The sequence below is a fragment of the Azonexus fungiphilus genome, assembly GCF_003634965.1.
GTDB classification, from domain to species: domain Bacteria; phylum Pseudomonadota; class Gammaproteobacteria; order Burkholderiales; family Rhodocyclaceae; genus Azonexus; species Azonexus fungiphilus.
Genome location: NZ_RBXP01000013.1, coordinates 390,834 through 438,428, shown reverse-complemented (window position 1 = coordinate 438,428; position 47,595 = coordinate 390,834). Strand labels below are relative to the sequence as shown.

Here is a 47,595-nt window from a genome sequence, read left to right as displayed (position 1 = left end):
ACACCCAAAAACAACAACAATAGCCCCGCTTCTGCTGGTTTTTGTTTTTGGTGGTGGGGGGGGGGGGGGGGGGGGGGGGGGGGGGGGGGGTGGGGGGGGGGGGGGGGGGGGGGGGGGGGGGGGGGGGGGGCTGATTCGGTGCCAGGATTGCGTCACTCACCTCATTGCGGTCGAAGTGAAGAAGGGGGTATGGTCGTGCCGTGTTTGGCAAAAAACCTTTCTCAAAGCCATGCGGCTATGGCATAGTTCGCTCCGTCCGTCGAAGGGGTGGCAGCGTCGGTTGTCATGTTTTGCTCCGGATTCCCTGTTGAAACCGCTGGTCGCGCTTGCTGATCGTCAAATTCCGCCGCGAACCCTCTCTAAATTATCTTGAGCTTCGTGTTTCCATTGTCGAAATTGGTTGGGTTCCGAGAGGCGGGCCAGAGTGATTTCCTGCGTTTTTTGCGCCGGAGCGCTGGTCAATTTAAGTCTGGTAATGTGCCGTTTGAGGGAGGCTTTTGTCGTAGTGCACGCGGGTCTGGCCTGTCATGAGGCCGCGGGTTCTCGTCGTGTTTGGAACTCGCCCGGAGGCCATAAAAATGGCCCCGTTGGTTCAGGCCTTGCATGCTGATGCTCGCTTTGACGTAAGAGTCTGCGTCACAGGTCAGCATCGTCAAATGCTTGATCAGGTGCTCGAGTTGTTCGCCATTCGTCCGGATCACGATCTGGCAATTATGCAACCCGGCCAGGATCTCACCGATATTACATCGGGCATCCTTCAAGGTCTTCGCAGCATTCTTGCAGAGGTAAAGCCAGAGTTGGTGCTTGTGCATGGTGATACGACCACCACTTTGGCCGCCACCCTGGCGTCTTACTATCAACGTATCCCTGTTGGCCACATCGAAGCCGGGTTGCGTACAGGTGATCTCTATGCTCCCTGGCCGGAGGAGGCCAACCGCAAACTTACCGGAGCGCTGGCGGCCTTGCACTTCGCGCCAACCGATAACGCACAACAAAACCTGTTGCGCGAGGGCGTGGCGCCCCAAACCATATTTGTCACAGGCAACACCGTTATCGATGCGCTTCTCGAAGTGGTCGGTCGGCTTCGGCGAGATAGTGCCTTGCAGCAATCGCAGGCGGCGCGCTTTTCCTTCCTGCGATCTGCGGCTCCGCTAGTTCTAATTACCGGGCATCGACGCGAGAGCTTCGGGGCTGGCTTTGAACGAATCTGTCAAGCACTCGCCCAGACTGCGCAGGCATTTCCCTGGGTCGATCTTGTCTACCCTGTGCATTTGAATCCACAGGTGCGTGAACCGGTTAACCGACTGCTTGCGGGTATTTCCAATGTTCACCTCATTGAGCCACAGGACTACCTGCCTTTTGTTTATCTCATGGAGCGCGCTCACGTTATCTTGACGGACTCCGGAGGTATTCAGGAGGAGGCCCCCGCGCTTGGCAAGCCTGTTCTAGTGATGCGCGAAACCACCGAGCGGCCCGAGGCTGTTCTGGCGGGCACCGTGAAGTTGGTCGGTACTGAGGTCGAGGCAATTGTGGCGGGGCTTGCCGAGTTGCTTACAGATCCGGAGGCTTCGCGCCGCATGAGTGTCGCGCATAATCCCTATGGTGATGGTCGTGCTTGTGGTCGTGTCATCGATGCTTTGGCGAAGTTTTTTGTTGGCAGTGGTGCCAACAATTCAGAAAAACGACGGACGGATGCCTTATGAACTTCGACATTATTTCCATCATCGGCCTTGGTTATATTGGACTCCCAACAGCGGCAGTTTTTGCTAGTCGCCAAAAGTGTGTAATTGGCGTGGATGTCAATCAGAAGGTTGTGAATACCATCAACAGCGGTCATGTTCACATCGTCGAACCCGATCTTGATGCTATGGTTCGCGCTGCGGTTGGGGCGGGATATCTGCGTGCCACGATGAACCCCGAGCCGGCAGATGCGTTCCTTATTGCTGTGCCCACTCCGTTTAAGGATGGTCACCAGCCAGATCTGGACTACATTGAGTCGGCTTGCCGTTCAATTGCCCCGGTTCTACGCAAGGGTAATTTGGTTATTCTGGAGTCGACCTCGCCGGTTGGTGCTACCGAACAGATGGCTGATTGGCTGGCTGAATTCCGCCCTGACCTGACTTTTCCGCAAACTCACGGGGAGGCTGCTGATATTCGTGTTGCTCATTGTCCTGAGCGCGTTCTGCCTGGGCATGTGTTGCGGGAGTTGGTGCAAAATGATCGCGTGATCGGTGGGATGACGCCTCGGTGTTCTGAGGCGGCGTCAAGGCTTTACAAGGTTTTTGTTGAGGGTGATTGCGTTATTACAACCGCTCGTACGGCTGAAATGTGCAAACTTACAGAAAATAGTTTTCGTGACGTTAGCATCGCATTTGCCAACGAGTTGTCAATTATCTGCGATAAGCTCGGTATCAATGTCTGGGAATTGATCAAGCTGGCCAATAGGCACCCTCGTGTAAACATTCTTCAGCCAGGGCCTGGGGTTGGTGGGCATTGCATCGCCGTTGACCCTTGGTTTATCGTCAGTAAGACCCCCGAACATGCGCGTTTGATTAGTACTGCTCGTCATGTCAACGACAGTAAGCCTCATTGGGTTGTGGCCAAAATCAAAGATGCTGTCGATCGGTTTTTTGCATTGAATCCGAACAAGCAAGCGAGCGAGCTTAAGATAGCTTGCTTCGGTCTGGCGTTCAAACCGGACATTGATGACTTGCGTGAGAGCCCAGCCCTTGAAATTTGCCGTGCGCTGAATGCAACTATCGAGGGACAGTTGTTGATCGTAGAGCCTTTTGTCAATGCGCTGCCAGGTGGGTTTAACGAACAGGCTTTGCTGGTGGATGTTTCACGGGCATGTGCAGAGGCAGACATCTTTGTCTACTTGGTGCCGCACGCTGTTTTCAAGGGGTCTTGTTGTCCGACCGATCAGGATTGGACACTGGATTTTTGTAATTTGCTTACGAGTTAAATCACAGCATGTCCAAGGTAGCGCTTATCACGGGGGTCACGGGGCAGGATGGCGCCTATTTGGCGGAGTTCCTTCTTAGAAAGGGCTATACCGTTCATGGAATAAGACGACGGGTTTCCCTGTTCAATACACACCGGATTGACCATTTGTACGCGGATCCGCATGAGCATCCTGGCCGTTTGGTGTTGCATTACGGAGACATGACGGATTCCTCTAGCTTGTTGCGGGTTGTTGAGCAATCTCAGCCGGACGAAGTGTATAACCTTGCCGCGCAGAGTCATGTCGCCGTCTCATTCGAAGAGCCCGAGTACACAGCCAACTCTGACGCGGTTGGTGTCTTGAGAATGCTGGAAGCACTGCGTATTACCGGCTTGCAGAAAACGGCGCGTTTTTATCAGGCGTCAACATCAGAGTTATACGGTTTGGTACAAGAGACTCCTCAGAAAGAAACGACTCCCTTTTATCCGCGTTCCCCTTATGCTGTGGCAAAGCTCTATGGTTACTGGATTACAGTTAACTACCGAGAGTCGTATGGCATGTACGCATGCAATGGCATTCTTTTCAATCACGAATCTCCCGTCCGTGGAGAGACGTTCGTTACCCGTAAGATCACCCGTGCTTTAGCTCGCATCAAGTTGGGCACGCAGAGGGCCCTGTATCTGGGTAACTTGGATGCAAAGCGCGATTGGGGGCATGCGAAGGATTATGTGGAGATGCAGTGGCTGATGCTGCAGCAAGAGAAGCCTGAGGATTACGTTATCGCTACTGGCGCCCAATATTCAGTACGAGAATTTGTCACTCGGGCCGCCGATCGCCTTGGTATGCTGATCCGATGGGAGGGAGAAGGGGTGGATGAGAAAGGGTACTTGCCGGATGGCCGGTTCGTCGTCGGAGTCGATCCCGGATATTTCCGGCCAGCCGAGGTAGATACCTTACTTGGCGATGCCAGCAAGGCCAGAGCGAAGCTTGGCTGGTCGCCGAAAGTCAGTTTTCCTGAGCTGGTGAACGAAATGGTCGATGCCGATCTGGCAGAGGCAGAGGCCGAGTTGCGTGCAGCGACACAGCGTCGGCGCTCCTTGTTCTGAGGGTGGGTCAGATGAAGATAAAAAAATGTCGGCTCTGCCAATCGGAGCATATTGAAAAGGTCGTTGATCTTGGATTTCATCCGTTGGCGGATACTTTCTTGCCAGAAGAGCTCCTTCTCGGGCCTGAAGTTTCTGTGCCTCTTCAACTTGGACTTTGCCGGTCTTGTGGTCATGTCTTCACTCTTTATTCCGTCTCAGCCGTTGAGCGTTATCAGAAGCAGGACTACAGCTACGATTCATCGAATTCAAAGGTCTCGATAGCGCATTTCAAAGAGTTTTCAGATGCAGTCCTGGCGGTCAAGCAGCCCGAAAAGAATAGTCTGATTGTTGATATAGGAAGCAATATTGGAACCCTGCTTTCTCATTTCCAAGGGGTGGGGTATGACAATGTGCTTGGGGTTGAACCCTCTGGCAACATATCTGCGCTGGCTATCAAGGCTGGCGTGCCGACTATCAACGACTTTTTTTCGACAGCTATCGTGGAGCACCTCAAGGGCCTGGGTGCGGTGCAAGTGCTGCTGAGTGCTAATGTCTTGAATCATGCCGACGACCTCGGTGCGCTTCTTGAGACCGCAAAGCAGGTTCTCGCAGAGGATGGAGTATTTGTTTTTGAGGTGCCCTATCTTCTCGATTTGGTTCAAGGTACTGCTTTCGATACGATTTATCACGAACACGTTCATTATTATGGAATCCAGCCACTGTCTGCTGCATTGCAGCGCAGTGGATTTTCAATCTTTCAAGTGGACAGACTTGACTACATGTGTGGCTCTATCCGCGTCTACACTCGATTGGGCGGTACGCATGCCCAGGTGGTTGAGTCGATGATTGAAAACGAGCGAAGTTTTCGCTTGTATGAAGCGGAAACCTTTCGTGCTTTCATGGAAAGGGTTCGTAAGGTGAAAACTACGGTAGTTGCTCATCTTGCGAACATCAAGTTGGCGGGTGGAAAGATCATTGGCATCGGGGCTGCGACGAAAGGGAATACTTTCCTGAACTACTGCCGACTTGACGCTGACGTGATTGCGTATGTTGCAGATGCCTCGCCTTTGAAAATCGGGAAAATGACACCTGGCTCTCATATTCCAATCATCGCAGATCAAGACATTGATGAGGCTGCCACGCATGCTTTGATTTTGCCATGGAACATTGCCCCCATGCTTCAAGCCAAGCTGAGTCACTTGGGGTTGGAATTTTATGTGCCTCAGGTTGAGACCTTGAATAACGCGACCCATTAATTATCGGAGATATCCTGCCGTGGAACTCATCAAAATTCAGCCTGCGCATATCGATGCGCGCGGTTCCATCACCGACTTGATCGCTGATGACGACATAAATGCTGTAACCCTTATTACGTTCGCCAAAGGTGCTGTCAGGGCAAATCATTACCACGAGCGAACCGTGCAGTGGAACTATGTGATTAAAGGCGAGATTCTGCTTGCGACGCAGCTTCCGGGGGGCGATAAAGTTGAACGTGTGCTTACCGCCGGTGATTTCGCCGTGACAAGAGAGCAAGAGCGCCATGCACTAAAAGGATTAACGGACGCTGAGGTCTTGATTTTAACGAAAGGGCCCAGGGCCGGGAGCCAATACGAGAACGATACATTCCGGCTTTCAGAGCCGCTGATTGCGCCTTAATCGGAGTGCCCATGCAAGTTCCTGTTTCTCGTCCACAAGTCAGTCCGCAAGAGGTGGACTTTGTCAATCAGGCGTTGCGAGAGAACGCTGTTTCGGGGGTGTACGGTCAGTTTATTGAACGCTTCGAGGCGGAGTTTGCTGCATTTTGTGACGTGAAGCATGCGGTTTCCTGCTCAAACGGGACAACCGCTTTGCATCTTGCGCTTGCGGCTGCCGGCATTAAGGCGGGCGATGAAATCTTGGTGTCAACGTTGACGAATATGGCGTCTTTTTTTGCGGTGCTGTATTGCGGCGCAAAGCCCATACCCGTGGACATAGACCCCGATACGCTGACGATGGATCCTGAGGACTTGCGGCGCAAGCTAACGCCACAGTCGCGCGGGATCATGGTGGTCCATTTGTTTGGGCACCCTACGGATATGGATTCGGTCGATGAGATTGCCCGCGCGAATAACTTGATTGTATTTGAGGATTGCGCCGAGGCTCATGGCGCATTGTACAAAGGGCGGAAGGTTGGAGGGTTGTCGCATGCAAGTGGGTTCAGCTTCTTTGCGAACAAAGTGCTGACTACTGGGGAGGGGGGGATGTTGACTACCAATGACCCGGCAATTGCGGCTAAGGCGCGCAGTCTGAAGGCCTTGGCGTTCGGAACCCATAACAAGTTCATGCATGAGGATATTGGCTTCAACTACCGCATGACTAACCTGCAAGCAGCACTTGGCTGCGGTCAGATGTTGCGCGCGGAAGCTTTGGTTGAGCGACGTCGTGAGATTGCGCGGTTTTATACGGCTGCATTTTCCAATCTGTCAGACCATCTGATTCTTCCTGGCGAAAAAAGTTGGGCGAAGTCGGTCTATTGGATGTATCACGTTGTGCTAAAGGAGCATCTGGTGCTCCACCGTGCCGCTATCATGGCCGATCTAAAGGCAGTTGGTGTGGAAACCCGGGAAGGATTCATTCCGTATAACCTACAGAAGATATTCATTGACCGGGGTTGGACCAGAGAAGAGGATTGCCCGAACGCAAACAAGGTTGCGTACGCCAGTTTTTACCTTCCGACCGGGCCCGACATCTCCCAAGTGGAACTGGAGTATGTGGTCGAAAACTTCTTGTCCATCCTGAAACGCTACGTCCGGTGATCACTTTCACAACAGGGTGCATGTACAAAAAAAGGGGCGGGTATCTTGACTGTATTTAAAAGCCATTACGCGGGCCAATACGACCAGTTTTATTCCGAGAAGGACTACTCGGGTGAATGTGATCTTATCGAAGAGGCGGTCCAGCGCTACGCTGCACATGTTCCAACATCCGTCCTGGATATTGGTTGTGGCACTGGGGGACATGCCATCGAGTTAGCCGGGCGCGGTTATCGTGTGACCGGCGTTGATCTCTCACAGGCCATGCTGGATGTGGCTACGTTCAAATGTGCGGGTTTGTCTCTCGCTGGGGGGGGGCCCCAGTGGCTTTGTGGCGATGCCAGGGATTTTGAAAGCGGCCACGAGCACGATTTGGGCGTGATGATGTTTGCCGTGATTGGTTATCTCGCCGAAAACGCTGATGTTCTCAAATCATTGCGTAACATTCGCCGCCAACTCAAGCGTGGAGCTCTTTTTATCTGCGATTTCTGGTATGGACCAACGGTTCTTACCATGGGGCCATCCGACCGTATCCGTGTCTTCGAGGGGGGGGGGCGCAAAACGATACGAAGCGCCAGCACGAAGTTGGATGTGTTTCGGCATACTGCTGATGTCACGATCCGGCTATGGACTTTGGCGGGTGACCGTCTCGTTGGTGAAAGTACCGAGGTGCACCGACTAAGATATTTTTTTCCTCAGGAGTTTTCTATGCTCTTGTCGATGGCGGGGTTCCGTAGTATTGGCATCTCGGCATTTCCTTCGATCGATGCCCAGCCTGACACTCATACTTGGAATGCCCTGTCGATTGCCGTGGCAGATTGAGTTGCCCGAGCGTAGATGAGAGTTGTGGAAATATTTCTGTGCATCGTACTGCCGAGTCTTGCGGTATGTTTGGCTATTCTGAATATACGATGGAATCAAGAGCGGTTGATCATGCAACTCTTTGGGTTGCTTGTTGTTGCTCAATTGAATATTTTCCCTGCTTTTAATCTTTTTCGCTTGGGGGCTGACTCCTATCGTTTATTTGCGCACTATCAGTCTCTGTATATTCTTCTTTTTGAGGTGCCGTTCTTTGCGGTTATGCGTTTTTTTTCGAGGAATGAGGATTCGGTTAAGTGTAATGCGCCTCTTTTGAGAATTTCAATTCTGTCTCCTTTTTTGCCTGTAATTCTACTTGCACTATTGGCTGTTTTTTGGACGGTTGCGCTCGAGTACGGGCTGCTTTTTCGAAGGCTGGGACATGAAGAATTGCAGGCGGTGCAAGCAGGGGTGCCAACACTTCTGTTGTATTTCTATCGACTTGCGGTCGAGTCGGCAGTCTTTGTTGTCCTGTTTCTAGGAATTGTTTTGCGATATTCCCCAAAGGATGCCTCCCATATTTCACTGTATCGCGTAACTTTTTTGATATATATATCAAGCTTTATGGCTTTTTTTTTGCTCAATTCGCGTATGCAATTGATTGTCTTTGCATTGGCTGCGATCTGCGTTTTCGGAAAGGCGTGGGGGCGAAATAACCCGGCGAGATACATGTTTCTCGGTATGGTTTTGTTCTTCGCAGCAATGATGCACACAATATGGCGTGAAGTTGTTGTTGAGAGTAACGGCAGAGTTTTGGTAAATAGTATCTGGGATGCGCTTAGTGCCTCGCTCAAGTTGATGCTTGATCGAATTGATACAATGAATGTTATTTATAGGATAGGCGATAGAGGTTTGGACCCGTGGGAGCCTCATTTTTCTTCTATTCGCGATTTGTTTTCATTCTATTGGTCTTTTTTTTTCAACCAACAGGCATATTTGGCCATCAAGGGCTCGCTGCTGACATCGCCGAGTGTGCAAATTGCAAATCTTTATCTTCCCGATTTGCTTGTTGATTTTCCAAAGACTATGGCTATGGATGTGCTGCTGATATTCGGTGCATCAGGATTGCCAGTCTTCGGTGTTGTTCTGGGTGTGGTTTGTGTGTCGGTGCAGCGTGGAGTTGCTCGGTCTCAGATGGCGGACGGGGCTTTTATCACTGCTCTTTATATTCTTCCTTTGCTTTTTCAGTTCGAAAAGGAGTTTTCTGGATTTTTCTTTGCGACGATAAAATGGTTGCCAATTTTATTGGTTGTCTATTATTTTAGGCCCGGTAAAGAAATCCATTCTGTAGAGAGTGTTAAGTGTTGAATGGTTATGAGTATTCCATTTAGCGCACGTCTTGTGGATCTGGTGAACCTTGTGGTCGCCAAGGGAGGTAACTTTCTTCTCGCCATCCTGGTTTTTGGGGTGATGTCGCGGAGCATGAACGAAAGCTCTTTTTCGGAATTCGGATATTGGTGGAGTATTGCGCTGATGGTCGGAGGGGTGCTGTTTGGCGGAATATCGGCAACCTTGATCCGACTGGTGTCCATCCACGGCTCGTTGCTGAGTCACGTTCGCTCATTACTCACTTCCCTGGCTATTGGTTTGCTGCTTCTGGGCGGATTGGGCATTATTGTCATTCTATGGCTGGGATATGACTTTGAGGCTACGTGCCTCTTGTTGGCTGTAGGCGGGTTCGGTGTTGCCATGCAGTTCCAGGCAATGCTTTTGTCGTTGCTTCGCGCTGCCTGCGCCACTGCTGCAACCATACGGGCTTCTGTCGCCTGGGTTATTTCAGTACCGCTTTGCCTCTGGACCTTTTCTTTTCAGGAAACTGATCTCTCAAGAATATTCTTATGGATGGCTTTGGCCATGGCGATCGGCTTTGGCGTAGCTGCTTGGGTCTCCGGACCTAGCCTATGGCGCCTTTTTTCGACACAGCCTTCTTCCTCTGGATCACAGGAGAGTTTGGTTCGGAATACTGCATCGTTTGTGGCAGTCAATTTTTTCTCGTTTGCTTTCGTCAATATCGATTTCACTCTATTCAGAGAAATTGGTACAGCTTCCGAATATTCGGCTATGGCTGCAGTTAAAATATTTTTTGAACGTTTTGCGTTGCCGCTTATGTTGGTTTTCTCTGGTGCGGTGAGCATGCGAGTGCTGAGGCAACCTGATGGGGGGGCTGGGGGGCAACGCGGGATCAATATTTCGATTCGTCGCAATCTTTATTCTGTATTCACATTAATTGCTCTGATTATTGGACTTACTGTTGCATATCAGGTGTTAACGCCTTTATTTACTCAGAGAGAGGTAGCTCTCACGCCAGTACTGTCAGGTATCGTTGTTGCAGGTTATGTTCTCTATATGCTTAATGGGGTGTTCTGGGATGTTCTGGTGCTAAGAAAAAGTACCCGCGGTATTCTGTGGCGGACCAGTGGATTGCTCATTGGGTATGCTTTTTTACAGTACTTTTCTATTAGGAATTACGGCATTTCAGGTTGGGCGATTGGTTGGTTTCTAGCGAATCTTGTTGTCACTCTTGTACTCCTTCGCGGCGGCGTTATTGCGTACCGGATGCGGGAAGGGGCTATGCCATCGAAAATATCGTCATGAAAATTTTGTGGTTTGTATCAAGTCTTGAGCAAAAAGGTGGTGGGGAACGCTTTGTTCTGGAGACGGTTCAATCAATACGGGCTGATGGGCATGACGTGAAGATTGTTTGTGATCGTATGCACGCCGATGCTAGTTTCGACGGTCGCTACGACTTGTCAGATGTGCTGTGTACGCACCAGGAACTCTCGCCGAAAGCCGGCTATCTCAAGAAGGCGCTTAATAAGCTCTGGGGCATGACTTCCCTGTTCAGGATCATCCTGTCACAAAAACCAGAGCTGCTTATATGCCAAAGCGAGTTTGATGCGATTAAGCTCTATCTAATTTCTCGTTTTCTAAAGTTTCGCTATCGAGTTTTCGTATTCGGTCAGATGTATCAGTTCAAGACGGATATCACCCGGTACTCTTCGGTGTTTCGACAGCATCTTGAAAAAATCATTGCGTCGCGACCTGGATATAAAGAGACAGTTATGATGCCGCCGCCAAAGCTTGGCCCTTTGGTCCGGTGGACGAATGAACTTGTCTCGAGATTGAAATTTCGTGCGATCTGGAATGCGGACCGGGTTTTTACCGTTTCCCGGCAAGTCCAATGGGAGGTTTCACTAATCTACCAGCGTGCGGATGCTCGGGTTTGTCGTGCTGCTTTTGATGTCTCTTACATTGACCACGATGCGATTTCAAGTCCGCGTCAAGTAGGAAGTCCTTTGCAACTATTATCAGTTAACCGATTGGTTGGTAAAAAGCGCATCGATCTTATGATTTCGGCTTTCGAGATGTGCACCTTAGACGCCTATTTGACGATCATCGGGACGGGACCAGAGGAATGTCGCCTTAAAGCATTGGCTAGTCAGAGTAGCAAAAAAGATCGTATTACCTTTCTGGGGGCTGTGAGTGACGAACTGCTGTTGAATCAACTCAAAATGGCTGATTGTCTGATTTCTCTCGATATTGGAGATTACGACATTACGGTGGTTGAGGCGCTGGGGAAAGGTGTACGCGTGGTGGTGGCTTCTGATTTTGATACCAGCGAATTCGAAAACGGTTTCAGTGGGCTAGTGAGCGTGCCCCCTGAAATAAAGGCACTTGCTACTGCGATAGATAACATTCCATGCATGCCAGCTCCGTCTCAATCGAATATTGATGTATTGAACGGATTGACTTGGCAAACATTGGCCCGGAGTTGTGTTGCTGCCTGAAGGCTGATTACTATGAAACAAGTTCTCCAAGACATGGCGAGAGGCGGTACTTACCTCGCCGAGGCGCCTGCTCCAATCGCTGGTCCGAACACCGTGCTGATTCATAGCACGCTGAGCCTGATTTCGGCGGGTACCGAGCGTATGTTGGTTGACTTTGGTCGGGCTTCATATTTCGAAAAAGCGCGACAGCAGCCTGAAAAAGTTCGTATAGTGCTCGACAAGATTCGTGCCGATGGCCTGATGACGACACTTGAGGCGGTGCAGTCAAAGCTCGCCCAGCCTTTACCGCTAGGTTACTGCAATGTGGGTGTCGTAGCGCAGGTAGGCAGCGGAGTGTGCGACTTTAAGGTAGGAGATCGAGTGGTCTCCAATGGCCCACATGCCGATGTCGTTAGAGTTGGCAAGAACCTATGTGCGCGCATTCCCGAAGGGGTGGACGATGAGTCTGCTGCCTTTGTGGTAGTGGCCAGTATTGGCCTGCAGGGGATGCGGCTCGCCCAGCCGACTCTGGGCGAAGCTTTCGTGGTTACGGGGGTGGGCCTGATCGGATTGTTGACTGTCCAGTTGCTACGGGCCCAGGGGTGTCGGGTGCTGGCAGTTGATTTTGATGAACGTAAGTTGGAGTTGGCCCGCCAATTTGGCGCGGAAACTTGCAATCCCGGTCAGGGTGAAGATCCCATTGCTGTTGCTACGGCCTTTAGCCGAGGGCAAGGCGTGGATGGGGTAATCATCACCGCTTCCACCAAATCCAGTGATCCTGTGACCCAGGCTGCGCGCATGAGTCGTAAGCGCGGACGTATCGTGTTGGTTGGCGTCACCGGACTGGAATTAAATCGTGCGGATTTTTATGCCAAAGAGTTGAGTTTTCAAGTGTCATGTTCGTACGGGCCAGGACGCTACGATCCATCCTACGAGGAGTTGGGGCAGGATTACCCTTTGGGCTTTGTTCGTTGGACAGAACAGCGCAACTTTGAGGCTATTCTGGATATGTTGGAGAGGGGCGTTGTCAATGTTAAGCCATTGATCACGCAGCGTTTTCCATTCGAGGAGGCTCCTGCGGCTTACCAGAGACTTACCGAAGACAAGAGCGGTTTGGGTATCCTTCTTGAGTATTCTTCTGTAACGCCCGACCGTCAGGTGCGTAGTGTTCCCTTGCGTGCTGATGCGCACTACGATACCTCTCGTGCCGTTTTGGGTTTCATCGGCGCCGGTAACTATGCGTCTCGCGTTCTGATGCCTGCTTTCAAGGCTGCGGGTGCCCAGTTTCACACCATCGTGACTTCCAGTGGCATCAGTGGCGTTATTCATGGGGGGAAAATTGGTTTTTCCGAAGCCTCTACAGATATCGACTACATGCTTGCGGAGAAATCTATCGACACCGTGGTCATAGTCACTCGCCATGATTCGCACGCACAGTTGGTGGCTAGGGCTTTGCGAGCAGGAAAGCACGTCTTTGTCGAGAAACCGTTGGCTATCGAGGCAGGGGGGCTGGCGGAGGTTCGGTCCGCCTTTGATAGGGCGCATGCTGAAGGCTGTGGGCCGCAGTTGATGGTTGGGTTCAACCGTCGTTTTGCACCTCAGGTGCAGAAGATGAAGAAGTTGCTTGAGACTGTGAAGGAGCCCAAATCCTTCCTCATGACAATGAATGCCGGAGCAATTCCGGGAAGTCACTGGACGCAGGACGGTGCTGTGGGTGGAGGACGCATTATCGGTGAAGCCTGTCATCTTGTTGATTTGATGCGTTTCCTTGCTGGTAGTCCGATCGTTTCGATCCAGGCCCGTCGCATGGGCGATACTCCCGGCATGGACGTCGCAGAAGACAAGGCGTCCCTTACATTGGGCTTCGAGGACGGCTCGTTTGGCACCATCATGTACTTGGCGAATGGTGCTGCGAGCTTCCCGAAAGAGCGGATTGAAGTTTTTGCTGCCGGCCGTGTATTGCAACTTGATAATTTTCGCAGCCTACGAGGCTATGGCTGGTCTGGATTCAGCAAGTTTAATCTGTGGAAGCAGGATAAGGGGCAGGGCGCCTGTGCAGCGGCGTTTCTGCAAGGGCTCCAACAAGGTGTGCCCGCCATCCCCGTGGAAGAACTCTTTGAGGTTGCTCAAATTACACTCGAGGCTGCGCAGCAACTGCGCGAGCAATGAGCCGTCTGCCAACCCTGCTGCGTACTGCCTGTGCTCTCGGCTTGGTCAGTATCGTCCGTGTGGTCGCCTACAGAATTGCCTTGCGCCTGTGTGTGCACCCAGTGCAACGTCTGCGCGGTGTCGCCCCAGTAGGGCCGTTCTTCCGCACAGTGGCCGAAGGACTGCCGCCGATTGTGGCGCCGTCGGTAACGAACTGGAGGAGTTCAGCGAGCCTGTTTGGACGTTGGTCGATCATGGTCGGCGCTTTGCCGCCTGATTGGCGAACAGATCCTTTGAGTGGCGCCAGGGTTCACGATTCGGAGCGGCCATGGTGGAGTATCCCGGATTTCGACCCGCAGCTCGGGGATATCAAGCGGATTTGGGAACTGTCGCGGATGGATTGGCTTCTGGCCATGGCGCAGCGTGCTCGGCAGGGCGATTGCCAGGAGCTTTCTCGGCTCAATAGTTGGCTGGCTGACTGGTGTCGCAACTCCGTCCCTTACCTTGGACCTAACTGGAAGTGCGGGCAAGAGGCCTCGATCCGCGTCATGCACTTGGCGATGACCGCACTGATTCTGGATCAGGCAAAGCAGCCTGAACCAGGGCTGCTGGAGTTAGTCAGGCTACACATGCGGCGAATCGCTCCTACTCTTTCCTACGCAGTGGGGCAGAACAACAATCACGGTACATCTGAGGCTGCGGCGCTTTTCATTGGTGGTACTTGGCTGCAGGCTCAGGGTGTGCGGGGGGCCGAGTATTGGGCGGCAACCGGGCGACGCGTGCTGGAAGAGCGGGTGGCTACCCTTGTGGCGGGGGATGGGAGCTTCAGCCAATACTCTCTGAATTACCACCGCGTTCTGCTTGATACGTGCAGCATGGCAGAGATCTGGCGGCGGCATATGGATCTGCCGCTATTCAGCTCGAAACTGCAGACGCGTCTTCGGGCTGCTGTCCGCTGGTTACAGCAAGTGATCGATCCGGAAAGCGGTGATGGCCCAAATCTTGGAGCTAATGACGGTGCAAGGTTGTTGCCATTGACAGACACTGCGTATCGCGACTATCGCCCCTGCCTACAATTGGCGATGGTTTTATTTGCGGGTCAAAGGGCCTGTGCCCATTCGGGGGCCTGGGATTATCCGTTGCAGTGGCTGAATGTACCGCTGCCCGAGAAAGTGGCCCCGCCACCTGGTAGTGTTCTGGCCGATGAGGGGGGCTATGCCGTTATGCGGCATGGGGTTGGTATGGCACTTCTACGTTATCCGCGCTTTCGCTTCCGCCCCAGTCAGGCTGATGTGCTACATCTGGATTTCTGGTACGCCGGTATCAACTATCTGCGCGATGCCGGGAGCTATAGCTATAACACCGAGGCGCGATGGCTGCATTACTTTGGCGGAACTGGCGGGCATAACACCGTTCAGTTCGATGATCGTGACCAGATGCCGCGACTTGGGCGTTTCCTCTTCGGAGACTGGCTGCAGACTAGGCAATTCGAGCCGTTGGAAGAGCGTGACGGTGGCTTGCATGTGGCAGCAGGTTACCGTGATCGGTTGGGAGCTAGGCATCTCCGCCGCGTTAGCCTTCATGCAGACTGTCTTAGCGTGCATGACGAGGTAGGGGGCTTTACGCGCAAAGCCGTACTACGTTGGCGTCTTCCCCCCGGGGCTTGGCGGCTGGACGGCTGCGGAGCTACTGATGGAGTGAGCCAGGTGGTTGTTCACGCAGGCATGCATATTGTGAGATGCGCGTTGATCGAAGGCTGGGAGTCGCTCCACTACCTGGAAAAGACTTCCCTACCCGTGCTTGAGGTAGAGGTGCATGAATCTGGCACGCTAAGCACATACTTCCGGGTGGCAAAATGAGAGTTCTCTATTTTCACCAGCATTTCTCCACGCCTAGTGGTTCTGCTGGTATTCGTTCCTATGAAATGGCACGCCGCCTGCTTGATCGTGGCCATCGGGTGACCATGGTCTGTGGCAGCTACGGGGGGGCTCAAACAGGGTTGGCTCAGCCTTTTCATCGCGGCTATCGGCGGGGACTGGTTGATGGCATTGACGTTGTCGAGTTCGACCTAAAGTACTCTAATCACGATCGGTTCGGACAACGCGTGCTCACCTTTCTGAAGTTTGCTTTTCGCAGCGTAGCGCTCGTATTCACAGAGCGTTACGACGTCGTGTTTGCCACTTCCACCCCACTGACAGCGGGTATTCCCGGTATCTTTGCGCGTTGGTTGCGCGGCAAGCCGTTCGTCTTCGAGGTACGCGACCTTTGGCCGGAGCTACCCCGCGCGATGGGGGTAATCCGGAATCCCTTGGTTTTGATGGCGATGTCGTTGCTGGAGTGGGCTAGTTACCGCTCGGCACAGTTATTGATCGGCTTGTCGCCGGGTATCGTCGAAGGCATTACGCGTCGTGGCGTGCGGCGTGAGCGAGTCGCTTTGATACCCAACGGTTGCGATCTCGATATATTCGCAGTCGAAGTGAAGCCGTGGCGCCCCGCAGAGGTGGCGCCAGAGGATCTTTTGGCGGTATTCGCCGGTACCCATGGTGTTGCTAATGGATTGGAGGCTGTCCTAAATGCCTCGGCCGAGCTTGGACGGCGAGGGCGCAGTGACATCAAGCTGCTGTTGATCGGCCAGGGGGCGCTCAAACCCGCCTTGCAAGAGCGTGCTCGGCGTGAAAATCTGGAAAACTTGGTTTTCCACGATCCGATCGACAAGGCGCGATTGGCTGACCTGATGGCAGCAAGTGATCTTGGATTGCAGGTGTTGGCTAACGTGCCGGCCTTTTATTACGGCACATCGCCTAACAAGTTTTTCGATTACCTTGCTGCAGGCTTGCCGGTCCTCAATAATTACCCTGGATGGCTGGCGGGTTTGATTGCGGAGCATTGTTGCGGCTTTGTTGTGCCTCCTGACGATCCGGTAGCGTTTGCAGACGCTTTGGAGCGGGCGGCCGATAATCGGGGCGCTTTGCGGGCGATGGGGGAGCGCAGTCGAGTCCTCGCGCGTAAGCAGTTTGAGCGTAGACAGTTGGCTGACCATTGGGTGGATTGGATTGAGAGATGCCTTCCCCGGGCATGAAACGATAACCGGACAATTCAGCGCATGATCAAACGAACCATGGACGTGCTGTTGGCCAGCTTGGCCCTCCTGCTCCTTGGGGTGCCGATGCTGTTCCTTGCCGCAGCGATTCGACAGCGCCTTGGTAATCCTGTTCTCTTTCGTCAGATACGCCCAGGCTTGCACGGTCAGCTGTTCGAAATGGTGAAATTCCGAACGATGACGGATGCGCGAGGTCCCAGCGGGGAGTTGCTGCCCGACGCCGTGCGCCTGACGCCGTTTGGCCGTTGGTTGCGAGCCACCAGTCTGGATGAGCTACCCGAGCTCTTGAACGTGGTGAAGGGAGAAATGAGCCTGGTCGGGCCTCGTCCTCTGCTGACGGAATATCTGGCGCTATATAGTTCTGATCAGGCTCGTCGTCATGAGGTTCGCCCTGGCATCACAGGATGGGCCCAGGTGAACGGCCGCAATGCGATCAGTTGGGAAGACAAGTTCAAACTTGACGTATGGTACGTAGACAACCGCAGCCTGTGGTTGGACATCAAGATACTGTGGCTGACTGTAAAAAAGGTGCTTGTGCGCGAAGGAATCAGTGCCGAAGGGGAGGCTACGGCGCCTAAATTCTCCGGTGGCCAAACTAGAGATAAGTGATCATGAAACAGGTGGCTATTTTTGGTGCAAGCGGTTGTGGTCGTGGCGTCATGCCGCTCGCTCGCCAGCAATGGCTGGCCTGCAACGACGCTTACCAACTGGTTTTTGTTGACGACAAGCCCCAAGCCACTCAATTGAACGGCCACTTTGTACTAAGTTATGAGCAATGGTTGTCGCTACCTGCGAGCAGTAGGCATATCAACATTGCGATTGCTAACAGTACCGTGCGCGAGCAAGTGGTGAATCGGTGTCAGGGCGACAACGTTGGTTTCTTCGAGGTTCGTGCTCAGAATGTGGTCCAGTTGGACGATGTGCACCTGGGGGTGGGGGCCATTCTTTGCCCGTTTGTCACGTTAACCAGCAACATACGGATTGGCAGGCATTTCCATGCGAATCTCTACAGCTATGTCGAGCATGACTGCGTGATTGGCGATTTCGTGACTTTTGCTCCCGGCGTCAAATGCAACGGCAACGTAGTGATAGAAGACCACGCTTATATCGGTGCAGGTGCCATCATCAAGCAGGGGCGGCCTGGTCAACCCTTGATCATCGGACGTGGTGCCGTAGTGGGCATGGGAGCCGTGGTGACCAAGAGCGTGCCGCCCGGTGCGACAGTAGTTGGGAACCCGGCTAGAATACAAAGCAAAACATAAATTACCTCTCGGCTTTATGCCGTCTGGACGAATGCTGCCGGCTCAAGGATACTGGCCGGCTGGCGACCCCTGGTGTTTCGCGGCTCATGCAACTGGCTTTCTGCCTCTACAAATACTTCCCCTTCGGCGGCCTGCAGCGCGATTTCATGCGCATCGCCCTGGCCTGCCAGGCGCGCGGCCACGCCATCCGGGTCTACACGCTATCCTGGCAGGGCGAGGTGCCGGCCGGGTTCGAAGTGGTCACGGTGCCGGTGCGGGCGCTGACCAACGCCCGCCGCTACGCGAAGTTTTCTGCCTGGGTGGCGCGCGACCTGGCGCAGCGACCGGCGCAGCGCGTCGTCGGCTTCAACAAGATGCCCGGGCTCGACGTCTATTTCGCCGCCGATCCCTGCTACGAAGAGAAGGCGCAGACGCTGCGCAACCCGCTCTACCGCCTGTCCGGCCGCTACCGGCATTTCGCGGCGTATGAGCGGGCGGTGTTCGCGGCGGACAGCCGCACCGAAATCCTGATGATCTCGCAGGTGCAGCAACCCTTTTTCGAAAAGCACTACGCCACGCCGAAGTCGCGTTTCCACCTGCTGCCGCCGGGCATCGCCCGCGACCGCCGGGCGCCGCCCGAGGCGCCGGCGATCCGCGCCGCCTTCCGCGCCGAATTCGGTCTCGGCGACGACGACCTGTTGTTGCTGCAGATCGGCTCCGGCTTCAAGACCAAGGGCCTGGACCGCTCGCTGCAGGCGCTGGCGCACCTGCCGGCCGATTTGCGTGGACGCACCCGGCTGATCGCCATCGGCCAGGACGAGCCGAGCCAGTTTCAGCGCATGGCGGCTGGCCTCGGGCTGGCCGGGCAGGTCGACATCCTGGCCGGCCGCGACGACATCCCGCGCTTTTTGCTCGGCGCCGACCTGCTGGTCCATCCGGCCTACAACGAGAACACCGGCACGGTCTTGCTCGAAGCGCTGGTCGCCGGCTTGCCGGTGCTCTGCTCGGCGGTTTGCGGCTACGCCCATTACATCGACGAGGCGGCGGCTGGCCGGGTGATCCCGGAACCCTTCGCGCAGGCGACGATGGACGGTTTTTTGCAAAAAATCCTGGTCGACCGTGAACAACGCGCCGCCTGGCAGCGCAACGCGCTGGCCTGGGCCGAGCACGCCGACATCTACAGCAACGCCGAGCGCGCTGCCGGGATCATCCTCAAGGAGCGGCCGTGCGCGACGAACTGAGGCTGGCGCCGCCCTTCGATCGCCTGTGGGCCGGGCAGGATGCGTTTGCCGCGGTCGACCGCCTGGAAGGCGAGATTTTCCGGGAACTCGACGGGCGTCGCACCTTCCGCACGGAAGTCGAAGGACGCGGCTATTTCGTCAAGATCCATCGCGGCGTCGGCTGGGGCGAGATCGTCAAGAACCTCGTCTCGCTGCGTCTGCCGGTGCTCGGTGCCGGCAACGAATGGCGGGCGATCCGCCGCCTGGAGGAACTCGGCGTCGACACCATGTGCGCCGTTGTCTACGGCCGCCGCGGCGCCAACCCGGCGCGCGAGCACTCCTTCATCGTCACCGAGGAACTGGCGCCGACCGTCAGCCTGGAAGATTTCTGCCGTGACTGGCCGACGCAGCCGCCAGCCCCGGCGCTCAAGCGCGCGCTGATCCGCCGCGTCGCCGCGATGGTCGGCGCCATGCACCGCGGTGGGGTCAATCACCGCGATTGCTACCTCTGCCACTTCCTGCTCCACCTCGACCCGGCGCCGACCGCCGCCGCGCTCAAGCTCTCGGTGATCGACCTGCACCGCGCCCAGATCCGGGGGCAGACGCCGCGCCGCTGGCGCGACAAGGACCTCGCCGGGCTCTACTTCTCGGCGCTGGAAATCGGCCTGACGCAACGCGACCGGCTGCGCTTTTTGCGCGATTATTTCGGTCGACCGTTACGTGAGGTGCTGCGCGACGAGCAGGCGTTGATCGCTCACCTCAATGCCGAGGGTGAGCGCTTGCTTGCGAAATACCGCCGGAAATATCAGCCGGCCGGAGACGGTGCATGATCGACTGGCAGGTCAATCCCGACTACGCGACAGGCGAGGCCGGTCGCGCTTTTGCCTCGCTCGACGCGGTGTTCGCGCTGCAGGGCGAGCGGGTGACGGTCGATCCCGAATCCGAGGTGATCCGTCTGCGCCTCGACGGCATCCTCTACTACGTCAAGCGCTACACCATCGGCCGGCGCAAGCTGGCGCGGCGCTGGTTCGGCCTGCGCGACCTCTTCGGGCCGCAGCGGGCGGTCAAGGAATGGCGCAATCTGCAGCGTTTCCACGCCTGGGGTCTGCCGACGCCGACGCTGGTCGCCTGGGGGCAGGAGCGGCGTGCCGGACGTTTCGTCCGTGCGGCCCTGGTGACCGAGGAACTGCGCGATACGGTCGACCTTGCGCAACTGGCAAAAACCGCTGACGCCCGCCTGCGTGACCGCAGCTGGATCGCCGCCGTATCGGTGCAGGTCGCCGCCTGCGCGCGCGTCATGCACGCGCACGGCTTCGCGCATAACGATCTCAAGTGGCGCAACCTGCTGGTCACCGGTGGCGAGTCGCCGCAGGTCTATCTGATCGACTGTCCGAACGGCGCTTTCTGGATGCAGCCTTTTCTGGAGTACCGGATCGTCAAGGATCTTGCCTGTCTCGACAAAGTTGCAAAATATCAGCTCAGTCGTACCCAGCGGTTGCGCTTCTATCTCGATTACGCAGGCCGCACACGGCTGACTGCAGTAGACAAGCGAAAAATCCGCAAAATCCTCGCCTTTTTCGTGGGGCGCGAATGACGGCCGCCAGCGACGATCCGCTTGCCGCGCTGCGCGGCGCAGGCTGGAACGCTCCGGCGCCGCCATCGCTGACGCTGGTCGACGGCGGGCGGGTCGATTTCCGCGCGGTATTGCGCTGGTTGCCCGGCCGGCGCCTGTCCGGCGTCGCAGAATGGCAGGGGCGGCCGGTGTTCGCCAAACTGTTCTTCGGTGCTGGCGCAGCGCGCTATGCGCAGCGCGAGCAGGCCGGTCTGGCAGCGCTGAGCGCCGCCGGTCTGCCTACGCCTGGCGTACTCACGGTGGTTGAGCAGCACGGCGCCGTGCTGTTGCTGAGTGAATATCTGGATGGTGCGATAACGCTGGAGCAGGCGCTCGAGGCTACTCACGAAAACACCCGGCACCTTGTCGAGTCGCTTGCCCTGCTCGGCCGCCTGCACGGCGCCGGGCTGGTGCATGATGACCTGCACCTCGGCAACTTCCTTTTCCACGGCGAGACACCGTGGCTGATCGATGGGGACGGTGTGCATGCCGCGTCGCCTGGTCAGTGCGTCGATAACCTGGCGCTCTTCCTCTCGCAACTGCCCCTTGCCGATGACGCGCAGCGTGCGGCCCTGCTCGCCGCTTACGCCCGACCGGTCGATCCCGAGTTGCTCGATGCGGCGGTGACGGCCTCCCGGCAGCGCCGTTTGCGCCGTTTTCTGGGCAAGACGCTACGCAACTGCACGCAGTTTGCGGTCGACCGTACGGCGCGGCGTTTTTCCACCTACTTGCGTGCCGCCGATGATGTGCTGGCACCCTTGCTGACCAATCCCGATGCGGCGCTTGCCGCCGGTCGTCTGCTCAAGGACGGTGGCACCTGTACCGTCGCTGCGCTCGAGACGGGGCGCGCGCCGCTGGTGATCAAGCGCTACAACCTCAAGCACTGGCGCCATGCGCTGTCGCGCGCCTGGCGTCCGAGCCGTGCCTGGCATTCCTGGCTGGCCGCGCATCGGCTTGCTTTTTACGGTATCGCCACGCCACCGCCGCTGGCGATGCTGGAAGAGCGGTTTGGCCCCTTGCGCGGACGGGCTTTTCTGCTCACTGGCTGGTGCCCGGGCGACAACCTGCTGCATGTTCTCGATGCGGCCCAGGAACCACCGCCGCCGCTTGCGACGGCGATCGAATCCTTGTTTGCGGTGCTGCATCGCGTGCGCATCACGCACGGCGATCTCAAGGCGACCAACTTGCTGTGGCACGCCGGGCGGCTGTTCCTGATCGATCTTGACGCGACCGTCGAACATCGCAACGCGGCGGCCTTCCGCCGTGCCTGGCGGCGCGACCGGGCCCGCTTCCTGCGCAACTGGCCGGCCGATTCGACGCTCCACCGCTGGCTCGACGAACGTCTGCCCGGCGTCTGAATCCGGGTTTCTGCGTCAGGCGTTTTCGCCGAATTGCAGTGCGTGCAGACGGGCGTAATGGCCGTTCTGAAGCAGTAGTTCGGCGTGGTTGCCGCGTTCGACGATGCGCCCCTGCTCCATGACCAGGATCAGGTCGGCGCGTTCGATGGTGGATAGACGATGGGCGATCACCAGCGTCGTTCGGTTTTGCGTGGCGCTTTCCAGTGCCGTCTGAATGTGACGCTCGGATTCGGTATCGAGCGCCGAGGTGGCTTCGTCAAGGATCAGCAGCGGCGCATCTTTGAGAATGGCGCGTGCGATTGCCAGGCGCTGGCGCTGGCCACCGGAAAGCAGGACGCCGTTCTCGCCGACCAGCGTATCGTAGCCATCCGGCAGGGCACGGATGAATTCGTCGGCGCAAGCCGCCTGGGCCGCAGCGACGACCTGCTCGCGAGGGCAGCCGGCGAGGTCGCCGTAGGCAATGTTGTTGGCAACGCTGTCGTTGAACAGTGAGGTCTGTTGCGAGACCAGTGCGATGTGGCGACGCAGGTTGCGCAGTGTGTAATTCTCGACCGGTACGCCGTCGAGCAGGATTTCGCCGGTCCGGTGCCGGTAGAAGCGCGGGATCAGGTTGGCCAGCGTCGATTTGCCGCTCCCCGAGCGACCGACCAGCGCGATCATCTGCCCCGGCTCGGCGGTAAACTCGATGTCCTCGAGCACCGGCCGTTCGCTGCCCGGATAGCTGAAGCTCAGACCGCGCACATCGAGTCGGCCGCTGACCCGCTCGCGTTCGACAGTGCCGAGGTTTTCTTCGCCCGGTTCGTCAAGCTGGGCAAAAATACTCTCGGCGCCGGCCAGTCCCTTCTGGATCGTCGAGCTGACTTCGGACAACTGGCGGATCGGTTTGGGCAGCATACCGGCGGCGCTGATGTAGGCAACCAGGTCGCCGGCCGTGGCATCCCCGCGCATGAAGAGAACGAGGAACAACACGACCGCCATGGCTGAGAAAGTTACCAGTTGCAGCGCTGGGGTGAAAGTCGCGCCGGTCTTGACCATGCGTAGCTGCTTTGCCGTATTGTCCGCACTCGCTCTGCTGAAACGTTGTGCCTCGTAAGGCTCTCCGCCGAAGCTGCGTACCGCCCGGTAGCCTTGTATGGTTTCCGATGCGATATGCGTCAGTTCTCCCATCGAGCTTTGTATCTTCTTGCTCTGCTTGCGGAACTTGCGGCTGGCGTGACTGACCATGACGCCGATCAACGGCAGGATGGCGATCATCACGGCGGTCAGTTTCCAATTCATCCACACCAGGTAGCCGAACAGGAAGCTGACGGTCAATCCTTCGCGGACAACCACCTTGATTGCATCCGTGGCCGCACCGGTGACCATGGTCACGTTGTAGGTGATGCGCGAGATCAGGTGGCCGGAGTTGTTTTCGTCGAAATAGCGGTTGGGCAGTTGCAGCAGACTGTTGAACAGGCCGACGCGCAGGTCGTGGATCAGGCCTAGCGAAACGCGGGCGAGATAGTAATTGCCGAGGAAGGAGCCGATGCTGCGGAAGATGATGATCAGTACCATCAGCAACGGAACGCCGTACATCAGTTCGATGTTGCCAAGCAGCGGCAGGTTTTGCTGAGTCTCTGTGGTCGCAGACAGACCATCCACGAAGTACTTCAGAACGGCGGCGAGCATCGGCTGCGAGGCGCCGAAGATCACGAAACCGAGCAGGCTGATGGCGAATAAGCCGACAAAAGGTCTGACGTAGGAGAGAAGCCGGAAATAGATTCCGATCGAGGAGGTCGTGGTGGTGCCGTTCGGCATGTTCGGCGAGTGGCGCTGAGGCGAGATTTTTTGAGTTGGCAGTTTATCACGCCGTCACTGGCATCCCGACGACCTCACAACACGGTAAACTCGTCACCTTTCGTGATTTTGATTGATGGGCAAATTGAAGAAACTGACGCAAGCAGACTATCGTGTGATGTGTGATGGTGCTGCCGTCCTCGAGGATGATCCGCACGGCCCGAAGGTGCTGATGTTAACCGACGGAACCATCCTCAAATTGTTCCGGCGCAAGCGTCTATTAAGTTCGGCCTTGATTTATCCCTACGCTACGCGTTTCGAACGCAATGCGCGCAAATTGGCTGCGTTCGGGATTCCCGTTCCCGAGATACTCGATATCTGGCGCATTCCAGCAATTCAACGTGATGCGGTCCATTACCGGCCGTTGCCGGGGCATACCCTGCGCGAACTTGTGGCTAAGGGCTTGCCACCAGAGCGCGAACAGAGGTTGCGCGAATCTTTCAGTCGTCTGATTGTCCATTTGCACGATCATGGTGTTTATTTTCGCTCCCTGCACTTGGGCAACATCATCGTCGGTGAGGATGATCAACTTGGCCTGATCGACTTCTCCGATATTCGCTTCTATCCTTGGAGACTCAATCGCTACCTGCGCGAACGGAACATGCAGCGCATGCTTGATCTGCCTGCTGAAGCTGCCTGGGTGGATACCAGGATTGTCCTGAGGCGGTGGTCGTGACTACGCGCTTTGTTGCCGCATCTCTGGCGGCCCTTGTCTCAGGGCGTTTCTTTTATCGTAACGGTCATCTGCCACCATCTGGACACCTCGTGCCTGATGGATTCATCGGGCTCGGCGTCGCTGCTGCCAAGGATCCCGCGGTTGACGACTGGATCATCGAAAAATTGCGTGTAGCGGGCATCCGCGATGTGCGCATCGATTTGTCGCCAGGCGATGTCGGCCAACCGCCCGAGCGCTTGCTGTGTCGTCTGCTTGATGCCGATTTCCGTGTCGTCCTCCACTTGTTGCAGTCGACCGAACAGGCTAAGCAGATGCCGGCGGCAGCGGTTGCCGATTTGTGGCGTGCTTTCGTGGCTGATGTACTTGACCGTTTTGGTGGCCGGGTACGGATGGTCGAGGTGGGCTCGACGATCAACCGTCGTCGATGGGCTGGCTATTCCCTATCCGGCTTCGCTGCGGCCTGGGAGATTGCCTGGCGGGAGGTTCGTGCGCGCGACCTGGTGTTGGCAGGGCCTAGCATTACCGATTTCGAGCCACTCTGGACAGTTGGCGTACTTTCGTTTCTGCAGCGTCGTCGGCAGTTGCCCGATGTCCATACCGATAACCTTTTTGCCGAGCGGGCGACCGAGCCGGAGCGTTTCGATCCCAAGATACTGGGGCGTAGACTGGCCGGCTTGCATCGCTTCAATCTGATCAAGAAGGCACGTCTTCTACAGCGACTTGGTGCCGATCATGGTGTGCCCCGTCTGTTTTCACCTGCGGCTTTCTGGACTTTGCCGCGAATCGAGAGAATGTTGCCCGATAGCGAGCAGAAGCAGGCTGACTATCTGACTCGGTATCTGGTCCTTTGTGCCGCTTCTGGTGCTCTGGAAGGGGCTTGGTGGGGGCCGCTGATCTGCCATCGTGAAGGTTTGATCGACGATGGTTCTCGTCCGTATCCAAAACTCGAGCGCATCACGCATTACACTGACGTCGAGGGGGGGCTTGGAGAACTGCGGGTACGGCCTGCCTTCGCCGCCTTGGCAGCGGCGCAGCGGTTCCTGCCGGGAAGCCGTTATCAAGGGCGTGCGCATAGCGGGATTGGCCTGGAGATTCATGCCTTTTCCACCGCGAATGGCTTGTTGCATGTGGTTTGGACCGTAAACGGGCGAACTGCTGCACTGGTCGATCTGTATGCGCCAGATGATTTGTCCTGCGCAGCCTTTTTTGATCGCGACGGAGAGCGATTTGTGTCAGCGCCAACACTGGCGAGCGAATCACCGTGCTATATCTGTTGGCCCGAAGCGCGTTCCGTCAACGTGAAGCCGGAAGGCAGTCTGCTGGCAGATGTTGCCATTCATCAGCATGCCCCCGGGCAGCATCATTTCTTCCGTGCGGATGGCTGGCGCGGCATTGTTCGTGCAACAGATGCCGAGGAAGCGGCGTCGCTCTGGCAGGCAATTCATCCTGAACGCTTGATACCTCCGGCCAAGCAGACAAGCTTGCGGTTTGCCCGTAACGCGATCTGGACGATTGATGACCCCCGGATGCCGGGCCGCAAGCTGGTTGTCAAACAACCCGTACGAATTCCCCTGCACAAGCGCCTGCTAGATCGTTTCAAACCATCGAAAGCCTTGCGTAGCTGGAATGGAACCAGTGAACTGCTGCGTCGTGGAGTCAATGCAGCGGCGCCGATTGCTTGGTTTGAGCGCGAGAATGATATCGGGGGGCGGCAGAATTATTATGTCTGCGAGTATGTGCCCGCGGAATGGACGGCTCGTGAAATGATTGGTGCGTTTGCCTCAGGCAAGACACATTTCGCTGGTCTTGCGGCGACAGATGCTTACCAGCAGCTTTCAGCCTTTCTGTTGCGCATGCATGGCGCCGGTATATTGTTCAGGGATCTTTCTGCCGGCAATATCTTGATTCGTCAAGAAAGCGGCAGTACTTTGAAGTTCTCTCTAATCGACACCGGGCGTCTCCGAATTTGCTCTGGGCCGCTTGAGTTGGGGCAGCGCTTTGATGATCTTGTGCGCATTTGCAATAAGCTTCACGCTGATGGCCGAGCCGAGTTTCTGTCTATCTATCTTAACGCTCTGGGCAAGCGTATACGGCCTTGGTACTGGCTACCGTTTTGGCTTTATGACTTCAAAGTCGTGTTGAAGCGTCGTTTGGGTCGGAAAGCGATTAAACGGGTTTGCGCGCGCTGAGGGCTACTTAATCGTAAGCTGTCGTTAGGAAGGGGGCGCCAAATCTGCCTTCTCGGCTGCTGCCCGGGTCATTTGTTTCCAGTGTGCCGGAAAATGATCACCTCGTCTTTGCCAGGGGTGCCGAAGCGGGCAACAATTGTCATCTGGTATTCTTGCCTGAGCCGTTCCGTGATCGACTCATCTTTACGGGAGCGCTCAAGCACCATCAGGTCGAAATTGCCGCTTTTGGCGGCATCAGTGATGGCGCCAAGATCATTTCTCGGTCGCAGGAGGCTCGGGGTATTCTGCCAGTGTGCGTGATATACCGTTCGTTGGCTGTCTATGTACACCCGTGATGTAGAAGGGGCATTGTTGACTAGCCAGGTTGCAGCCTCCGCGAAGTAAGCTTTTCCTGGCCCCGTTGAAATGACATTTGCCAGAACCATGATAGTCGCGGCTGCGAGAGCGGGCTTTTGAAGTTTTGGCCACCGATTTCCACAGTCGTGAACGGCTATCGCGATGAACGGCGTTGAGAAGAGGAGGACGGGGCCAACATATCTACCCGCCAAAAACTGAAGATCGGTGACGAACACCGCCAGAACCAACAGGTAAACAGCTATTGCTGAGAGGAAGAGCAGCCCAAGGGCGCCCAAGTTATAGTGTTTTCGGAAAGTGAAGTAGAAACAAAGCGGGGCGAGGAAGATGCCGAATTTTTCTATCAGCTTAATCGGAATCAGTGCCAAAGACCCCCAAAATAGCACTTGCTTCGCATTGCCCCGGGCATATTCGATTAGTGCGGTGGCGACGATGTCTGCTTTTGCATCAAAGCGGTCCGTACTCAGCCGGCTGAATTCGCCGGAAAGCCGTCCGTCGCCAAGATGGCCTGACCAATACAACGTGACAAGAATTAGGCCTCCTGTAAGGGGAAGCAGGCTGATAACTATCAGTCGGCGCCAGCGCTGATCGACGGAGGCAAACAGTTGCCAACCGGTAAGCGCTGCGTAAAGGGTCAGAGCTTCCGGTCTGAACAAGGCTGCAATGAGCAGGGACGCTTGCGCTGCGATGGCCAGTAACCAGGTTGGGCGCTCGTGCCACTTGAGGGCGAGCCAGAACGAAAGCATGATGAAGCACCAGCAGCCAAATTCGCGTAGTAGCTCATTTCGGTATTCGTTCAGTCCAGGCAGCGCGAGCACAACAAGGCAAGTAATCCAGGCAAGCTCCGGTTTCTCTCGCTGCACGCAGGCGACCATCAGCGCACAGGTGCCGGCCATGAATAGCGCATTTAGCAGGTAGCCTGCGCTTTCCGGATCGATACCGCTGAGTTTTGATGTCCAAGCCATCAATACCGGCAGGAAGGGCCAGGAAAAAAGAGCCTTGGCTGCGGCAAATCCGCCATCGAGGTAAGCATGTGCTGCGGTGGCGTAAAGCATGCCATCGCGGTTGACCGTGCTACCGATCCAGGCAATCAGGGACAAGACAAGGCTTGCGACAATGGTTGTCGTAATCGGATTGAGCCAGTTTGGGCGTGTCATGGATGAGGCGGCGCGGCAAGTATAGGGAGCAACTGGTTCCGGATGCGTGTCGTCCAGGTGTGGCGGGTCTTGAATGCCTCCAAGCCGGCTTGTGCGATCCTGTTTCGTTGTTCAGGGTGAGAAAGATAGTAGTGGACTTTTTCTTCGAGTTCGCTCGATGACCTATAGGTCTCGATCTCCTCGCCGATCCTGAACAACTCTCCAAGTTCGTCGCAGTGATCGGTGAGCAGGAAGCTGCCGGCGGCTAGTGCCTCAAAAATGCGAAGGTTGATGCCAGTTTCCGCACCAAAGAAGTCGCTTCTCGTAATGTTGAGCACTATCTTCGCTTGCTTTAGCAGATTCTGGAGTTCTGTGCCCCACACCGGGCGGTCGTCAATGCGCCGGCGTAGCGCTGCCGAAATCAGCGGAAAATTACGCTGCCAGCGGTTGCCGCGAACGACGACGTGATCGCGGACTCTTTCGAGCATGAATATCCGGCGTAGATCGGCGCTGCCGACAAAGAGCGCGTCGATCGGTTGCTCTTTGCTCACGGTGTGAATGGGTTTTGCTGCGAACGGCAGGAACAGGGCATCCAATCCGCAGGTGTCTCTAAAAAACCTGGTGGTTACGGCTGAGCATGACAAGATTCGGTCGTATACCGGCAACTCTTTCTCGACAAAGAAGATGAATTCGCGCCGTCGATCATAGAGGTTGCAAGTGTCTGTGTCATAGAGGAACAGTTCGGCATGTGCTGCTTTGGCAAGGCGTCGCAGTAAAACTGGGTCGAAAAATTTGTAGATAAAACCGATGACAAGAATGTGGCTTGGCTGTTCTTGAGCGATCAGGCGTTCCAGCATTCTGCTTTTGAGTCGCGGCAGAAAGTAGAAACTGTCACGATCATCGCCTCGGTTGCGCAGCTTGGCGTAGGCAGAGTGCGTTCGGTAGAACGCGCGGCTTGGCGCATGCAGGCAGTCAAAATGGGTTGCGGAAACACCCAGTTCACCAAGTGTTTCGCAGATCTCCAGGCCAAGGGGAATGCCGGCGATGCCATCGAGCACGAGTATCTTGCGGATGCCGATCATGATAGAGCCTCTCTCGCCTTGAGGACGTCGTCCACGAAGACAAATGGTTTCCATATCTCGCCGTGGAGGCCGGGCAGGGTCAGGCGCGGACAGACTACCGTGGCCGGCGCCCAGTCAGGGCGCCAGTGGAAGTTTGGGTTTTTCTTGCGATAGATCGTGACGACAGGTAGGCCGAGAAAGGAGGCAAGGTGGCCGTTCCCGGAGTCGTTGGCGATGACTGCAGCAGATTCGTAGATATAGGCAGCTAATTCACCAATGTCGAGGAACATCGGCGTCTCGTAGCGGTTTCCCGGCATATTGCGCCAATGTTCGTGATTTGCCGGTGCGACGACGAGCTTTGGTTGTTGCCCCTGCTTTTCCAGTTTTTGGCAAAGCTTGAGAAAGGCGTTCGGGGGCCAGTCCTTTTTTTCTGGCCAGGCGGAGTCGGGGCTGATGATGATTCGTCGCGAGTGGCGGCGAAACACAAGATGAGGCGGTGGGGTCAGCGGGACATTGCGGATCAGGTCCTGCAAGCCCATCGCGTCGCGCAGGTACTCCAGGGTAATGTCAACGACACTTTCCGTGGTGTACTCCCGGCGTCGCATGGAGCCGCCGGCATCCAGCAATGGCTTCAGGCGGGTATAGATTTCCGGCGGTAGTGAAGTGCGCTTCAATTCGCCAAGATCGAAACGCCAGTTGTCGGGCGTCTTCTGGCAGATGAGTAGCCACTTGCGTCGCATGGCTTCGGTCATCGCTTCATCCATGCAGTCACGAAGGAACTGCGGAGGGCTCATGATCACCAAATGATAGTCGGCAAGCGCCGAGTCCATCTCTTCAATTGTAGGATAGGGACGGATTTCGAATTGCGGTAGCCAGTTGCGCAGTTGGTAGCCGATATTGCCGAAGTAGGTGACGGAAAAACCATTGCGACGGAGGTTTTCCGCCATCATCAAATAAATCAGGCCGTCACCGAGTGAACTGAATGCGACCAGTGCGATTCGAGGTTGGATGGCCGAGCTCATGCCTGCAATATGTTTTCGGTCATTTTCAGGGTGAAGAAACGCTGGCGGGCTGCTTGGTCGGAAAAACGGGCTCGCAGCCGGTCATGATCGGCCGTGTCGGTCGGTAAGGTCAGGCTGGCAATCATCCGTCCTGCCAGCATCTCCACGTCCCCGAGGGGAAAGAGCCTGTTCGCTTCACCCACTACTTCCGGGGCGCCGCCACAATTGGTGGCCAGGATCGGGACTTCTGCGATCATCGCTTCGAGGAGGACCATGCCGAATGGCTCGTGGTCGGAGCTCAGGACGAACAGGTCGAACGCCCTGAACAGGCGGGCTACACCCGGAATCTGGCCGAGCAGGCGGACGCGGTTGGCAACGCCGAGCGCTGCAGCTTGGCGCCTCAACTGGTTTTCCAGTGGTCCGCTGCCGGCAATCGCGAGGAGTGTGCCCTCTGGCAACTTCGGTAGCGCGCGGGCAAAGGCAGCGATGAGCGTCGCCTGGTCCTTGTCGGCATGCAGGCGTCCGACATTGCCGATGACGGGCGCGTCGGCAGGCAGGCCGAGTGCATCGCGTGCCTCGCTGCGTGAAGCAAGGGCCTGGTGAGCGGCGTTGACATCGATGCGGTTGTGCAGCGTCTCGATTCTATCGGGTGGCCAGTCAAGGCGCCCACGGATGTCGTCGCGGACAGCATCGGAAACGCCGAGCAGGGCCAGTCGGTGACGGAAAAGGTTGGCAAACCAGCGGCGCGACGCCCGGCGGTAGTCGCCAAAGGCATGGTGGACGCCGATGACCGGCAGGCGAGTCGCGAGGCAGGCGATCTGAATTGGCTTGGTGCGGTGGGCGATGACCAAAGCGACATCGCGGCTCGCCGCAATGCGCCGAAAGCTGCGGATGGGCGTTAGCTTGAGACCGGCCACCGCACGGCTCGGGAAGTCGAGGAAGATCACCTCGTCGGATGCCGACTGCGCAGCAACCGCTTCGTTCGCCTGACCGGTCAGGTAGATCGTGAGCACCTTGTAAGGTGTGTCGCGAAAGAGCACCGCGTATTGTCGTGCGACATCGGCAAACGGCCCGTAATGGCAATGGCAGAACTGTATGACCCAGCGATCGGTCACGGTCTACCCCGCTTTTTTCCCATTTTTCACGACCAGCACGTCCTGCATGATCAGGTATTGCAGGTCTGACCCGAAGAACATGTTCAACGCATCGGTGGGCGAGCAGATCATCGGTTCGCCGCGGCGGTTGAGCGAGGTGTTGAGCACGACGCCATTGCCGGTCAGCTTTTCCATCTGCTTCATCAGATCGTAGTAGCGCGGGTTGTATTCGCGCTTGAGCACCTGGGCGCGCGAGGTGCCGTCCTCGTGGACGACTTCCGGGACGCGCGTCTTCCATTCCTCGGCGACTTCGAAGGTGAAGGTCATGAACGGTGCCGGGTGGTCGCTGCCCAGCATCTGCGGGCCGACCGTGTCGAGCATGCTCGGGCAGAAGGGGCGCCAGCGTTCGCGGAACTTGATCTGTTCGTTGATCCGGTCGGCAACGCCGGGGGCGCTCGGACAGCCGAGGATGGAGCGCCCGCCGAGTGCGCGTGGGCCGAATTCCATGCGCCCCTGGAACCAGGCGACCGGATTGCCGTCGGCGAGAATCTGCGCGATGCGCTCGGGTACGGCGCTGTCGCCGTCGGTGATGACTTCGAACTGCGGTTTGGCCGGGTGGCGGGCGCAGGCGGCGATGACGTCCTCGTTGCTGTATTCCGGGCCGAGGTAGACGTGCTCCATCTTCTCGACCGGCACGCCACGCTCGACCGAGACGTAGGCGGCAGCGCCGATGGCTGTGCCGGCATCGCCGGAAGCCGGCTGGACGAACAGCTCCTTCAATTCCGGGCGGGCGATGATCTTCTGGTTGAGCTTGACGTTGAGCGCGCCGCCGCCGGCGAAGACCAGCTTGCCGGTTTCCTTGAGGATGTCGCCGAGGTAATGGTCCATCATCTGCAGCGCCAGGTCCTCGAACAGCTTCTGCATGCTCGCCGCGTAGTGGATGTAGGGGTCGTCGGCGATGTCGCCGTGGCGCATCGGGCCCAGCCACTCGATCAGCTTGGGCGAGAAGTAGTAGCCCTTGCCCTTTTCCTTGTAGCGGCGGAAACCGATCACGTTGGCGTAGTCGGTGTTGATGATCAGCTCGCCGTTCTCGAACCTGGCCAGGCGGGAGAAATCGTACTTGCTCGGGTCGCCGTAGGGGGCCATGCCCATCACCTTGTATTCGCCGTCGAGCATCTCGAAGCCGAGGTATTCGGTGATCGCGCCGTACAGGCCGCCGAGCGAATCCGGATCGTAGAACTCCTTGATCTTGCGGATCTTGCCGTTCTCGCCGACGCCGAAGAAAGTGGTGGCGTATTCGCCCTTGCCGTCGATGCCGAGGATCGCCGTTTTTTCGGTGAAGCCGGAGCAGTGGTAGGCGGAAGAGGCGTGCGTCAGGTGGTGTTCGACCGGGATGATTTCGGTCTTCGAAAGATCGAAACCGAGCTGCGCCAGGCACCATTCGATCCGCTTCTTGTAGCGCTTGAAGCGGCGGTTGCCGGTGAGCAGCGCGTCGAGCGCACGGTCGGGGGCGTACCAGTAGCGCTTGGCGTAATGCCAGCGCGCCTTGTCGGCGAGGCTGATCGGCGCGAAGGGAATGGCCACGGCGGTGACGTCCTTCGGCTTGATGCCGGCGAAATCCAGGCAGAAGCGGGCGGCTTCGTAGGGCATGCGGTTCTTGGCATGCTTGTCGCGGACGAAGCGCTCCTCTTCGGCGGCGGCGACGAGCTTGCCGTCGATGTAGAGGGCTGCCGAAGGATCGTGGGTGAGGGCGCCGGAAAGGCCGAGGATGGTCAGTGCCAAGGTATTCGTCTCTTCTCGAAAAAACGGCCGGAAAGGGCGTCGACCGTCAAAGACCGGAGTATACCCGGTCGGTGTCGCTTAGGTTGATCGGGCGTCCCGGTGGGCGGCGAGCAGGCGCTGCCAGTCGGCGGCATCCCAGAGCGTCTGGTGGCGCCGCAACTGGTCGAGGTCGTGGCGGGCGGCACGCCAGGGCAGGTAGGGGCGGCGCAGCTTCTCCAGGTCGATCAGGGCGATTTCCGCTTGCTCGCCCTGCCAGCGGAACATCACGTGCTTGTCGTAGAGGCAGCTATGCTGCAGCCCGGCGCCGTGCATGCGACCGATCGTCCGGCCGACGGCTTCGGCCAGCCGGCTGGTTGCGGCGGCTGACAGGTCGCGGGCGTCGGCGATGGCGATGAAGCCGACCAGCTCGCGCGTCACCAGCAGGCCGGCAAAGCCTTCCGGCGTCTTGCGGCTGCCGTGGAAGACCGGCTCGGGGACACGGATGCCGAGGGCGGCGAGGCGGCGGATGTTGGCGAATTCGCGGCTGGTCGTCGGTTGCCCGAAGGGGTGGGCCAGGCTGCGGTAGAGGTGGTTGTTCTGCTTCTTGACGAAATAGAGGGTTTCGCCGATGCGCGTCGTGACCATGCCGCTCCAGCCGGCGCGGCGGACATTGGGTTCTTCGATCCAGTTGCCGGGAGCGTTCCACCAGCCGTCGAAATCGGTGGGGGGCGTCTGCAGGGGCGTGCTTGATGACATGGGATGGACTCGCGCGGTTAGTATGGCCGGAGTTCGCCCGGCGGACGGGTCTTGAAGCGGCGATGGACCCAGTAGTACTGGCTGGGCATGTTGCGGATCTCGGCTTCGATCCAGGCGTTCATCCGCGCGGCGTCGGCGACCGGGTCGTCGCCGGGGAAGTCGGTCCAGGCTTCGCCGATCGTCAGCTCGTAGCCCTGAGCGCCCGGCAGCATGCGCGTGACGCAGGGCAGGACGCTGGCGCCGGCGGCGCGCGCCAGGCGTGGCAGGCCGGTGATCGTCGCCGTCGAGATGCCGAAAAAAGGCACGAAAACCGCGTCGCGCCGGCGCGGGTTGAGATCGGGCAGGTAGTAGAACGGGCGGCCGGCCTTCATCGCCTTGACCGTCGCCCGCACGCCGTCCTCGCGCGAGAGCAGCAACTGGTCGCCGAAACGGCTGCGGCCGCCGAGCAGGACCCGGTTGAAGACTGCATTGGTCTGCGTCGAGTAGATGCTGACGATGTCGAAGCGCATCGTCACCGCCACGCCGCCGGCGTCGAGGCCGAGGAAATGCGGGGCGAGAAGGATCACCGGGCGGCCGGCGGCACGTTCGGCGTCTATCCTTTCCGCGCCGACGACGCGAACCAGGCGCTCGATCCGGGCGCGACTGCCCCACCAGAGGATGCCGCGTTCGAGCATGCTGCGACCGAGCAGGCGGAAGTGGGTTTTGACGAGATGTTCACGGTCGACCGTCGAAAGTTCGGGAAAACAGAGGTCGATGTTGATCTTGGCAACCCGCCGCCGCTTGCGTCCGAAACGGTGGAGCGCCAGGCCGAGGGTTTCGCCGAGCGGCGCGAGCAGGCGCAGCGGCAGGAAATGCAGCAGCCAGAGCAGTGCGACGGCGAGCAGACTGAAAAGTCGGGTCAGCATGTCATGGGAATCTGCGCGGGGTTGGGAGCGGCTTCCCCGGCTGGGCGCCGGGGAAGCATTCGGCTGGTGGGACCGCAGGGGCTCGAACCCTGGACCAAAGGATTATGAGTCCTCTGCTCTAACCGACTGAGCTACGGTCCCGTGAACCTTAGTTGCCGGTCGGGTCGAGGAAGCTGCGCAGCTTGTCCGAGCGGCTCGGGTGGCGCAGCTTGCGCAGCGCCTTGGCCTCGATCTGGCGGATCCGTTCGCGGGTGACGTCGAACTGCTTGCCGACTTCTTCCAGCGTGTGGTCGGTGTTCATCTCGATGCCGAAGCGCATGCGCAGAACCTTGGCTTCGCGCGTCGTCAGGCTGTCCAGGATGTCCTTGGTGACGCCGCGCAGGCTGGAGAACATCGCCGCATCGGCCGGGGCCAGGGTGGTCTGGTCTTCGATGAAGTCGCCGAGGTGGGAGTCGTCGTCGTCGCCGATCGGGGTTTCCATGGAGATCGGCTCCTTGGAAATCTTCATGATCTTGCGGATCTTGTCCTCGGGCATGTCCATCTTCTTGGCCAGCGTCGCCGGATCCGGTTCGGCACCGGTTTCCTGAAGAATCTGGCGGGAGATGCGGTTCATCTTGTTGATCGTCTCGATCATGTGCACCGGGATGCGGATGGTCCGCGCCTGGTCGGCGATCGAGCGGGTGATCGCCTGGCGGATCCACCAGGTGGCGTAGGTCGAGAACTTGTAGCCGCGGCGGTATTCGAACTTGTCCACCGCCTTCATCAGGCCGATGTTGCCTTCCTGGATCAGGTCGAGGAACTGCAGGCCGCGGTTGGTGTACTTCTTGGCGATCGAGATGACCAGGCGCAGGTTGGCTTCGGTCATCTCGCGCTTGGCGCGACGGGCCTTGGCTTCGCCGGTGGACATCTGCTTGTTGATGTCCTTCAGCTCCTTCAGCGGGATGCCGATGCGTTCCTGCAGGGCGAGCAGCTTGCGCTGTTCTTCCTGGATGTCGGGCGCGCTGCGGGTCAGGATGGCGACGTAGGTCTTCGGCGCGGCGGCGATTTCGGCCTCGACCCAGTCGAGGTTGATTTCGTTGCCCGGGAAGGACTGGATGAAGTGCTGGCGCGGCATGCGCACGCGGTCGACGCAGATGTTCTGGATCTTGCGCTCGCAGCCGCGGACTTCCTCGACCATTGCGCGCACGTTGTCGCACAGGCGCTCGATGCAGCGCGAGGTGAAGCGGATGTTCATCAGCTCGTCGGACAGCTGCTGCTGCAGCTTGAGGTAGGCCTTGTCCTGCGAACCCTTGCTGCCGAGCGTCTTCTGCATCTTGGCGTAGATGCCGCGGATCGTCTTGAAGCGTTCCAGGCCTTCGGTCTTCAGTTGCAGCAGCGAAGCCGAGGCGGCGCCGCCACCGCCTTCGTCCTCGTCGTCCTCGTCGTCGCTGTCGACGGATTCTTCCTCGGCCGCGGCCATTTCCGGGGCCGGCTCTTCCTCGACGGCGTTCGGGTCGATCAGGCCGTCGATCAGCTCGTCAATGCGCATTTCGTCGGCTTCGACCTTGGTCGCCATCTCGAGGATGTCGGAGATCGTCGTCGGGCAGGCCGAGATGGCCTGGATCATGTGCTTCAGGCCTTCCTCGATACGCTTGGCGATTTCGATTTCGCCCTCGCGGGTGAGCAATTCGACCGAGCCCATTTCGCGCATGTACATGCGCACCGGGTCGGTGGTCCGGCCAAATTCGGAATCGACGGTGGACAACGCCTGTTCGGCCTGGGCTTCGACTTCCTCGTCGTCGGTCGCGGCGGCGGCGGTGTCGGACATCAGCAGGTCTTCGGCCGCCGGGGCTTCGTCGAAGACCTGGATGCTCATTTCGCTGAAGGTCGAGATGATCGCCTCGATCGACTCGGCATCGACGACGTCGTCGGGCAGGTGGTCGTTGATTTCGGCGTAGGTCAGGTAACCGCGTTCCTTGCCCAGCTTGATCAGCGCCTTCAGGCGCATCTTGCGCGCTTCGGCGTCGAGCGGTTGCGGGGTTTCTGCCATCGCGCCTTCGAGCAGCGCCTTTTCGGCAGCTTTATCCTTGGCCTTGCTGGTGCGAGCCTTGGTAGCTTCCTTAGCGGTGTCTTTTGCCTTAGCCATGAACACGATCCATGTAATTGGAGAAAACCGTAAATTTTACCACAACTTAGCTGCGATTTTCCCGGGCGGTTAGAAACTCGATGTAAGCCTGTTTTTCGGCGGCGGACAGGCCGGCGACGCCGAATTGCTGGGCTTTGGTCTGCAGTTCGGCGAACTGGCGCTTGCGGCCGCCCTCGTGCAGCTTGTCGAGGGTCGCGCGGAATTCCGCGTCGGCCTCGTCTTCGTCAAACGGCAGGCCGAGAAGTTCCGAGGCGGCGGCCTCGATGACCTGTTCCTCGGGCAGGCCGCGCAGTTGCTCGCGCAGCGTCGCATAACCCTGGCTGCCGTTGCTGGCCCGCACCAGTTGCTGCAGGCGCAGCAGGGCGGGTCGTTCGGGCGTGTCGGGGAGCAGTTCGGCGGGGAGTTCGGCGGCAAGCAGCGGCTTGTGCAGGACGATGCGCAGCAGGTTGCGGGTCAGCGACGGCGCGCTGCGCTTGGCCCGCGGTGGCGGTGCCGGCGTGTAAGACTTGAGTTCGCAGAGGCGCTCGACTTCCTGCTGGGCAAAGCCGCTGGCTTCGGCCAGGCGCTTGACCAGTTGCAGCCGGAGCAGCGGCGTCGGCAGCTTGAGCAGCAGCGGCTTGGCTTCGTAGATCAGCCTGGCCTTGCCTTCCGAACTGGTCAGGTCGCAGCGTTGCGCCAGTTCGCGTAGCAGGAAATCCGACAGCGGCATGGCCTGCGTCACCTGGCGGTCGAATTCGGCCTTGCCGTGTGCGCGGATGAAGCTGTCCGGGTCGTGCTCGGCGGGCAGGAAGACGAAACCGACCTGCTTGTTGTCGGCGAGCGCCTCGAGTGCATTTTCCAGGGCGCGCCAGGCGGCCTTGCGGCCGGCGTTGTCGCCGTCGAAGCAGAAGACGATGCGGTCGACCTGGCGCAGCAGCTTCTGTACGTGCGTCGGCGTGGTCGCCGTGCCGAGGGTGGCGACGGCGTTGCCGACGCCGTTCTGGGCCAGCGCGATGACGTCCATGTAGCCCTCGGTGACGATGGCGGTGTCGGTTTCGCGCATCGCCTGGCGGGCCTGCGGCAGGCCGAACAGTTCGCGGCCTTTCTCGAACAGCGGCGTTTCCGGCGAATTCAGGTATTTCGGTTCGCCCTGGTCGATGACGCGGCCACCGAAGGCGATGATGTCGCCCTTGGGGTTGACGATGGGAATCATCAGGCGGTCGCGGAAGCGGTCGTAGCGGCGCCCCGAGTCGTTGTCGATGACCAGGCCGGCGGCCTTGAGGTCGTCGCTGTCGTAATCGGGGAAGACGCTTTTCAGGCCGTTCCAGCCGTCGGGGGCGTAACCCATGCCGTAGCGGGCGGCGATTTCTCCGGTCAGCCCGCGTTTCTTGCAATATTCGATGGCTTTTTCGGAGCGGCGCAGCTGTTCCTTGTACCAGGCGGCGGCGCGGCTCATGATTTCGACCAGGTTGCGCGTCTGGCCGTGTTTTTCCGGCGAGAAGCCATCGCTCTCCGGGACCGTCATGCCGGTGCGCGAGGCCAGTTCGCGTACCGCGTCGACGAAGCCGATGCCCTGGTATTCCATGACGAAACCGATCGCCGTGCCGTGGGCGCCGCAGCCGAAGCAGTGGTAGAACTGCTTGGTCGGGCTGACCGTGAACGACGGGGTCTTCTCGTTGTGGAAGGGGCAGCAGGCGGCGTAGTTGGCGCCGGCCTTCTTCAGCGGGACGTAACTATCGACCAGGTCGACGATGTCGACCCGGGCGAGCAGATCCTGGATGAAGCTTTCCGGGATCACCGCAGGTTCAGCCGGCGAGTGCCGCCTTGACCTGTTGCGAGACCTTGGCCATGTCGGCCTTGCCGGCCAGGCGCGGCTTCAGTGCGGCCATCAGCTTGCCCATGTCGGCAGCGCCGCTGGCGCCGGTTTCGGCGATCGCGGCGGCCACTGCGGCGGCGATCTCGGCGCTGCTCATCTTTTCCGGCAGGTAGGCGGCGAGGACGGCGATTTCGGCCTGCTCGACGTCAGCCAGGTCCTGGCGGTTGGCGGCCTGGTACTGGGCGACGCTGTCCTTGCGCTGCTTGACCAGTTTCTCGATGACGGCGACGGTGGCTGCGTCGTCGAGTTCGATCCGCTCATCGACTTCCTTCTGCTTGATCGCGGCGATCAGCAGGCGGACGGTGGCGAGGCGGGCGCTGTCCTTGGCCTTCATGGCCGTTTTCATGTCTTCGGTGATGCGTGCTTTCAGGCTCATGGCTTGCTTGGTCGGATTCCGGCGGTGAAAAAGACAAAACCGCCAGCTTTTGAGGGCGGGCGGCTCTGTGTTTGCTGCATCGGCTGTACTGGATCAGTACAGTTTCGGCGGCAGGGTCAGGCTGCGAAGACGCTTGTTCTGACGCTTGACGGCGGCGGCAGCCTTGCGCTTGCGCTCGGCCGTGGGCTTCTCGTAGAACTCACGGGCGCGCAGCTCGGTCAGGAGACCCGTCTTTTCGACCGTGCGCTTGAAGCGGCGAATGGCCACCTCGAACGGCTCGTTTTCCTTGACACGAATGCTCGGCATAAAAATCACCCCCTTCCGTTAGGCGCCTGCCAGGTCAAGTAAACGGCAGTGCGCGCAAAATTTGTTTCCGCGATTTGCGGAGAGCCGTAGATTCTATGCGAGAAAAGCTTTGTCGATCAAGTGTTAAAATGCGCGTCCCATGCTGATCCTCGGTATCGAATCCTCCTGCGACGAAACCGGCATCGCGCTCTACGACAGCGCAGCCGGCCTTCTTGCCCACGCCCTGCACTCGCAGGTCGCGATGCACGCCGAATACGGCGGCGTCGTTCCCGAACTGGCGTCGCGCGACCATGTCCGCCGCGTCGTGCCATTGTTACGGTCGACCCTCGAAAATGCCGGAAAATCATTGGCCGACATCGACGCCATCGCTTACACCCGCGGCCCCGGCCTGTCCGGCGCATTGCTCGTCGGCTGTGCCTTTGCCGAGGCGCTGGCGCTGGCGCTCGACAAGCCGACGGTGCCGGTGCATCACCTCGAGGGGCATCTGCTGTCGCCGCTGCTCTCCAGCGATCCGCCGGTCTTCCCGTTCGTCGCGCTGCTCGTCTCGGGCGGCCACACGCAACTGATGAAGGTCAGCGGCGTCGGCGCCTACGAACTGCTCGGCGAAACCCTCGACGATGCCGCCGGCGAGGCCTTCGACAAGAGCGCCAAGCTGCTCGGCCTGCCTTATCCCGGCGGAGCCCTGCTGTCGCGCCTGGCCGAGCAGGGCGACCCGGCCAGATACACCTTGCCGCGGCCGATGCTGCACTCCGGCGATCTCGATTTCAGCTTCTCCGGCCTGAAGACGGCGGTGCTGACGCTGGTCCGCGAACACCAGGACGATCCCGACGCGCAGTTCAGGGCCGACGCGGCGCGCGCCTTCCAGGAGGCGATCGTCGAGGTGCTGGTCAAGAAGTCGTTGAAGGCCCTCAAGCAGACCGGTCTGCAGCGCCTGGTCGTGGCCGGCGGCGTCGGCGCCAACCGGCAACTGCGCGCCAGCCTCGACGCCGAGGCCCGGCGCCGGCGCTTCCGCGTGCATTATCCGGAGCTCGAATACTGCACCGACAACGGCGCCATGATCGCGCTTGCCGGTTGCCTGCGCCTGCAGGCCGGGACGCCGGCCAAGCCGGCCGGGGCCTTCGCCGTGCAGCCGCGCTGGCCGCTGATGCAGCTGGCCGACGGAGCGGCGGCATGCTGATCAACTGCGTCGCCTACGAGAACGGCCAGCGCCTGAGCGAGCTGCCGGTCGAGCAGATCAGCGACTACCTGGCGCGGCCGGGCTGCTTCGTCTGGGTGGCGCTGCGCGACGCGACGCCGGCGGAGCTCGACCAGATGCAGGAGGAGTTCGGCCTGCACGAACTGGCCGTCGAGGATGCCCGGCACGGCCACCAGCGGCCGAAGATCGAGGAGTACGGCGATTCGGTGTTCACCGTGATGCACCTGGTCGAGCCGCTGGGTGACGATTACAACCTCGGCGAACTCAATGTCTTCGTCGGCGGCAACTACGTGCTTTCGGTGCGCAACCGCAGCCAGCAGAATTTCCTCGGCGTGCGCGCCCGCTGCGAGCGCGAGCCGCACCTGCTCAGCCATGGTCCGGCCTTCGTCTTCTACGCGCTGATGGATGCCGTCGTCGACCGCTATTTCCCGGTCGTAGACCAGCTCGAGTCCGAGCTCGAGGCGATCGAGGAGAAGATCTTCGTCGAGGGCGCCGCGCGCAACAACATCCAGCGCCTCTACGGGCTCAAGCGCAAGGTGATGCAGCTCAAGCACGTGGTCGCGCCGCTGATCGAGGTCGCCGGCAAGCTTTCCGGCGGCCGGGGGCCGGCTGGCTGTGCCAGCAGCCGCGATTATTTCCGCGATGTCTACGATCACCTGATGCGGCTCGACGCCTCGATCGACACCATCCGCGAAACGATCGGCACGGCGATCCAGGTCAACCTGTCGATGGTCGCCATCAGCGACAGCGAGGTGAGCAAGCGGCTCGCCGCCTGGGCCGGGATTTTCGCCGTGGCCACGGCGTTCGCCGGGATCTGGGGGATGAACTTCGAGTTCATGCCCGAACTCGGCTGGAAGTACGGTTATCCGGCCGCGCTGCTGGCGATCGCGGCGACCTGCCTGATCCTCTATCGGCGCTTCAGGCGGGCCGGCTGGCTGTAGCCGGCGGCGCTGCGAAAATCGGCCAAAGTTTGCGGTCGACCGTCGAATTTGCCCGTTTTTGCTTGCGCTTCGGGCAATTCTTGCAACGCGGCCGGCTCTCGCAGCAACGCTTCCTGCCCATCGCGGCGGGGCTCAGTAGTTGACCGGCAGGCCGGCGAGAATCTCGGCGTAGCTGTCCCAGCTCAGTTCTTCGTCGATCAGGCGGTGAATCAGTCGGGCAATCATGGCGTGCTCCTCGGGCTGTTGGAGTCACCAGTCTAGGCAGCAGGCGTTGATCAATCCAATCGATTGTCGGCATCCGGGCGATTGCCGGATGCTATCGGTTTCAAGCCTTCTTCTTGCTGCCGATCTTGCTTTCCTGGCCGGCCATCAGGCGCTGCAGGTTCTGCCAGTGCTTGGCGACGAGCGCCAGCGCGAGCACCAGCACGACCGCGAACTGGCCCTCGGCGCCGTGCATCAGCGCGAAGTAGAGGGGCGCGGCGGCGGCGGCGATGATCGCCGCCAGCGACGAATAGCGCGACACGTAGGCAACCAGCAGCCAGGTGCCGAGCACCATCAGGCCAAGCAGCGGATCGAGGGCGAGCAGCACGCCGGCGGCGGTGGCGACGCCCTTGCCGCCCTTGAACTTGAGGAAGATCGGGAACAGGTGGCCGAAGAACACGGCCAGCGCGACCAGGCCGATGCCGAGGTCGGAGAGCCCGGCCTGCTGTGCGGCGAAGACCGCCAGCCAGCCCTTGAGGGCATCGCCGATCAGCGTGAACAGCGCCGCCTTCTTGTTGCCGCTGCGCAGCACGTTGGTCGCGCCGGGGTTGCCGGAACCGTAGGTGCGCGGGTCGGCGAGGCCGAACAGCTTGGACGAAATCATCGCGAAAGGCACGGAGCCGAGCAGGTAGGCGGCAAGGATGGCGAGCAGGTTGTGCATGGGTATCGGCAGTCTCGGGGGTACAATCGCGGCGAATTTTACACCCCGGGTCACGGTCGACCGTCACATGGACATCATTTTCATCGAAGAACTGCGCGCGCAAACGTGGATCGGCATCTATCCGCGCGAGAAGGCCGTGCCGCAGACGGTCGAGATCACGCTGCAGATCGGCGTGTCCACGGCCTCGGCCGGGGCCAGCGACGACATCCGCGATACCGTGGACTACGCCGTCGTCGTCGAGCGTCTGCGCAAGGACCTCGCCGCCAGCCATTTCAACCTGCTCGAGAAGCTGACCGAGCACATCGCCACCTGGCTGCTGGAAAACTTCGCCGCGCAGTGGGTCCGCGTCTCGGTCGCCAAGTTGGGCATGATGCCCGGCGTCAAGCGCGTCGGCGTGGTCATCGAGCGCTCGGTCTAAAGCCCCACCGCCAGCGTCGTCATCACCGCGAAACCGGCGAGCAGGCCGGCGGTGCCGGCGGCTTCGCGCCCCGGGCGGTGCGAGGCCGGAATCAGCTCGTGGCTGACCACCCACAACATCGCCCCGGCCGCCGCGGCGAGCGCCAGCGGCAGCGCGGCGCCGGCGACGCTGCTGGCGATCACCCCGAACAGCCCGCCGACCGGCTCGACCAGGCCGGTGGCCAGGGCCATCAAGGCAGCGCGCAGCGGGCCGGCGCCGAGCGCAAGCATGGCGCTGGCGACGATCCAGCCTTCGGGGATGTTCTGGATGGCGATCCCGACGGTCATCCCGTGGTCTACACCGGCCGCTGCCGAAACGCCGACGGCGAGGCCTTCCGGCACGTTGTGCAGGGCGATGGCGGCGACCACCAGGCCGAGTTGCGGCAGGGTCTGGCCGCCGGCCTCGATCGTTTCGACGTGATGGTGGGCGGTGCGCTGGTCCATCCAGTGCATCATCGCCGCGCCGGCGAGCAGGGCCAGCGCGGTGGCGACACCGAGGCCGAGCGGTGCACCGCTGGCGGCGACCGTCTGCACGGCCGGGACGAGCAGCGAGAACAGGCTGGCGGCCAGCATCATGCCGCCGGCCAGGCCGAGCATCGGTGCCATCAGGCGTTCTTGCGGTCGCCGCAGGAAAAGCACCGGAATGGCGCCGAGGCCGGTGGCGAGGCCGGCCAGCAGGCTGGCCTGGAGGCCGGTCAGGGCCATCGGGTGGTCGGCGAACCAGTGCATCGCCTGCTCGATGCCGAAGACCAGGGCGACGACGGCCATCGCGATGCCGGTCCACAGGTGCTTGCGGGCGGCGGGACGGGCGTAGTGGCGGGCAACGATCTGGGTCATGGCTTTCTCCTCGTGATGGAGGAACTTTAGGCCGTGACTTTTGATTGATCCAATCGATTGGCTAAATTCTGACGATAGTCTGTGTCAATTTGGCAGGGCGGCGTCGACCGCTTTCGCCTTGAGCACGCTGGCGAGAATGGCCGGATCGATGCCGACCAGGAAGCCGCGCTTGCCGCCGTTGATGTAGATCAGCGGCAATTCGAGGATGCTGCGCTCGACGAACACCGGCATTGCTTTTTTCGTGCCGAACGGGCTGGTGCCGCCGACCAGGAAACCGGTGTGGCGGTTGGCGACTTCCGGCTTGCACGGTTCGACCTTCTTGCACGGAATCTGCCGTGCCAGCTCCTTGGTCGATACCTTGCAGTCGCCGTGCATCAGCACGATCAGCGGCTTGGCGTTCTCGTCCTCGAAGATCAGCGTCTTGACCACGCAATGTTCGTCGACGCCGAGCTCGCGCGCCGAGACGCGGGTGCCGCCGTGCTCCTCGTAAGCGTAGAGATGCGGCGTGAACGCGACCTTGTTCGCTTTCAGGAACTTGGTGGCCGGGGTTTCGGGGGCGTGTTCGGTCTTGCTCATCGGGGCTCGGGAGGCGGCTGGGAAGCGGCGATTCTAGCGCGCCGGCGGCCTTTACATGCTTTTACCCGGCTGCCCCGCAAGTTGCTGCGGGTGGCGGCCGTAATCAAGGTCAGGCTAATCATCAACATTCCAGGGAGAACAGCATGACATCGAGCATCGGCAACATCGGCGGCGGCAGCGTCATCGCCGGCAACGCCGGCGGCGCTTCGGCAAAGGGCATTGACGGCCAGATCGCCGCCTTGCAGGAGAAAATGAGTGCGTTGCAGAAAGACCTGAGCGCGCTGCTCAAGGAAGAGACGACCGAGGAAACCGAGGAGCAGGCCGAACTGCTGCAGGCACAGATCGCCGCCCTGCAGGCCCAGATTGCCGCACTGGAGGCGCAGAAGGCGCAGGAAGCGGCGCAGGCGCAGCAGAAGCAGCAGACCCCGGCGGCAACGGCGGCACCGGCGCTGGCCAGCGAGGGACCGCTGGGAACGCAGGTCGACGAGTACGTCTGAGCCGCCTCAGCCGCGCGGGTGGTGTACCGCGTGCAGGGTTTTCAGGCGCTCGCGGGCGACGTGGGTGTAGATCTGCGTCGTCGAGATGTCGGCGTGGCCGAGCAGCAACTGGACGACACGCAGGTCGGCGCCGTGGTTGAGCAGGTGGGTGGCGAAGGCGTGGCGCAGCACGTGCGGCGACAGCTTGGCCGGGTCGATGCCGGCCACCAGCGCGTAGCGCTTGACCAGGTGCCAGAAGGCGTGGCGGGTCATGGCGCCGCCGCGGGCGGTGACGAACAGCGCGTCGCTGACCTGGCCGTCCAGGATGGCCGGGCGTGTCGTCTGCAGGTAGTCGGCGATCCAGTCGATCGCCTGTTCGCCGAGCGGCACCAGCCTTTCCTTGCTGCCCTTGCCGAAGGCACGCAGGACGCCGTCGATCAGGCTGACTTCGTGCACCTTCAGGTTGACCAGTTCGGAGACGCGCAGCCCGGTGGCGTACAAGGTTTCGAGCATGGCCCGGTCGCGCCGGCCGAGCGGCGTGTCGAGGTCGGGGGCGGCGAGCAGGTCGGCGACCTGCTGTTCCGACATCACTTTCGGCAGGCGCGACGGCAGGCTGGGATTGACCAGCTTCAGCGTCGGATCGGCGACGATGCGGCCGCGCCCGACCTGCCAGCGGAAAAAACGGCGCAGCGTGGACAGGTAGCGTGCCTGCGAACTGGCGCGCGTGCTGCGCGAGAGGTGGGCGACGAAGGCGGCCAGCGTCGTTTCGCGCAGGTCGAGCAGCGCTTCGTGGCCGTGTTCGGCGAGCCAGGCGGCGAGCCGGCCGAGGTCGGAGCGGTAGCTGTCGAGCGTCGCCTTGGCCAGTCCGTCTTCCAGCCAGAGCGCGTCGCAGAACTGGTCGATCTCGCCGAGGTCAGTCGGCCGGGCGGGCAAGTTCGGCGTGTTCATGCAGCAGCAGCCAGCGCTTGATCTCGAGCAGGAAGCCGCCGCGCTCGCGGGCGAAACCGCCGAGGCCACCGTGGCTGGCGACGACGCGGTGGCAGGGGACGACCAGCGGATAGGGGTTGGCACCGCAGGCCTGGCCGACGGCGCGCGGGGCATTTTTGAGGTTTTTGGCCAGTTGACCGTAAGTGTGCGTCTGGCCGCTCGGAATCGCCGAGATCCGGGCCCAGACGCGGCGCTGGAAGGCGGTGCCGGCCGCCTGCAGCGGCAGGCTGAAGACGAAGCCGGGATCGGCCAGGTAGGCTTCGAGCTGGCGCATCGCCTCGGCCGCCAGCGGCGTCGTCGGCGGCTGCTCGGGGCGGGGTTCGAGGAAATCGATGGCGGTGATTTCGTCGTCGTTGCAGCGGATGCCGAGCGCGAAGCCGGGCGCGGCGACAACGGCGTGGTAGGCGGTGGCAGGCATCGGCGGCTCCGGTCGGCTGACGAAAACGATGCTTATACCGTGCCCGGCGCGGCCGGTCAAAAGCCGGGATTGCCGCAGTGGCGATCCGGGGGCAGGCAGCGGCTGCTTTTTGGGGGATAATTGCCGGCTTCACCGAAAAACCCCCGATCCTTGCCGGAGAAACAGCATGCAAAAACGTATTTCGACCCTCGCCGCCGCGCTCCTCGCCAGCGCCCTGCTCGTCGCCTGCGGCAAGCAGGAAGCCCCGCAGGCCCAGAATGCCGCACCGGCCCCGGCTGCCAGGATCGTCGTCGGCCTCGACGACAACTTCCCGCCGATGGGTTTCCGCGACGAAAAGAACGAACTGGTCGGTTTCGACATCGATCTCGCCCGTGAAGCCGCCAAGCGCCTCGGCGTCGAAGTCGAGTTCAAGCCGATCGACTGGAACGCCAAGGAAGCCGAACTCGGCGGCAAGCGCGTCGACGTGCTGTGGAACGGCCTGACCATCACCGAAAAGCGCAAGGAGCAGATCGCCTTCACCGCGCCCTACCTGGAAAACCACCAGATCGTCGTCGTCGCCGCCAATTCGCCGGTCAAGGCCAAGGCCGACCTGGCCGGCAAGGTGGTCGGCGTCCAGGAAGGCAGCAGCGCCGTCGAAGCCATCGAGAAGGATGCCGTCGCCAAGTCGTTCAAGGAACTGAAGAAGTTCGGCGACAACGTCGCCGCGCTGATGGACCTGACCACCGGCCGCCTCGACGCCGTCGTCCTCGACGAGATCGTCGGCCGTTACTACGTGGCCAAGAAGCCGGGCGACTACCTGATCCTCGACGACAACTTCGGCACCGAGGAATACGGCGTCGGCGTGCGCAAGGACGACGCCGAGCTGCTCGCCAAGCTGCAGCAGGCAATGGACGAGATGAAGAAGGACGGCGCCGCCGCCCGTATCTCGACGCAATGGTTCGGCAAGGACATCGTCAAGTAAGCTTCGCCCGCTCGCCACGACGGGCCGGTTTGCCGGCCCGTGCTTTTTTACTCCCATGGCGCCCGCCTGACGGGCTGACAACATGGACTACCTGATCCAGATTATCGGCCCGCTGCTCGATGGCACCGCGGTGACCCTGCAGGTCTTCCTGCTCACCCTGGTCCTCGCCGTGCCGCTCGGGCTGGCGCTGGCCCTGGTCCGCGTCTCGCATTTCCGCACCGCCGCCAGCCTGGTTGGCGGCTACATCTGGCTGATGCGCGGCACGCCGCT

General features: G+C 59.4%; 44 protein-coding genes and 1 tRNA gene (1 of these 45 cut by a window edge). 27 read left to right on the top strand and 18 right to left on the bottom strand.

All coding sequences use genetic code 11. The features are described 5' to 3' along the window. Nucleotides 1–527: 527 nt before the first annotated feature. From wecB to DFR40_RS07500, 19 genes are all read left to right on the top strand, one after another. The gene (gene wecB / locus DFR40_RS07585) at nucleotides 528–1,703 is read left to right on the top strand and encodes a non-hydrolyzing UDP-N-acetylglucosamine 2-epimerase (protein ID WP_121457873.1); all 1,176 of its coding nucleotides are present in this window, start codon (nucleotides 528–530) and stop codon (nucleotides 1,701–1,703) included. Next, nucleotides 1,700–2,965, top strand: a complete 1,266-nt coding sequence (gene wecC, locus DFR40_RS07580; protein WP_121457872.1) for a UDP-N-acetyl-D-mannosamine dehydrogenase — start codon at nucleotides 1,700–1,702, stop codon at nucleotides 2,963–2,965. The genes wecB and wecC overlap by 4 nt, the downstream gene beginning before the upstream one ends. 8 nt (nucleotides 2,966–2,973) lie before the next feature. Continuing rightward, the gene (gmd, locus tag DFR40_RS07575) at nucleotides 2,974–4,050 is read left to right on the top strand and encodes a GDP-mannose 4,6-dehydratase (RefSeq protein ID WP_121457871.1); all 1,077 of its coding nucleotides are present in this window, start codon (nucleotides 2,974–2,976) and stop codon (nucleotides 4,048–4,050) included. Nucleotides 4,051–4,061: 11 nt separating this feature from the next. Then, on the top strand, nucleotides 4,062–5,285 hold the full coding sequence (locus DFR40_RS07570) for a class I SAM-dependent methyltransferase (protein WP_121457870.1): 1,224 nt from the start codon (nucleotides 4,062–4,064) through the stop codon (nucleotides 5,283–5,285). A gap of 19 nt (nucleotides 5,286–5,304) precedes the next feature. Then, the gene (locus DFR40_RS07565) at nucleotides 5,305–5,685 is read left to right on the top strand and encodes a cupin domain-containing protein (RefSeq protein WP_170160175.1); all 381 of its coding nucleotides are present in this window, start codon (nucleotides 5,305–5,307) and stop codon (nucleotides 5,683–5,685) included. Between the two features lie 11 nt (nucleotides 5,686–5,696). Beyond that, a complete protein-coding gene (locus DFR40_RS07560) occupies nucleotides 5,697–6,824 on the top strand; it encodes a DegT/DnrJ/EryC1/StrS family aminotransferase (protein ID WP_121457868.1) in 1,128 nt (375 codons plus the stop codon). A 45-nt stretch (nucleotides 6,825–6,869) separates the two neighbouring features. Next, nucleotides 6,870–7,643 carry a class I SAM-dependent DNA methyltransferase gene (locus DFR40_RS07555; RefSeq protein WP_170160174.1) on the top strand — a complete coding sequence of 258 codons (774 nt, stop codon included), beginning with the start codon at nucleotides 6,870–6,872 and terminating at the stop codon, nucleotides 7,641–7,643. Between the two features lie 105 nt (nucleotides 7,644–7,748). Further along, nucleotides 7,749–8,987: a hypothetical protein gene (locus DFR40_RS16950; protein ID WP_147431299.1), complete on the top strand. Its 1,239-nt coding sequence runs from the start codon at nucleotides 7,749–7,751 to the stop codon at nucleotides 8,985–8,987. Next, a complete protein-coding gene (locus tag DFR40_RS16945; RefSeq protein WP_147431298.1) occupies nucleotides 8,988–10,274 on the top strand; it encodes a hypothetical protein in 1,287 nt (428 codons plus the stop codon). Then, a complete protein-coding gene (locus DFR40_RS07545; protein ID WP_121457865.1) occupies nucleotides 10,271–11,467 on the top strand; it encodes a glycosyltransferase in 1,197 nt (398 codons plus the stop codon). The genes DFR40_RS16945 and DFR40_RS07545 overlap by 4 nt, the downstream gene beginning before the upstream one ends. Before the next feature lie 12 nt (nucleotides 11,468–11,479). Next, nucleotides 11,480–13,615, top strand: coding sequence for a bi-domain-containing oxidoreductase (locus tag DFR40_RS07540; protein ID WP_121457864.1), 2,136 nt, complete (start codon nucleotides 11,480–11,482; stop codon nucleotides 13,613–13,615). After that, on the top strand, nucleotides 13,612–15,453 hold the full coding sequence (locus DFR40_RS07535; RefSeq protein WP_121457863.1) for a heparinase II/III family protein: 1,842 nt from the start codon (nucleotides 13,612–13,614) through the stop codon (nucleotides 15,451–15,453). The genes DFR40_RS07540 and DFR40_RS07535 overlap by 4 nt, the downstream gene beginning before the upstream one ends. Further along, nucleotides 15,450–16,673, top strand: coding sequence for a glycosyltransferase family 4 protein (locus DFR40_RS07530; RefSeq protein ID WP_121457862.1), 1,224 nt, complete (start codon nucleotides 15,450–15,452; stop codon nucleotides 16,671–16,673). Before DFR40_RS07535 ends, DFR40_RS07530 begins: the two co-directional genes overlap by 4 nt. Nucleotides 16,674–16,697: 24 nt before the next feature. Next, on the top strand, nucleotides 16,698–17,303 hold the full coding sequence (locus DFR40_RS07525; protein WP_121457861.1) for a sugar transferase: 606 nt from the start codon (nucleotides 16,698–16,700) through the stop codon (nucleotides 17,301–17,303). 2 nt (nucleotides 17,304–17,305) lie between these two features. Continuing rightward, nucleotides 17,306–17,956 carry an acetyltransferase gene (locus DFR40_RS07520; protein WP_170160178.1) on the top strand — a complete coding sequence of 217 codons (651 nt, stop codon included), beginning with the start codon at nucleotides 17,306–17,308 and terminating at the stop codon, nucleotides 17,954–17,956. Nucleotides 17,957–18,042: 86 nt separating this feature from the next. Beyond that, nucleotides 18,043–19,176, top strand: coding sequence for a glycosyltransferase family 4 protein (locus DFR40_RS07515; protein WP_121457860.1), 1,134 nt, complete (start codon nucleotides 18,043–18,045; stop codon nucleotides 19,174–19,176). After that, nucleotides 19,161–19,985: a lipopolysaccharide core heptose(I) kinase RfaP gene (gene rfaP / locus DFR40_RS07510; protein WP_121457859.1), complete on the top strand. Its 825-nt coding sequence runs from the start codon at nucleotides 19,161–19,163 to the stop codon at nucleotides 19,983–19,985. Before DFR40_RS07515 ends, rfaP begins: the two co-directional genes overlap by 16 nt. Then, nucleotides 19,982–20,749: a lipopolysaccharide kinase InaA family protein gene (locus tag DFR40_RS07505; protein ID WP_121457858.1), complete on the top strand. Its 768-nt coding sequence runs from the start codon at nucleotides 19,982–19,984 to the stop codon at nucleotides 20,747–20,749. Before rfaP ends, DFR40_RS07505 begins: the two co-directional genes overlap by 4 nt. Then, the gene (locus DFR40_RS07500; RefSeq protein ID WP_121457857.1) at nucleotides 20,746–22,125 is read left to right on the top strand and encodes a lipopolysaccharide kinase InaA family protein; all 1,380 of its coding nucleotides are present in this window, start codon (nucleotides 20,746–20,748) and stop codon (nucleotides 22,123–22,125) included. The genes DFR40_RS07505 and DFR40_RS07500 overlap by 4 nt, the downstream gene beginning before the upstream one ends. 15 nt (nucleotides 22,126–22,140) lie before the next feature. Here DFR40_RS07500 and msbA read toward each other — a convergent pair whose 3' ends face one another. Next, nucleotides 22,141–23,922 carry a lipid A export permease/ATP-binding protein MsbA gene (msbA, locus tag DFR40_RS07495; RefSeq protein WP_121457856.1) on the bottom strand — a complete coding sequence of 594 codons (1,782 nt, stop codon included), beginning with the start codon at nucleotides 23,920–23,922 and terminating at the stop codon, nucleotides 22,141–22,143. A gap of 115 nt (nucleotides 23,923–24,037) precedes the next feature. On the opposite strand from msbA, the gene DFR40_RS07490 reads away from it, so the two are divergent. Both DFR40_RS07490 and DFR40_RS07480 read left to right on the top strand, forming a co-directional pair. After that, nucleotides 24,038–24,637, top strand: a complete 600-nt coding sequence (locus DFR40_RS07490) for a BUD32 family EKC/KEOPS complex subunit (protein WP_121457855.1) — start codon at nucleotides 24,038–24,040, stop codon at nucleotides 24,635–24,637. Continuing rightward, nucleotides 24,634–26,826 carry a lipopolysaccharide kinase InaA family protein gene (locus DFR40_RS07480; RefSeq protein WP_147431297.1) on the top strand — a complete coding sequence of 731 codons (2,193 nt, stop codon included), beginning with the start codon at nucleotides 24,634–24,636 and terminating at the stop codon, nucleotides 26,824–26,826. Before DFR40_RS07490 ends, DFR40_RS07480 begins: the two co-directional genes overlap by 4 nt. Nucleotides 26,827–26,894: 68 nt before the next feature. Here DFR40_RS07480 and DFR40_RS07475 read toward each other — a convergent pair whose 3' ends face one another. The 12 genes from DFR40_RS07475 to rpsU all read right to left on the bottom strand — a co-directional run bounded on the left by DFR40_RS07475 (nucleotide 26,895) and on the right by rpsU (nucleotide 39,556). Further along, nucleotides 26,895–28,337, bottom strand: a complete 1,443-nt coding sequence (locus DFR40_RS07475; RefSeq protein WP_121457852.1) for a hypothetical protein — start codon at nucleotides 28,335–28,337, stop codon at nucleotides 26,895–26,897. Continuing rightward, nucleotides 28,334–29,398 (bottom strand): CgeB family protein, encoded by a 1,065-nt coding sequence (locus DFR40_RS07470; protein ID WP_121457851.1) that lies wholly within the window; start codon nucleotides 29,396–29,398, stop codon nucleotides 28,334–28,336. The genes DFR40_RS07475 and DFR40_RS07470 overlap by 4 nt, the downstream gene beginning before the upstream one ends. Continuing rightward, entirely contained in the window at nucleotides 29,395–30,399 is a 1,005-nt protein-coding gene (locus DFR40_RS07465) for a glycosyltransferase family 9 protein (protein WP_121457850.1), read from the bottom strand. The genes DFR40_RS07470 and DFR40_RS07465 overlap by 4 nt, the downstream gene beginning before the upstream one ends. After that, complete coding sequence (locus DFR40_RS07460; protein ID WP_121457849.1) at nucleotides 30,396–31,493, bottom strand: glycosyltransferase; 1,098 nt, start codon at nucleotides 31,491–31,493, stop codon at nucleotides 30,396–30,398. The genes DFR40_RS07465 and DFR40_RS07460 overlap by 4 nt, the downstream gene beginning before the upstream one ends. A gap of 3 nt (nucleotides 31,494–31,496) precedes the next feature. Next, nucleotides 31,497–33,254 carry a carbamoyltransferase family protein gene (locus DFR40_RS07455; protein WP_121457848.1) on the bottom strand — a complete coding sequence of 586 codons (1,758 nt, stop codon included), beginning with the start codon at nucleotides 33,252–33,254 and terminating at the stop codon, nucleotides 31,497–31,499. A 78-nt stretch (nucleotides 33,255–33,332) separates the two neighbouring features. Then, nucleotides 33,333–33,989 carry a lipopolysaccharide kinase InaA family protein gene (locus tag DFR40_RS07450; protein WP_121457847.1) on the bottom strand — a complete coding sequence of 219 codons (657 nt, stop codon included), beginning with the start codon at nucleotides 33,987–33,989 and terminating at the stop codon, nucleotides 33,333–33,335. Between the two features lie 17 nt (nucleotides 33,990–34,006). After that, a complete protein-coding gene (locus DFR40_RS07445; protein WP_121457846.1) occupies nucleotides 34,007–34,894 on the bottom strand; it encodes a lysophospholipid acyltransferase family protein in 888 nt (295 codons plus the stop codon). Between the two features lie 64 nt (nucleotides 34,895–34,958). Next, nucleotides 34,959–35,035 (bottom strand) — tRNA-Ile (locus DFR40_RS07440). A 7-nt stretch (nucleotides 35,036–35,042) separates the two neighbouring features. Further along, the gene (gene rpoD, locus DFR40_RS07435; protein WP_217350418.1) at nucleotides 35,043–37,019 is read right to left on the bottom strand and encodes an RNA polymerase sigma factor RpoD; all 1,977 of its coding nucleotides are present in this window, start codon (nucleotides 37,017–37,019) and stop codon (nucleotides 35,043–35,045) included. A 46-nt stretch (nucleotides 37,020–37,065) separates the two neighbouring features. Then, complete coding sequence (gene dnaG / locus DFR40_RS07430) at nucleotides 37,066–38,796, bottom strand: DNA primase (RefSeq protein WP_121457844.1); 1,731 nt, start codon at nucleotides 38,794–38,796, stop codon at nucleotides 37,066–37,068. 7 nt (nucleotides 38,797–38,803) lie between these two features. Continuing rightward, complete coding sequence (locus tag DFR40_RS07425) at nucleotides 38,804–39,250, bottom strand: GatB/YqeY domain-containing protein (protein ID WP_121457843.1); 447 nt, start codon at nucleotides 39,248–39,250, stop codon at nucleotides 38,804–38,806. A 93-nt stretch (nucleotides 39,251–39,343) separates the two neighbouring features. Next, nucleotides 39,344–39,556, bottom strand: a complete 213-nt coding sequence (gene rpsU / locus DFR40_RS07420; RefSeq protein WP_121457842.1) for a 30S ribosomal protein S21 — start codon at nucleotides 39,554–39,556, stop codon at nucleotides 39,344–39,346. 139 nt (nucleotides 39,557–39,695) lie between these two features. Here rpsU and tsaD point away from each other — a divergent pair, with 139 nt between their 5' ends. Further along, nucleotides 39,696–40,733, top strand: a complete 1,038-nt coding sequence (tsaD, locus tag DFR40_RS07415) for a tRNA (adenosine(37)-N6)-threonylcarbamoyltransferase complex transferase subunit TsaD (protein ID WP_121457841.1) — start codon at nucleotides 39,696–39,698, stop codon at nucleotides 40,731–40,733. Continuing rightward, nucleotides 40,727–41,692, top strand: a complete 966-nt coding sequence (locus tag DFR40_RS07410) for a magnesium and cobalt transport protein CorA (protein ID WP_121457840.1) — start codon at nucleotides 40,727–40,729, stop codon at nucleotides 41,690–41,692. Before tsaD ends, DFR40_RS07410 begins: the two co-directional genes overlap by 7 nt. Nucleotides 41,693–42,017: 325 nt before the next feature. On the opposite strand, the gene plsY is transcribed toward DFR40_RS07410, so the two are convergent. After that, entirely contained in the window at nucleotides 42,018–42,614 is a 597-nt protein-coding gene (gene plsY, locus DFR40_RS07405) for a glycerol-3-phosphate 1-O-acyltransferase PlsY (protein ID WP_121457839.1), read from the bottom strand. Between the two features lie 67 nt (nucleotides 42,615–42,681). Here plsY and DFR40_RS07400 point away from each other — a divergent pair, with 67 nt between their 5' ends. Continuing rightward, nucleotides 42,682–43,032 carry a dihydroneopterin aldolase gene (locus tag DFR40_RS07400; protein ID WP_121457838.1) on the top strand — a complete coding sequence of 117 codons (351 nt, stop codon included), beginning with the start codon at nucleotides 42,682–42,684 and terminating at the stop codon, nucleotides 43,030–43,032. On the opposite strand, the gene DFR40_RS07395 is transcribed toward DFR40_RS07400, so the two are convergent. Continuing rightward, the gene (locus DFR40_RS07395; RefSeq protein WP_211329746.1) at nucleotides 43,029–43,907 is read right to left on the bottom strand and encodes a ZIP family metal transporter; all 879 of its coding nucleotides are present in this window, start codon (nucleotides 43,905–43,907) and stop codon (nucleotides 43,029–43,031) included. The two genes, DFR40_RS07400 and DFR40_RS07395, sit on opposite strands and share 4 nt — an antisense overlap. Before the next feature lie 84 nt (nucleotides 43,908–43,991). Beyond that, nucleotides 43,992–44,483 (bottom strand): aminoacyl-tRNA deacylase, encoded by a 492-nt coding sequence (locus tag DFR40_RS07390; protein ID WP_121457837.1) that lies wholly within the window; start codon nucleotides 44,481–44,483, stop codon nucleotides 43,992–43,994. 143 nt (nucleotides 44,484–44,626) lie between these two features. Here DFR40_RS07390 and DFR40_RS07385 point away from each other — a divergent pair, with 143 nt between their 5' ends. Continuing rightward, nucleotides 44,627–44,980, top strand: a complete 354-nt coding sequence (locus tag DFR40_RS07385; RefSeq protein ID WP_121457836.1) for a FlxA-like family protein — start codon at nucleotides 44,627–44,629, stop codon at nucleotides 44,978–44,980. A gap of 6 nt (nucleotides 44,981–44,986) precedes the next feature. Here the strand turns inward: DFR40_RS07385 and xerD are convergent, their stop codons facing one another. Beyond that, nucleotides 44,987–45,907, bottom strand: a complete 921-nt coding sequence (gene xerD, locus DFR40_RS07380) for a site-specific tyrosine recombinase XerD (RefSeq protein WP_121457835.1) — start codon at nucleotides 45,905–45,907, stop codon at nucleotides 44,987–44,989. Beyond that, entirely contained in the window at nucleotides 45,873–46,364 is a 492-nt protein-coding gene (locus DFR40_RS07375; RefSeq protein WP_121457834.1) for a methylated-DNA--[protein]-cysteine S-methyltransferase, read from the bottom strand. Before DFR40_RS07375 ends, xerD begins: the two co-directional genes overlap by 35 nt. A gap of 166 nt (nucleotides 46,365–46,530) precedes the next feature. Here DFR40_RS07375 and DFR40_RS07370 point away from each other — a divergent pair, with 166 nt between their 5' ends. Continuing rightward, the gene (locus tag DFR40_RS07370) at nucleotides 46,531–47,325 is read left to right on the top strand and encodes an amino acid ABC transporter substrate-binding protein (RefSeq protein WP_121457833.1); all 795 of its coding nucleotides are present in this window, start codon (nucleotides 46,531–46,533) and stop codon (nucleotides 47,323–47,325) included. 82 nt (nucleotides 47,326–47,407) lie between these two features. Further along, nucleotides 47,408–47,595, top strand: the beginning of a protein-coding gene (locus DFR40_RS07365) for an amino acid ABC transporter permease (protein ID WP_121457832.1). Its footprint extends 466 nt past the window's final position; only the first 188 of its 654 coding nucleotides appear in the window; its start codon is at nucleotides 47,408–47,410; its stop codon lies off the right edge, out of view.

Coding starts and splice junctions, on each gene's coding strand:
- wecB (WP_121457873.1), top strand. CDS start 528: ATGAGGCCGCGGGTTCTCGTCGTGTTTGGAACTCGCCCGGAGGCCATA.
- wecC (WP_121457872.1), top strand. CDS start 1,700: ATGAACTTCGACATTATTTCCATCATCGGCCTTGGTTATATTGGACTC.
- gmd (WP_121457871.1), top strand. CDS start 2,974: ATGTCCAAGGTAGCGCTTATCACGGGGGTCACGGGGCAGGATGGCGCC.
- DFR40_RS07570 (WP_121457870.1), top strand. CDS start 4,062: ATGAAGATAAAAAAATGTCGGCTCTGCCAATCGGAGCATATTGAAAAG.
- DFR40_RS07560 (WP_121457868.1), top strand. CDS start 5,697: ATGCAAGTTCCTGTTTCTCGTCCACAAGTCAGTCCGCAAGAGGTGGAC.
- DFR40_RS16945 (WP_147431298.1), top strand. CDS start 8,988: ATGGTTATGAGTATTCCATTTAGCGCACGTCTTGTGGATCTGGTGAAC.
- DFR40_RS07545 (WP_121457865.1), top strand. CDS start 10,271: ATGAAAATTTTGTGGTTTGTATCAAGTCTTGAGCAAAAAGGTGGTGGG.
- DFR40_RS07540 (WP_121457864.1), top strand. CDS start 11,480: ATGAAACAAGTTCTCCAAGACATGGCGAGAGGCGGTACTTACCTCGCC.
- DFR40_RS07535 (WP_121457863.1), top strand. CDS start 13,612: ATGAGCCGTCTGCCAACCCTGCTGCGTACTGCCTGTGCTCTCGGCTTG.
- DFR40_RS07530 (WP_121457862.1), top strand. CDS start 15,450: ATGAGAGTTCTCTATTTTCACCAGCATTTCTCCACGCCTAGTGGTTCT.
- DFR40_RS07525 (WP_121457861.1), top strand. CDS start 16,698: ATGATCAAACGAACCATGGACGTGCTGTTGGCCAGCTTGGCCCTCCTG.
- DFR40_RS07520 (WP_170160178.1), top strand. CDS start 17,306: ATGAAACAGGTGGCTATTTTTGGTGCAAGCGGTTGTGGTCGTGGCGTC.
- DFR40_RS07515 (WP_121457860.1), top strand. CDS start 18,043: ATGCAACTGGCTTTCTGCCTCTACAAATACTTCCCCTTCGGCGGCCTG.
- DFR40_RS07505 (WP_121457858.1), top strand. CDS start 19,982: ATGATCGACTGGCAGGTCAATCCCGACTACGCGACAGGCGAGGCCGGT.
- DFR40_RS07500 (WP_121457857.1), top strand. CDS start 20,746: ATGACGGCCGCCAGCGACGATCCGCTTGCCGCGCTGCGCGGCGCAGGC.
- msbA (WP_121457856.1), bottom strand. CDS start 23,922: ATGCCGAACGGCACCACCACGACCTCCTCGATCGGAATCTATTTCCGG.
- DFR40_RS07490 (WP_121457855.1), top strand. CDS start 24,038: ATGGGCAAATTGAAGAAACTGACGCAAGCAGACTATCGTGTGATGTGT.
- DFR40_RS07475 (WP_121457852.1), bottom strand. CDS start 28,337: ATGACACGCCCAAACTGGCTCAATCCGATTACGACAACCATTGTCGCA.
- DFR40_RS07470 (WP_121457851.1), bottom strand. CDS start 29,398: ATGATCGGCATCCGCAAGATACTCGTGCTCGATGGCATCGCCGGCATT.
- DFR40_RS07465 (WP_121457850.1), bottom strand. CDS start 30,399: ATGAGCTCGGCCATCCAACCTCGAATCGCACTGGTCGCATTCAGTTCA.
- DFR40_RS07450 (WP_121457847.1), bottom strand. CDS start 33,989: ATGTCATCAAGCACGCCCCTGCAGACGCCCCCCACCGATTTCGACGGC.
- DFR40_RS07445 (WP_121457846.1), bottom strand. CDS start 34,894: ATGCTGACCCGACTTTTCAGTCTGCTCGCCGTCGCACTGCTCTGGCTG.
- rpoD (WP_217350418.1), bottom strand. CDS start 37,019: ATGGCTAAGGCAAAAGACACCGCTAAGGAAGCTACCAAGGCTCGCACC.
- DFR40_RS07425 (WP_121457843.1), bottom strand. CDS start 39,250: ATGAGCCTGAAAGCACGCATCACCGAAGACATGAAAACGGCCATGAAG.
- rpsU (WP_121457842.1), bottom strand. CDS start 39,556: ATGCCGAGCATTCGTGTCAAGGAAAACGAGCCGTTCGAGGTGGCCATT.
- tsaD (WP_121457841.1), top strand. CDS start 39,696: ATGCTGATCCTCGGTATCGAATCCTCCTGCGACGAAACCGGCATCGCG.
- DFR40_RS07410 (WP_121457840.1), top strand. CDS start 40,727: ATGCTGATCAACTGCGTCGCCTACGAGAACGGCCAGCGCCTGAGCGAG.
- plsY (WP_121457839.1), bottom strand. CDS start 42,614: ATGCACAACCTGCTCGCCATCCTTGCCGCCTACCTGCTCGGCTCCGTG.
- DFR40_RS07400 (WP_121457838.1), top strand. CDS start 42,682: ATGGACATCATTTTCATCGAAGAACTGCGCGCGCAAACGTGGATCGGC.
- DFR40_RS07395 (WP_211329746.1), bottom strand. CDS start 43,907: ATGACCCAGATCGTTGCCCGCCACTACGCCCGTCCCGCCGCCCGCAAG.
- DFR40_RS07390 (WP_121457837.1), bottom strand. CDS start 44,483: ATGAGCAAGACCGAACACGCCCCCGAAACCCCGGCCACCAAGTTCCTG.
- DFR40_RS07385 (WP_121457836.1), top strand. CDS start 44,627: ATGACATCGAGCATCGGCAACATCGGCGGCGGCAGCGTCATCGCCGGC.
- xerD (WP_121457835.1), bottom strand. CDS start 45,907: ATGAACACGCCGAACTTGCCCGCCCGGCCGACTGACCTCGGCGAGATC.
- DFR40_RS07375 (WP_121457834.1), bottom strand. CDS start 46,364: ATGCCTGCCACCGCCTACCACGCCGTTGTCGCCGCGCCCGGCTTCGCG.
- DFR40_RS07370 (WP_121457833.1), top strand. CDS start 46,531: ATGCAAAAACGTATTTCGACCCTCGCCGCCGCGCTCCTCGCCAGCGCC.